We start from the raw sequence: 45,338 nt of genomic DNA, 5'->3' as shown, positions 1-45,338 counted from the left end.
ATCGGGTCAACACACACGAGAGCGGAACGGGAAGCGGAATAGGCTTCCCGTTCACAGCGTCCTCGCTGTGTGTGCCACCCGCACCGCGTGGATGCTGGTGGGCTTTTTCAAAGGAACCTCATCCTCCGGCTGCTGCCGGTGGACGGGGTATCAACATATCTGGCGTTGACTTTTGGCACGCTGTTGAGTTCTCAAGGAACGGACGCTTCCTTTGTGCCTGTTTCACCAGGCTCTCCGGGCGCTTCCCTTCGGTGTACCACCACTCTATCAGGCCGTTTCGGGCTTTCGAACCACCGGGCTTTCCGCAGACATGCAGAAACGCGGCCGAAAATCTCGATCAGTTCTGAAGGAGTGCCACCCGCCGTCCGCACTCCGCGATGTGCTCGCGTTCTTTTGGACCGGGGCAGGTGTCAGACAGTACAGGCCCCCGTCGGGCGGGGCAAATCGATTCCCCGGCGCCGGTGCTCCGGGGGCGGTGTTGCGCGTGCGGAACCCTCACTTCTTATGACTTACGCTCTGATCGGTGCGCCGTCCAGGACAGGTAGTGACGGCGGCCTGATAGATCTCCACCCCTGGGAGGACTCCCATGACCACCGTGACGTCCCCGCTCGCTGGACGCGCCATCGGACTCGCGGCCGTGCCCGACCCGGTGTTCTCCGGCGCGATGGTGGGTCCCGGTACCGCCATCGACCCCGTGCGTGAGCCGTCCGAGGCCGTTTCGCCCGTTGACGGTGTCGTTGTCTCGCTGCACCCGCACGCGTTCGTCGTCGTCGACAGCGAGGGCCACGGCGTGCTGACGCACCTCGGTATCGACACCGTGCAGCTGAACGGCGAGGGCTTCGAGCTGCTCGTCAACAAGGGCGACACCGTCACCCGCGGCCAGGCCGTCGTGCGCTGGAACCCGGCCGCCGTCGAAGAGGCCGGCAAGTCGCCGGTCTGCCCCGTCGTCGCGCTGGAGGCGACCGCCGACTCCCTCGGCGACGTCGTCGAGGCCGGCGAGGTCAAGGCCGGCGAGCAGCTCTTCAGCTGGCAGTAGCCCGCCGCCGTTCCGACGGCACGTACGACAACCACCGCGGCGGCAGCGACCGCCGCACCAACCGGAGACGGGTGAGATGGAGACAACGCTGCGAGGCGTCGGCGTGAGCCACGGTGTGGCGATCGGCGAGGTGCGGCACATGGGCACGGCGGTTCTGGAACCGCCGGCCAAGCAGATTCCGGCCGAGGACGCGGAGCGCGAACAGGGGCGTGCCCGCAAGGCCGTGGAAGCTGTGGCCGCCGACCTGATCGCGCGGGGCAACCTGGCGGGCGGCGAGGCGCAGGCCGTGCTGGAGGCCCAGGCCATGATGGCCCAGGACCCCGAGCTGATGGCCGACGTCGAACGGCGCGTCGCCGTGGGCAGCACCGCCGAGCGCGGTGTGTACGACGCGTTCGCCGCCTACCGGGCGCTGCTCGCGGGGGCCGGCGAGTACCTGGCCGGGCGGGTCGCGGACCTCGACGACGTGCGGAACCGTATCGTCGCGCGGCTGCTGGGCGTGCCGATGCCGGGTGTGCCGGACAGCGACGAGCCGTACGTACTGATCGCGCGGGACCTGGCGCCGGCCGACACGGCGCTGCTGGACCCGACGCTGGTGCTCGGCTTCGTGACCGAGGAGGGCGGGCCGACCAGCCACAGCGCGATTCTCGCGCGGGCGCTGGGCGTACCGGCCGTGGTCGCGCTGCCGGGCGCGGGCGAGCTGGTCGAGGGCACCGTCGTCGCCGTCGACGGCAGCACCGGCGAGATCTTCGTGAACCCGAGCGCCGGGAAGCGCGCGGAACTGGAGCAGGCCGCCGCGGCCCGCAAGGCCGCGCTGTCGGCTTCGACCGGCCCGGGTGCCACCTCGGACGGGCACAAGGTGCCGCTGCTGGCGAACGTCGGCGGTCCCTCGGACGTGCCGGCGGCCGTGGAGGCGGGCGCCGAGGGCGTCGGCCTGTTCCGTACCGAGTTCCTCTTCCTGGACGACAGCAAGAAGGCGCCGTCGCAGGAGAAGCAGGCCGAGGCGTACCGCAAGGTGCTGGAGGCCTTCCCCGAGGGCCGGGTCGTCGTGCGGGTGCTGGACGCGGGCGCGGACAAGCCGCTGGACTTCCTGACGCCGGGCGACGAGCCGAACCCGGCGCTGGGCGTGCGGGGTCTGCGGACGCTGCTGGACCACCCCGAGGTGCTCCGTACGCAGCTGGCCGCGCTGGCCCAGGCCGTCGAGGGGCTGCCGGTCTACCTTGAGGTCATGGCGCCGATGGTGGCCGACCGCACCGACGCCAAGGCGTTCGCGGACGCGTGCCGCGAGGCGGGGCTGCAGGCCAAGTTCGGCGCGATGGTGGAGATCCCGTCCGCGGCGCTGCGGGCCCGGTCGATCCTGCAGGAGGTCGAGTTCCTCTCGCTGGGCACCAACGACCTGGCGCAGTACACCTTCGCCGCCGACCGTCAGGTCGGTGCCGTGTCGCGACTGCAGGACCCGTGGCAGCCGGCGCTGCTCGACCTGGTGGCGCTGTCGGCCGAGTCGGCGAAGGCCGAGGGCAAGAGCTGTGGTGTCTGTGGTGAGGCGGCCTCCGATCCACTGCTGGCCTGTGTGCTGACGGGTCTGGGCGTGACGAGCCTGTCCATGGGCGCGGCGTCGATTCCGTATGTGCGCGCGACGCTGGCGAAGCACACGCTGGCCCAGTGTGAGCGTGCCGCTGCCGCGGCGCGGGCCGCTGACACCGCCGAGGACGCGCGCGCCGCCGCGCAGGCGGTGCTCTCCGGGGAGTGATCCCCGGCGGGGTCCGACCGGGAGTGCCCGGTCGGACCCCGCCGATGTGCTGCGCGCGATGCGCGCTGCGCAGAAGAACGCTGGTACGGACGGCCGTCCCGCCTTTGTGGCGGGGCGGCCGTCCGGCTTTCCAGCCCGCCGGCGTTCCAGTCGGCCGTGCTCTCCCCGGACCGAGCCGATCGTTGTTCCGGTCTCCCCCGGCCGCCGACCCCGAGCCTCCCCCTCTCCCCCGTCGTGTGTGCTGCCGTGTCGTGTCAGTGGTGGGTGTGGTCGTGGCCGTCCGTCGGTGGCGGGTCCGGGAGGGCCAGGCCCGGGTGGTGGTCGACGCCGGGCTCGGGCGGGACGGGTTCGCCCGTCTCGGCGTCGGTGCAGTAGGCCGTGAACACTTCCGCGGCGCTGAGCGGGTGCAGCCAGGCGTCGCGCAGGATCCAGCCGCGGACCGTGTCGCGCCCGGCGGTCTCCGCCGTCCGCGTCACGATGCCGCCGGGGCTGCGCAGGGCGATGCCCGCCGCGAGGACCGTGCAGAAGACGAGGGTGTCGGCCTCGGACAGTTCCAGCCGCCCGGCGGCGCGGGAGTCGGCGTGCAGCACCGCGAGGAGCGGGGCGCCGCTCGCGGGGACGCTGCACACCAGGTGGTGCATGCCGTCGCCGAGGATGTCCAGCAGGCTGGTGACCGCCCGGGAGGCGCGGGCGAAGGCGGCCCGTGCGAGGTCCTCGCCGCAGACCGCGCAGGCACCGGTGCGGGCGAGGAGCGCCGTGGCGCGGTCCCAGGTCGTCTGGCGTTCTGCCTCGTCGATGAGTGCGGGCAGCAGCCGGGCCAGTGATTCGCCGCCGTACGGCAGGGTGGCGCCGGTGCAGGCCAGCTCGGCCGTGTAGCGGGAGCGGCTGTCGGGGCGGTCGGGGTCCAGGTCGGTGTCCGTGCAGTACGTCTCGTACGCGACGGGGTCGAAGAGGGCGACGGTGGTGTGGATGCCCTGGGCGGTCAGTGAGCGCAGCAGGCTCTCCATCTGCTGGAGGTAGGCGGTGTGGTCGTCGAACGGGAAGGTGCGGTAGCGGCGCATGGCCGCGAAGTCCTGAGCGTCCGCCAGAACGGCGGCGGTGCTCGGGATTTCGCGGCGCAGCATGCGGCGTGCGGCGGCGGGGCCGCCCGGTTCGGTGTGCGCGGTGCGTCGGGACGGTGGTGTCATGACTCCCCCTCGGTCGGTGCGTGCCGCTCGCTCCACGAGCTGCACTTGTGACTGAGAGTAATCGGTGGGTCTGACAATGGGGTCCGACTAGGGGTCAACGGCCGTCCGTGGCGGTTCGTACCGCTACCGCGCGCGTTCGGCCGCGGCGCGCTCGGCGGCGATCCGCTCGTAGAACCGCAGGAGTTCGAGGTTGTCGACGGAGCCCGGGTTGACGGCCTGCTCCAGCGGGGTGCCCTGGAGGAGCCGCTTGACCGGGACCTCGATCCGCTTGCCGGTCAGGGTGTGCGGTACGCCGGGCGCCTCGATGATCTCGTCGGGGACGTGGCGCGGGGAGCACTGGGCGCGGATGGTGCGCTTGATGCGGTCGCGCAGGGCGTCGTCGAGTGCGGCGCCGGGCGCGAGGTGGACGAAGAGCGGCATCCAGTAGCCGCCGTCGGGCAGTTCGAGGCCGATGACCAGGGATTCGCGGATCTCGGGGAGGCGTTCGACGGCCTCGTAGATGTCGGCGGAGCCCATCCGTACGCCCTGGCGGTTGAGGGTGGAGTCGGAGCGTCCGTGGATGACGACGGTGCCGCGGGAGGTGCGGGTGATCCAGTCGCCGTGTCGCCAGACGCCGGGGTAGGTGTCGAAGTAGCTGTCGTGGTAGCGGCGGCCGTCGGGGTCGTTCCAGAAGCGGACGGGCATGGACGGCATGGGGTTGGTGACGACGAGTTCGCCGACCTCGTCGGTCAGCGGTTTGCCGTGCGTGTCCCAGGCCTGGAGGTCGGTGCCGAGGCAGGGGGCCTGGAGTTCGCCGATGTGGACGGGCAGGGTCGGCGCGGCGCCGGCGAAGCAGCTGCAGACGTCCGTGCCGCCGCTGACGGAGGCGATCCACAGGTCGGCGGCGACCTCGTCGTGCAGCCAGCGGAAGCCGTCGGGCGGCAGCGGGGAGCCGGTGGTGGCGACGCACTTGACGGTGCCGAGGTCGAAGTCGCGGCCGGGCTGGACCCCGGCCTTGCGGCAGGCCATCACGTACGCGGCGGAGGTGCCGAAGAGGGTGGTGCCGGTGCGTTCGGCGATCCGCCACTGGGCGGCGGTGTCGGGGTGGCCGGGGCTGCCGTCGTAGAGCACGATCGTGGAGCCCGCGAGGAGGCCGGCGACGAGGAAGTTCCACATCATCCAGCCGGTGGAGGTGTACCAGAAGAAGCGGTCGTCGGGGCCGAGGTCGCAGTGCAGGCCGGTCTGCTTGAGGTGTTCGAGGAGGATGCCGCCCTGGGACTGGACGATGGCCTTGGGCAGGCCGGTCGTGCCGGAGGAGTACAGGACCCACAGGGGGTGGTCGAAGGGGACCTGTTCGAAGACCGGTTCGGTGGCGGCGGAGGTCAGGTCCGACCATTCCAGGGCGCCTTCGGGGGCCGGGGTGCCCAGGAGGGGGATGTGGACGACGGCGCGGAGGGTGGGCAGTTCGCGGCGGAGTTCGGCGACGGTGTCGCGGCGCTCGTGTTCCTTGCCGCCGTAGCGGTATCCGTCGACCGTGAACAGGACGACCGGTTCGACCTGCTGGAAGCGGTCCAGGACGCTGCGGGCGCCGAAGTCGGGGGCGCAGGAGGTCCAGACGGCGCCGACGGCGGCGGTGGCCAGGAGGGCGACGACGGCCTGGGGGACGTTGGGGACGTAGCCGCTGACCCGGTCGCCGGGGCGGACTCCGAGGCGGCGCAGTTCGGCGGCCAGGGAGCCGACCTGGGCGCGCAGCTCGGTCCAGGTGACGGGGGTGGGGTCGTGGGTCTCGTCCACGTACAGCAGGGCGGGTGCGTCGGCGCGGGCCGGGTCCTCGGCGGCGCGCAGCGCGTGTTCGGCGTAGTTGAGGGTGGCGCCGGGGAACCAGCGGGCGCCGGGCATCGCGGGGTCGGCGAGGACGGTCTCGTACGGCGTGCTGAAGCGGACATCGAACCAGGCGGCGACGGCCTGCCAGAAGCGGGACAGGTCGGTCACGGACCAGCGGTGCAGCGCGGCGTAGTCCGCGACCGGGTCGCCGTCGGCGCGCGCGGGGGCGCCGTGGTGGGTGACCGCCCAGTCGTGGAACCGGGTGAGCTGGGTGCCGGCGATGCGGTCCGGGCCGGGCTGCCACAGGGGTTCCGGCTGCGGGACGGACTGCGGTGCGGTGGTCATGATCGGCTCCCGGCTGTACGCGGCGTTGCGTGGACGCGGTGTGGGCGTGCGGTACGCGGTGCGCGTGGTCCCCGTACGGCCCGGAGGATCGCCCCGGCGCAGCGCGGGGGCGCGTGCGTGTGACACGGCTGGGCAGGACGATGCCACGTGATCGACTTGTGCGCCAGGGTCGGCCTCATATTCGGGCCGCAGGCGGGTACCGGGGGCGGCCGCGTATCCGTGCGCGGGCACGGGCCGGGGCGGCTGTGGACACATGCCGGGCACGGGTTCCGGCGTGGCCCGGTGGCCGGAAGTGCCGGCGCGGCCGCCACCGGTGTGCCGCGTGTGTGGTCCTGGTTCTTCCCAGGTGAACGGGAGCTGAACGGTGCCTTCACCACGGGCCGTCGATGGCAGGCTGAGCAGCATGGACGGGCGTGATCAAGAGCGGTCGGCGCGATGGCCGCGGTGGGACGGGACGGCCACCGCGGTCCGGGCCGTCAGGGCACTGGGATCGGTACGGGGGCTGCGGACGTGGCGGTCGGCGTGGCGGCGGCGCCGCGTGGATGCGCGGGGGCTGCCGCGGCGCGGCCTGGAGCGGGCGCGGGTGCCGGGGACGGCGGTGCGCGCGGAGCCGCAGCCGGGCGGCGGGATGGTGTTCTTCGCGCGTTCGTCGCTGCGGGTGCGGGTGGCGTCGGGCGGTGCGGTGTTCTGCGGCTGGGACGGCGCCGCGCCGGAGCCGTCGTACGCGCTGGCCGGCGCGTGCCCGGAGCCGGACGGGCGTGCGGTGCTGGAGCCCGACACGGAGGGCGGCTGGCGGGTGGTGTCGGAGCGGGTGATGGTGACGGTGTCGCGGCACGGTGCGGTGGAGGTGCGGACTCCGGGGGGTGTGGTGCTGCGGCGGGAGCTGCCGCCGCGGTGGTGGGACCGGGCCCCCGGTGCCGAGGACGGCGCGACTGTGGACGGGGGCGGCGCGCCCGGAGACGGGGAGGGTGCGCCGGAAGACCGGGGTGGCGCGGCCGGTGAGCGGTCCGGGGACTCGCGGTGGGTGCAGCGTTCCGAGGTGGCCGCGGATGCCCGCTTCTTCGGGCTGGGCGGCCGGTCGGCGGGGCCGCGGCTGCGCGGGGGCACGTACCGGATGTGGAACACCGACCCGGGCGGCGCGTTCGTGCCGGGCGATGATCCGCTGTCGGTGACGATGCCGGTGCAGTTCGTGGTGGCGGACGCCGGTACGCACCTGGTCTTCCACGACAACTCCTGGGACGGCACGGTGACGCTGCGCGAAGGGGCGGAGGGCGCGGGTTCCGGGCACGACCGGCCGGGCTGCTCCGAACTGCGGATGGACGGCGGCCCTTTGCGGTACTGGGTCCTGGTCGGTACGCCCGCCCGCGTCCTGCTCGGCTGGACGGCGCTGACCGGGGCCCCGGCGCTGCCGCCCCGGTGGGCGCTGGGTCCGCAGCACGCCCGGTGGGGTTTCGGCAGCCAGGCGGAGGTGCGGCGGGTCGTGTCCGGCTACCGGGAGCGCGGGCTGCCGCTGTCCGCCGTACACCTGGACATCGACCATTACGACGGGCACCGGGTGTTCACCGTCGACCGTACGGCCTTCCCCGACCTGCCCGGTCTCGCGCGCGAGTTGCGGGAGGAAGGGGTGCGGCTGGTGTCGATCGTCGATCCGGGGGTGAAGGCCGAGCCGGGTAACCCGGTGTACGAGGGCGGGGCCGCGGCGGACGCGTACATACGGGACGCGCGGGGCCGGGAGGTGCGCGGGGTGGTGTGGCCGGGCGAGGCGGTGTTCCCGGACTTCACGGACGCGCGGGTGCGCAAGTGGTGGGGCGGTCTGTACGCGGAGCGGCTGGCGCAAGGTTTCTCCGGGGTGTGGCACGACATGAACGAGCCGGTGTCGTTCGCCGCGTTCGGCGATCCGTCGCTGCCGCGTTCGGCGCGGCACGCGCTGGAGGGCCGGGGCGGCGACCACCGGGAGGCGCACAACGTGTACGGGCTGGAGATGGCGCGCGCCGGGTACGACGGGCTGCTGGAACTGCGCCCCGAGGAGCGGCCGTTCCTGTTCTCCCGCTCGGGGTGGGCGGGGATGCAACGGTACGGCGGCACCTGGTCGGGGGACGTGGCAACCGGGTGGCCGGGGCTGCGGGCCTCGCTGTCGCTGGTGCTGGGCATGGGGCTGTGCGGGGTGCCGTACAGCGGTCCGGATGTCGGCGGGTTCTCCGGGGTGCCGTCGCCGGAGCTGTATCTGCGGTGGTTCCAGACGGCCGCGTATCTGCCGCTGTTCCGTACGCATTCGGCGAAGTACGCGGGGCGGCGGGAGCCGTGGGAGTACGGGCCCGAGGTGCTGGAGCACGCGCGGGCGGCGTTGCTGGAGCGGGCGCGGCTGCTGCCGTACTTCGTGACGCTCGCGCAGCTGGCGCGGCTCTCGGGGGCGCCGTACGTGCGCCCGGTCTGGTGGGACACGCCCCGGGACCGGAAGCTGCGGGACTGCGAGGACGCCTTCCTCCTCGGGGACGCGCTGCTGGTGGCGCCTGTGCTGGGGCCCGGGGTGACGCGGCGGGTGGTACGGCTGCCGCGCGGGCGCTGGTACGACACGGTGACCGGGCGGGCGTACGACGGGCCGGGGCAGGTGCTGGTGGACGCCCCGCTGTCGCGGATTCCGGTGCTGGCGCGGGCCGGTGCGGTGCTGCCGGTGGCAGGCGCGGACGGTACGACGGAGCTGGAGGTGTGGGCCCCGAAGGACGGCCGCGGCGGTGGCGGTCTGGTCGTACCGGATGCCGGTGACGGCTGGCAGCGGCCGGCGGTCGAGCGCTTCGAGACGCGGTTGGAGGACGGGCGGGTGGTCGTCGAGCGCCAAGGGGGCGGCGAGGTCGGGTACCGGGTGCGGGTGCGCGGGCTGCCGGGCGGCGACGTGTAGGCGGATGGCACCGGATTGCGTAGATTGGCCCGTTCGTGCAGCGGCCGTGGGATACGGCGCGCAGAGAGGACGGACGCAATGGCTGACGGTGACGGTGCGGGGATCTGGGCGATCGCGGATCTGGTGACGCCGATGGCGGTCCGGGTCGTGGCGACTCTGCGGGTGGCCGACCACCTCGCGGACGGCGTGCGGACCGCACGGGAGCTGGCCGCGGTCACGGGCGCCGACGCCGGTGTACTGGAACGGGTCCTGCGGCATCTGGTGACGGTCGAGGTGTTCAGCCGAGACGAGGAGGGCCGCTACGGACTGCTGCCGCGCGGCGAGGAACTGCGCGACAGCCATCCGTCCGGCGCGCGGCGGATGCTGGACGTGGAGAGCGCCATCGGCCGGGCCGACCTGGCATTCGTGGCGCTCCCCCATTCCGTACGGACAGGAGAGGCGGCGTTCCCACGGCAGTTCGGGCGTTCCTTCTGGGAGGACCTGGCGACGGCCCCGGAGCGGACCGCCGGATACGACGCGCAGATGGGCGCCGACGTCGCGCGGTGGGCCGAAGCCCTCGTACCCGCCTTCGACTGGGGCTCACTGGGGCGGATCGTGGACGTCGGCGGGGGCAGCGGCACATTCCTCGCGGCGCTGCTCACCGCGCATCCCGGGCTGCGGGGCACCGTGTTCGACCAGCCGGAGACCGTACGGGCGGCACGCGCCATGCTCGCGGCGGCCGGGCTGGCCGACCGGGCGGACGCGGTGGCGGGCGACTTCTTCGAAGCGCTGCCCGCCGGGGCGGACGGCTACGTACTCTGCGCGATCCTGCACGACTGGGACGACGACGCGGCGAAGGCGATCCTGCGCCGGTGTGCCGAGGCGGCAGGCACCCGGGGCCGGGTGCTGGTCATCGAGCGGGTCGGCACGGACGGTGAGTCGGTGCACACAGGCATGGACCTGCGGATGCTGGTGTATTTCGGGGCGCGCGAGCGTGGCGTGGCGGAACTGACGGCGCTGGCCGACGGGGCCGGGCTGCGGGTGGCGGGGGTGCACCGGGCAGGGGATCTGGCGGTGGTGGAGATGGTGGCTGCCCAAGAGTGAATGCGCGCGGCCGGCAACCCGGTTCGTTCGGATCGCCGTCCGTCCGGGCCACCGTTCGTTCGGGACACCGCCCGTTCGGGAGACCGTTCGTCCGGGACACCGTCCGATACCGGGTGGCGGAATACCGGGTCGCCCTTCTATTCCTGTTCTATTGCCGCCCATTTTTCCGGTGCGCTACTTTTGCCGGATATTCCTTCCGTAAAAAAGCGGATGAGGGGCGAAATGAGCGATCCGGCGACGCGATGGGTGTTGGCTTTCGACGCCTCGTGCGAGCAGTGCAGAAAAGTCTCCGCAGCGGTCGAGCACGCTTGCGGGGGAAAAGTCGAACTGTTGTCGCTCACGCATCAGGACGTACAGCGGTGGCGAGCGGAAAGCCTCGGCGATCAGGCACCCTGGGCGCCGACACTCCTGCGCGTGGCGCCGGACCGGGTACGAGCCTGGGCCGGACCGGGAATGGCGGTGGCCCTCGTCCGGAGGCTCGGGCCGCGGGCGACGGTCCGTACGATCGGCGCCCTCAACGACCTGCGGCGGCCGCCCCGAACGGAAGGCGGGCCGGGGCGCAAGCAGTTCCTCCGGCTCGCCGGAGGTGCCGCAGTCACCGCCGGCCTGCTCTTCGGGGCGGGCAGAACGGCGGCGAACGCCGCCACCGTCGCCGGGCGCGACGAGGCCGAGCTGTGGGTCGAGGCCCACCGCGACAGCCTCCCGCAGGACTACGACGCGGTGATCGCCCACCCTCTGCACCACCGCCAGGCCATCTGGGGCGCCCTGCCTCCGTCGGCGCGCAGCCGGCTCTGGGTGGAGCAGCTCACCCGTTACCGCCGGGCTCATCCCAGCCTCTCCCCGGAGCAGAGCGGCGTGCTCGAAGAAGTGCGCCACGTCGCCGCGCAGGAATCCAGCTTCGCTTTCGACCGGGTCGGCGATCCGGGGCCGGGCGAGCGGGCCCTCCGTGAGGCCGCCGCACGGCATTTCGGGCACGAGGCAGCGAATCTGCTGTTCGCGACACTCGGCCCCGCCGAGCCTTCCGCCCGGCGCGGCGCGGCGCGAAGGCACTGAACTGCAATTGCAGCGTCGAATCCAACTACTGCTCCAGCAGCGCCTGCCATGACAACCAGTGCATGAAAGGCCGCTGCAGCTGCCGCGTCTACCAGCGGTCCTGCGGCTATCTCTGGCGCTATCCCTGCGACGGCTTCTGCGCCTGCAGCTCCTGCTGAGCCCTCATTCCGGTGTGCGGCGCCGGTGCTCTTACGCGCGACGCGGCTGCGGTGATAGACGAGTGCCATGCCGAGACTCGCTGCCGCACTGCGCGGCCTCGCCGTGGCCGCCACCGCCCTCGCCCTGACCACTGCCGCCACACCGCCTGGAGGGGCCGCCGAGCCGCGGCCTTCCGGCGGCACCACTGCTGCGACGAGTACGACCTCGACGGCGCCCAGGGAATTCGTCGCGTTGCGCGACCTCGACCCGACGATCCGCCAGGAGATGCGGTACTTCACGCCGCACAACTTCATGGGCGTACCGGTCACCGGCTACCGGCAGCCCCTGTGCATCCTGACCCGGGACGCGGCGCGGGCGCTGCACCGGGCCCAGCTCTCCTTCCTGCGGCGCGGCTACACGCTCAAGGTGTACGACTGTTACCGCCCGCAGCGCGCCGTCAACCACTTCGTGGACTGGGCGAAGGACCTGGGCGACCAGCGGATGAAGGGCGAGTTCTACCCCCGGATCGACAAGTCGACTCTCTTCCGTGACGGTTACATCGCCGAGAAGTCGGGGCACAGCCGGGGCAGCACCGTCGACCTGACGCTCGTACGGCTCCCCGGCCTGCCCACCCGGCCGTACATCCCCGGGGAGCCGCTGACGAAGTGCTACGCACCGAAGGCGGACCGCTTCCCCGACAACTCGCTCGACATGGGAACCGGATTCGACTGTTTCGACACCCTGGCGCACACCCTCGACCCACGGGTGCAGGGACAGCAGCGGGCGAACCGGCTGCTGCTGAAGCAGGGGCTGGAGCGTGCCGGGTTCCGCAACTACGACAAGGAGTGGTGGCACTACACCTTCACGCCGGAGACGTTCCCCGACACGTACTTCGACTTCCCGGTTTCGCGGCGGTCACTGAGCAGCAGCCACTGAGCAGCAGATCACCAGCCGCCGGTCAGCCGGAGCGGCTGACCGGAGACGGCGTGCCCGGTATTGATCCACTCGTAGAGGTCGCCGGACGTGTCGTCCCTGGCGACGAGGTCGGCGATACCGTCGCCGGTGAAGTCGCCGGCGGTGGTCTCCGTGTGGCTCCAGCCGTTCAGCAGGACCTCGGGCGGGCCGAAGAGACCCTTTCCGTTTCCAGGCCAGAGGCACAGTTCGTGCGCAGCGTTCCTCGCCACGAGGTCCGCCTTTCCGTCGCCCGTGAAATCGCCGGCCGCTGTCTGTGTGACGTTCCAGTCGTGGGCGACCGTCGCCCGTGCCGCGAACGTGCCGTCTCCTCGGCCGGGCCACAGGATGAGGTCCCCGTCGGCACTACGGGCGACGAGGTCCACGATGCCGTCGCCGGTGAAATCGGCCGCGGCGGTCTGGGAGAAGTGCGGAGCGGGATGGGTCGGCGGTGCGGCGAGGACGGCGTTGGCGAGGACGTGGTTGCCGTTGTCGTTGAGGTGCAGCCGGTCGTCACCGCGGTCGTAGTACCCGGGAAAGAGCCGGGTGCCGTCCCGCGTGTCCCGCGCCACCCGGTCGAAGTCGACGTAGGCGTCCAGGTCCCGGCTGGTCCGGATATAGCGGTTGACCTCTTGCCGGGTCTGCTCCTTGGCAAGGGTGTACGCGGGGTATCCCGCGAAGGGCGGGATGGTGGCTGCGGTGAACGTGAGGCCGGCGGTGTGGGCGCGGCCGGCGAGGTGCCGGATCGCGTCGATGAGGGAGGCGCTGCCGGCGCCGTCCAGCGCGATGTCGTTGATGCCCTCGTAGAGGATGACGGAGCGGGCACCGGGCTGTTCGAGGACGTCACGGGTGAAGCGGTTCAGGGCGCTCGGACCGTAGGCGGCGCGGGTCCCGGTCGAGTCGGTGAGCAGCCGGTTGCCCGATATCCCGGCGTTGACGACACCCGTGCGCCGTCCCGACGCCTGCAGGGCGCGGCCGTAGTGGTCGGGCCAGCGGCGGTTGGTGTCCGGAGTGGTGTGCCCACCGTCGGTCTGTGAGTCGCCGAGGGCGATGACGGTACCGTCGCCGCCGGCCACCGCGACGTCCACCCCGTTGAGGTAGGCCCAGTGCGCGAAGCGGGCCGGGAAGCGGCTGCCCGCGGTCTCCCCCGCCCGGTCGGCGCCGTCGCCCGGCGCCGAGGCGTAGGAGGTGGTCAGCGTGTAGTCGTGGTACGGCGCTTCGGCCACGGTCTCGGGCAGGTAGACGCTGACCAGCAGGTTCTCGTCAGCTTTGACGGGGAAGGCCGCCTGGTCGCTGCGTACCGTCTCCCCCGGCTTGATGACGGTGCTCCGGCTGCCGCCGAACGTCAGAGTGACCGGCGTGCCGGTGGCACCGGCTCCCGTGGACCGACGGGCGATGGTGGCGTGTCCGATGAGCACGGATGCTTTGGCGAAGGTGTTGGCGAGCTGGATGCGAGCGGTGTCGCCACCGGTGCTGGTGTGCACGACCATGCGCAGCGTCTGACGGCCGGTCACCCCGGACTTGGCCGCGGGGGCCGCCGTGCCCAGCGCGGTCCCCCACGTTCTGGTCCAGCCCGCGTCCGCTCCGGCGCCCTGTCCGGCCCGGGACGCGTCGTGTGACGCCCCCAGGTCCCGGCCGTCGGCGGGCCGTGCCCACGTGACGTGGCTCAGCGCGGCGACCGTCGCGCAGGAGGTGAGCGCCACCGTGGCCGTCCGCGTGATTCCGCGGAACAGCCGCGCCGTCCTCGTCATGGGGCTTGTTCCCAACCGTCGTGTCGTGTGAGGGGTGAGACGGCCGGGTGGAGTGCCGGTCGGCACTCCACCCGGCCGCCGCTGATCAATAACTGCCGGTGACCGGGACGCGGGCGGCGAATTTACCGTTGCCGTGGCCGGCCCAGCGCAGAACGGTGCCGGTGTCGTCGTCACGGGCGATCAGGTCAATCTTCCCGTTGCCGGTGAAGTCACCCGCAACGGTCTGGGTGTACTTCCAGCCGCCCGTCAACGGGACCCGCGTGCCGAAGGTGCCGCCCTTTCGGCCGGGAAACAGCCAGAGGTCCTTGTCGCCGTCACAGGCGACGAGGTCCGCGATGCCGTCGCCGTTGAAATCGCCCGCGGTGGTCTGGGTGTAGAACCAGCCCTTGGTGACCGGCACCGGCCCCGCGAACTTGCCGTTCCCGCGGCCCGCCCAAAGCGTCAGGTCCTTTCCGACCTTGCCTATGAGGTCCGCCTTCCCGTCACCCGTGAAGTCGCCGGCCACCACCTCAGTGGCGAACCAGTCACCGGTGACATCCACCGGACGCTCGAACGAGCCTCCCTCGGTGCCGACCCACATGCGGAGGAACGTCCCCTTCGGCCCGTCCGGCCCGTCCTCCTTGCGCTCCTGCCGGGCGACGAGGTCGGTGATGCCGTCACCGGTGAAGTCGGCCGCGGCGGTCTGGGTGAAGTTCCAGCCACCCGTCAGCTTCTTCGGCAGGTCGAATGCGCCGCCCTTGCGGCTCTTCCACACCGACAGGTTCCGCGCGGCGTCCACGGTGAACAGGTCGGCGGTACCGTTCCCATCGTTATCGCCGGCCACCAGTTCCTGGCGGGGCAGGTCCGCGACCGCCGCTACCCAGTCCGCGAGACCGTCGACGCGGGCGTCGACGGCGTTCCGGCGGGTTTCCTCGGAGCCGAAGCAACCGCCCTGCCACGACTTGCTGTTGACAGCAACCAATTCGGCGGTGCCGCCGTTCACCCGGAGGGCCGGTCCGCCGGTGTCGCCCTTGCAGACGGCGGCATCCGCGCCCGAACCGGTGATACCGATCGAGGCCGTGGCGACGCTGTCCACCGTGAAGGGGGCGGCGTGCAGGCGGTCGGGGACCCACTCGGTCCGGGTGCGTCCGTATCCGGCGACCGTCAGCGTCTCGCCCTGCACGGGGCCGGACGTGGCGACGCGCACCGGGGTGACGCCGCCGACGGGCTTGTCGAGCTTGGCCATCACCAGGTCGCGGCCCGGGTACGGCACCAGGTCGATGACCTTCGCCACGCTGCCGCCCGTACCGGACAGGTCGGTGCGGCCGACGGTGGCCGTGGTGGGCCACTTCGGCGCGCCCGCGGTGACGCTGGGGTCGGCCGCGGGATTTTCCGCGAAGCAACTGGCGGCGCTGACCAGCCACTGCTCATCCACGAGCGCGGCGGAACAGCTGCGCTTGCCGTCGCCGATGTCCAGCTTGGCGGCGAACGCGTACGCCCCGTCCAAGGCGGGGTCACCCGCGACGGCGTGGGCCGGCAGGGCGGCGGCCAGGGTGACGGTCGCGGCGGCGATGGCGATCATCCCGGTCGACCGAGGTATGCGGGGGCGTCCGCTGGTCACGGTATCGCTCTCCTGTTTCTCACGGGCGGGCCAGAGAACGGAGGTTCCCTGGAGCTTCGGCTGCCGGGCCCGGACCGACGCCGCATCGCCGGGCGTACCGGAGCGCATGCGGTGCCGTTCGGCTGCTCTGCGCACGTCCGGTGATCCTCAGCCGGAGGACTGTAGCAACGGAAGTGGCACAGGTCGGCCGGTAAGTGCTTGGAGATTCCGGTAAGAGGAAGATGGGGACATGCGGTGATCAGTAGGCATGAAGCCCAGTATTCCCATGTCAATGCGTGCTGATGAGCGAGCAACCGGAACCGAAGGTGAGCCGGCGTCGCGGTCCGGGCGTGGGCGGTCTCACCGATCACCCGAGAGATATTGGCAAGTCGGCCGGCGGGCATCGGGCCGGGGCGCGGAACCACCCCCGTGGATCCCGCGCCCCGGCCCTGCCTTGGTGGACGCCGTGCGGCCGTATCCGGTTCAGCCGGTTTCGCGGGGAACGGCGTGATCCTTTGTGATCGGCGGGAGCTGTCCCGCTGTGCGGGGTTCCGTCGGGTGCCGGCCGCGTGCCAGACTCCTGACGGGTCGTCAGGTGAGGGGTTGTGCTCGTCCGTTGCCGGTTCCTGGAGGGGTCGTGGCGCGTGTGCGTAAGCCGGTGGTGCCGGGGTGGTTCACCGATACGGACGCCGGTGCGGGGTTTCGGCTGCTGGGGACCCGGTGCGGTGCCTGCGGAGCGGTCTTCTTTCCGCGTGAGGACTTCTTCTGCCGCGATCCCGGTTGTGACGGCACCGAGCTGGCCGAGCTGCCGCTGTCGCGGCGCGGCACGGTGTGGTCGTACACGGACGGGCGCTACCGGCCGCCACCGCCCTACTTCTCGGACCCCGACGTTCCCTGGCAGCCGCGCACCCTGATCGCGGTGGAGCTGGCGGCGGAGCGGATGGTGGTGCTGGGGCAGGCCGCGCCGGGGGTGACCGTTGCCGATCTGCGGGTCGGTATGGGTGTGGAGTTGGTGCCCGGGGTGTTGGGTGAGGGGGAGGACACGGGGGCTGGGTGGACGACGTGGTGGTGGCGGCCTGTGGAGGCGGAAGGGACGGGGGACGGTCGTGACCGGTGATGTCGCCGTGCTCGGGGTGGGGATGCACGCCTGGGGGAAGTGGGGGCGGGGCTTCGTTCGGTACGGGACGGTGGCGGCGCGGGCGGCGTTGGCCGATGCGGGGCTGGAATGGGGTGATGTGCAGTCGGTGGTCGGTGCGGACACCGTGCGTGGGGGCTATCCGGGGTATGTGGCGGGCGCGACGTTCGCTCGGGCGCTGGGCTGGCAGGGTGCGCGGGTGACCAGTGTCTACGCGGCCTGTGCCTCCGGAGCGCAGGCCATCGCCACCGCGCGGGCGCAGATTCTCGCGGATCTGGCGGATGTGGTGCTGGTGGTGGGTGCGGACGCGGCGCCGAAAGGGTTTTTCGCCCCGGCGGGCGGCGATCGTCCAGACGATCCGGACTGGCTGCGCTTCCGGCTGCTGGGTGCCACCAACCCCACCTATTTCGGGCTGTACGCGCGGCGCCGGATGGCGCTGTACGGGGATACCGTCGACGACTTCGCGCAGGTCAAGGTGAAGAACGCGTCGGCGGGCGCGCTCAATCCGTACGCGCGGTACCGCGAACCGGTGACGGCGGCGGAGGTCGCCGCGTCGCCCGTGGTCGCCGATCCGCTGCGGCTGCTGGACATCTGCGCCACGTCGGACGGCGCGGCGGCGCTGGTCCTGTGCGGGCTGGAGTACGCGCGACGGCGGGGCGTACCGGATCCGGTCCGTATCCGTGCGGTTTCCACGGGGACGCCTCGGTATCCCCGTAGGGAACTGGACCTGCCGGACATCGCGACCGATTCGGCGGCAGGCGTGCCGGAACCGTCGGCCGCACCGGCCGCCTTCCGGCCTTCCCTGGCCACGGCCGCCTACGAAGAGGCCGGGATCGGGCCGGACGATCTGTCGCTGGCGGAGGTGTACGACCTGTCCACCGCGCTGGAACTCCAGTGGTACGAGGATCTCGGGCTGTGTGCCGAGGGCGGGGGCGCGAAGCTGCTGCGTGACGGGGCGACGGCGCTCGGCGGGCGGCTGCCGGTGAATCCGAGCGGTGGTCTGGCGTCGTTCGGGGAGGCGGTGCCCGCGCAGGCGATCGCGCAGGTCTGCGAGCTGACCTGGCAGTTGCGCGGGCGGGCCGGGGCGCGGCAGGTGCCGAACGCGCGGGCGGGGATCAGCGCGAATCAGGGGCTGTTCGGGCACGGTTCGGCGGTTGTCGCGGTGCGGTGAGGCGCCCCGGGGGGCACGGGGGACGCGCTGGGGAGGCGCTGATGAGGCACCTGGGAGGCGCGCGGAAGCTTCGGGGAGGCGTGGGCCCGTAGGCGCCCGGGGCGGCTGCACGGGTCCCCGAGGGCCGCGCGCACCCGTTCGAGTGCGCCGGAAGGGTGCGTGAACAGTGCGTGAATCACGCACCGTTCGTGTTCCGAGTGGGCATTCTGCTGCCGTGCCTGCCTGGACGGACCAGCTCCGATTCGCCTTCCAGCCCGTCGTGAACCTGGCGACCGGTTCGGTCGCCGCCCTGGAGATACTCGCCCGCCCGGAACGCGGCGACGTGCTGACGGCGGCGCGGCGCTCCGCCGACCTGGACGCCGAGCTGGCGGGGCTCGCCGTACGGTCGGCCGCGCGGCAGGAGACCCTGCTGCCGCTGCACCTCAACGTATTCGCGACGACCCTCGCCGAGCTGCCGTGTCTGACGGCGCTGCGCAAGGCCGTGCACGAGGTGGGCCGCCGGCCGTGGGAGATCACCGTCGATGTCGGCGGGCCGTTCACGCACGTGCCGCGGCGGGCGCTGCTGGAGGCGGTGGCGGGGCTGCGGCAGGACGGGTACCGGATCTGTGCGGACGGGGTCGGTGACGGGGACTTGCCGCTGCGGCTCCTCGGTGATCTCGCTCCCGACCTGGTGAAGCTGGACGCGTCGCTGTGCGCGGAGCTGGACGGCGACCGGGGCGGGCGGGCCGCCGTGGCCGCGATGCGGCAGCTGTGCGAGGTGCTGGGCAGCGTGCTGGCGGTGGAGGGGGTGGAGACGGAGCGGCAGTACGCTGCGGTGCGGGCGGCGGGCGCGCAGCTGGCGCAGGGGTTTCTGTTCGCGCCGCCCGCGCGGCGTCCGGCGGCCGATGTGTATCTGCCGGAGATGCGGGACGGGTACGGGCCGGTGGCGAGCGGTTACGCCGGTGGGGTCGCGTCCGGAGCGGGGCTGCCGCCGGCCGGGCCGCCCGTGACGCGGTTTCTGCAGCCGGCCGCGCTGTTGCCGATGTCCGCCTCGGCGGGTTCCGTGCGCAGCCATCTGACCGGGTTCCCTGGGGTCTCGGGCGTGCTGCTGGTGGATCCGGACGGCGTACCCGTACGGGCCATCGACCGGGACCGTTTCCTGCTGTCGTTGTCCGGCCGGTACGGGCACGCGCTGTACGCCGACCGCCCGGCGCTCCGGCTGGCCGACCGGCCGCTGACGGTGGGCGCCGACGCCACCGCCTGGGAGGTGCTGGACGTGGTCACCGGCGGCGACCGGGACCGGACCGGTGACGATGTGGCGGTGGTGGACGAGCAGGGCCGCTGTATGGGCGTGGTCCACCTGGCCGACATCCTGCGGGCGCTGGCGGAGAGCCGGGTGGAGGAGGCGGCGGGGCTCAATCCGCTGACCCGGCTGCCGGGTTCGGACGCGGTGAACGCGGAGGTGGACCGGCGGATCGCGGGTGGCCGGGCGTTCGCGTTGTGCTGGCTGGACGTGGACGGGTTCAAGCAGGTCAACGACGGGGCGGGGTTCGCGGCGGGGGACGCGCTGATCCGTGCCGTGGGGCAGGCGCTGGCCCGTACGGCGGCGGAGCTGCCCGCGGCGCGGGTGGGGCACATCGGCGGGGACGACTTCCTGGTGCTGGCCGCGCCGGAGGATCTGGAGCCGTTCGCAGCGGCCGTGCTGGACGCGCCGTGGTCGGCGGGCGGGCTGCCGGTGACGCTGTCGCTGGCGACGGTGGTGTGCGCGCCGGGCAGTGTGACCGGTCACGCGCAGGCCGCGGCGGCGCTGGCGCCGCTGAAGAAGGCGGCCAAGTCGCTGGCGGGTGCCAGCAGTTGGGTTCTGGGGGCGCCCGGCGCGCAGGGGCACGAGGTGCGCCGGGGGCGGCGGCGCGGGGACTGAGCGCCGTACCCTCCTGGCACCTTGACGCCCCGTCACCTGCGGTGAACACTTCCGGGTGTCCGTCGGCACCGCCACAGCCGGGCGACCCGGCCGCGTGGCAGCGGTACCCGCTGCCCGACTCCCCATGGGCGGTTCCGGCGCACCGGCACGCTCGACGCGGACGCCGCGCGGGGCGCGGCGCCGGGCGCCCGCCGCCCTCCCCGTGGCCCGGGGAAGTACGCACCCTGCACGGAGGACCGGGGCCACTCCCCCGGGCCAGGGACAAGGAGCCGCCATGTATTCCAACGGGGACATTTTCGTCGGTGAGGTCATCGGCACCGCCCTTCTGATCCTCTTCGGTGCCGGCGTGTGCGCCGCCGTCACCCTGCACCACTCCAAGGCGAAGGCAGCGGGCTGGGTCGCCATCGCGTTCGGCTGGGGTCTCGGTGTGCTCGCCGGGGCGTACACCGCGGCGCCGCTGTCCGGCGGGCATCTGAATCCGGCGGTGACGCTGGGGTCGGCGGTCGCGGGCGGTACGCCGTGGTCGAAGGTGCCGCTGTACTGCGCCGCCCAGATGATGGGGGCGGTGCTCGGCGCCGTACTGGCCTGGGCGCTGTACTACGCGCAGTTCGCGGCCAACAAGGAGGCGGACAAGGCACAGCCGACGCTGGGGATCTTCTCCACCGCCCCGGAGGTCCGCAATCCGGCCGCCAACCTCGTCACCGAGATCATCGCGACCGTGGGACTGGTGCTGCCGCTGCTGTTCTTCGGCAAGAACGAGGGCATCGGGATCGGGCAGGTGCCCGGTGCGGATGCCGGTGTCTACGGGTCCGGCATCAACGTCCTGCTCGTCGCCCTGCTGGTCGTCGGCATCGGCCTCTCCCTCGGCGGGCCCACCGGTTACGCCATCAACCCGGCCCGTGACCTGGGGCCGCGGATCGCCCACGCACTGCTTCCCATCCCCAACAAGGGCACCTCCGACTGGTCCTACGCCTGGATTCCGGTGGCCGGCCCGCTGATCGGCGCGGTGCTTTCCGGCCTGGTGTTCACCGCGGTCTTCTGACCGGCGGCGACCGTACGGCAGCCGGCCCGACCAGCAACGAGGAGTCAGGAGACGTCATGACGGACGGCACCACGGACAGGTATGTCGCCGCGATCGACCAGGGCACGACCTCCAGCCGCTGCATCATCTTCAACCAGGACGGCGCGACCGTCGCCGTGGACCAGCGCGAGCACCGGCAGATCTTCCCCAAGCCCGGCTGGGTGGAGCACGACGCCGAGGAGATCTGGGCGAAGGTGCAGGCGGTGGTGGCGGGCGCGCTCGCCAAGGCGGGGCTGCGCGCCGATCAGCTCGCCGCGCTGGGCATCACCAACCAGCGCGAGACGACGGTGCTGTGGGACCGCTCGACGGGCAAGCCGGTGCACAACGCGGTCGTGTGGCAGGACACTCGCACCGCGCAGCTCTGCCACGAGCTGGGCGGCGCGGACGGCCAGGACCGCTTCCGGGAGGCCACCGGGCTGCCGCTGGCCAGTTACTTCTCCGGGCCGAAGGTGGCCTGGCTGCTGGACAACGTGCCGGGGCTGCGGGCGCGGGCCGAGGCCGGGGAGATCGCTTTCGGGACGGTCGACTCGTGGCTGATCTGGAAGCTGACGGGCGGTACGGACGGCGGGGTGCACGTCACGGATGTCACCAATGCCGGGCGCACGATGCTGATGAATCTGCACACGCTCCAGTGGGACACCGCGATCCTGTCCGCGATGCGGGTGCCGGAGGCGGTGCTGCCGGAGATCCGGTCCTCGGCGGAGGTGTACGGGACGGCGGTGGGCCAGTTGCGCGGGGTGCCGGTGGCCGCGGCGCTGGGCGACCAGCAGGCGGCGGTGTTCGGGCAGACGTGTTACCGGGTCGGCGAGGCCAAGAACACGTACGGCACCGGCTCGTTCCTGCTGCTGAACACCGGGCAGCGGCCGGTGCCCTCCAAGAGCGGGCTGCTGACGACGCTGGGCTACCAGCTCGGGGGTGAGGCGCCGGTCTACTGTCTGGAGGGCTCGATCGCCATCACGGGCGCGCTGGTGCAGTGGTTCCGGGACCAGCTGGGCATCATCGACTCGGCCGACGAGATCGAGGATCTGGCGGCGCGGGTGCCGGACAACGGCGGCGCGTACATCGTCCCGGCGTTCTCCGGGCTGTTCGCGCCGTACTGGCGGTCGGACGCGCGCGGCGTGATCACGGGTCTGACGGGTTACGTCACCAAGGCGCACCTGGCGCGCGCGGTGCTGGAGGCGACCAGCTGGCAGACGCGCGAGGTGGTGGACGCCATGTACCAGGACTCCGGGGTGCAGATCACCGCGCTGAAGGTGGACGGCGGCATGACCGTCAACAATCTGCTGATGCAGCACCAGGCGGACGTGCTGGGGGTGCCGGTGATCCGGCCGGTGGTCGCGGAGACGACGTGCCTGGGCGCGGCGTACGCGGCCGGGCTGGCGACGGGGGTGTGGCAGGACCTGGACGAGCTGACGGCGCACTGGAAGCGGGACACCGAGTGGACGCCGCGGATGGACGGTCCGACGCGGGACCGCGAGTACGGCAACTGGCGCCGGGCGGTGGAGCGCAGCTTCGGGTGGCACGAGGCGGGTGACGGCGGCGGCGCGTAGGCCGTGTCTCGCGGATGAGCCCGTGGCAGGCGTACGGCCCGCACTCCGGACGGCGGGGTGCGGGCCGTGCTTCTCCACGTCTCAAGGGAGCGCGGGCTCGCGGCGCCGGGCGCCGACGTGCATCGCGTGTTCCACGACCGCGATCAGTACGTCCCTGGCGGAGTCCTTCTCGCGTGCGTCGCAGAGCATCACCGGTACCTCGGTGTCCAGGTCCAGCGCGTCGCGCACCGTTTCCGCGGGGTAGCGCTCGGCGCCGTCGAAGCAGTTGACGGCCACCATGAACGGGATGCCGCGGCGCTCGAAGTAGTCGATGGCGGCGAAGGAGTCCTCCAGGCGCCGGGTGTCGGCCAGGACGACCGAGCCGAGCGCGCCGCGGGCCAGCTCGTCCCACAGGAACCAGAAGCGGTCCTGTCCGGGGGTGCCGAAGAGGTAGAGCACCAGGTCCTCGCGGAGCGTGATGCGCCCGAAGTCCATGGCGACGGTGGTGGTCTTCTTGCCCTCGATCCCGGCGAGGTCGTCGACCGGCCGGCCCGCCTCGGTCAGCCGTTCCTCGGTGCGCAGCGGCTTGATCTCGCTGACCGCGCCCACCAGGGTCGTCTTGCCCACCCCGAAGCCGCCCGCCACCAGGATCTTGAGGGTGACGGGGTCGGGGGCGTCCTGCTTACGGCGTTTTTCAGAGCGCCCGAAGACCATGGCCGTCTTCTCCCGGTTCGCCGCTGGTGCTGGTCTCTCGCATTCCTCGGTCCTCGCTGTTCGTGGGGGGTGCGGCCCGGCGAAGGGCAGCGTGCCGGCAGGGCGTCACCGCCGTGCGGTGGTGCGCACGGGTGCGGTCACAGCGCCCGCAGCCCGTCGATCACCTCGCGGAGGATCTTCTCGTCGGGCAGCTCCGCCGGTGGCACGGGGCGGCTCACGTGGACCAGCTCCGCGTCCAGCAGGTCGCCGATGAGGACCCGTACGACGCCGAGCGGCAGGTCCAGTTCGGCGGCCAGTTCCGCGACGGACAGCGGTGCGTCGCGGCACAGGCCGACGATGTCCACGTGTTCCGGCGACAGGGTCTGGTCATCGAGCGGGTCGCCCTGCCGGTCCTCGGCGATCACCAGGGCGATCAGGTCGAGGTGCGGTTCGGCCTCGGTGCTGGTCCGGCCGCGGGTCATCGCGTAGGGGCGCACCACGAGGCCCGCCTCGTCGTCGTACCAACTGGCGTCCCCCTGCCCGGGCGTGGGCGGGCCGTCTGTGGTCATGGCGTCACCGTGCCGTCATCCTCCGCTCAGCCGCCGGCGGGCTGCCCGGCCCTGGGCGCGGTGCCCAGGTGGGCGCCCACCCGCTTGACGAGCAGGGTCATCTCGTACGCGACCAGTCCCACGTCGGAGTCCGCGTCGGCGAGGACGGCAAGGCAGCTGCCGTCGCCCGCGGCGCTGACGAAGAGAAACGCTTCCTCAAGCTCCACCAGGGTCTGCCGCACCCGGCCCGCCTCGAAGTGCCGGCCGACGCCCTTGGCCAGGCTGTGGAAGCCGGAGGCGACCGCCGCGAGGTGCTCGCTGTCCTCCCGGGTGAGGTCGGCGGACGCGCCGGTGGCCAGCCCGTCGCTGGAGAGGATGAGCGCCTTGCGGATGCTGCCCACCCGGTCCACGAGTTCGTCGAGGAGCCAGCTCAGCTCGCCCGACCCCTGCGGGCCCTTCGACTCGGCACTGGCCGCTGCTGCCTTCGGTGCGGTCATCGACCGTCCCCTCCCGATGTGGTTCCTGGTGCTGTGCTCGGTCTGCCGTCCCGCCCGTCGTCCTCGCCGTTGTCCCGGCGGCCGCGCTGCCAGCCGCGCTGGAGGGAGGCCATGCGGGCGCGGACCTCCTCGGCGTCGCGGTCGTCCGCGTGGCCGTCGGGCGAGCCGCCCGGCTCGTCCTGTGCGGCGGGCTCGGCCTTGAGCTGGGGCGCGAGGCTGGCCTGCCGTACGCGGCGGGGCAGTCCTCCTGCCGTCGTGGCGGGCCGGCCGGACGGGGCAGGGCCCGTATCCGTTGTCGTACCGGTGTCCATGTCCGCATCCGTGTCGCCGTCGGTTTCCGCGTCGGAGCGTACGTCGGCGCGGGCCGCTCCGTCGACCGGCCGGCCGTGGTCGGAGACCAGCACGGGCGGGCGGTGCCGGCGCGGCAGCGGCGCGGGGCCGTCACCGGCCGGTGCCTGGTCGCGGGTCTGCTGGTGCTGTTCGGGGGTGCCGGCGGGCGGTACGGGGGCGACGGGCGGGGTGCCGTCGCGGCGGGTGCGCGCGCGGTGCAGGGTGCCCGGCTCCCGGTCGGTGCCGCGTGCGGTGTCGCGCGGGCCACGGTGCGGGGCGCGGCCGCGGAAGAGGCTGTCCTCGTCGTCCGTTTCCGCGCGTCGGGCGAGTTCCGTCCGGGTCAGCGGGGGCTCCAGTTCGACCGGTCCGTCGATGACGTCCGGGGTGCGGTCGGCCGGTTCGGGCAGCGGCACGGGCACCTGGGCCAGCGCGGCCAGCTTGCCGCCGGGTGCTTCCAGTTCCCCGGTCCGGCTGCCGTCGATGCGCCGGCTGCCGGTGTCGTCGTCGCGGCCGGTGTCCTCGGTGAGGAGCGCGGCGGGCAGGAAGACGACGGCGGTGGTGCCGCCGTACGGGGAGGGCTGGAGCGAGACGCGGACGCCCTGGCGCTGGGCGAGGCGGCTGACCACGAACAGGCCGAGGCGGTCGGTGTCGGAGAGTTCGAACTCGGGGGTCTCGGCGAGCCGCAGGTTGGCGTCGAGGAGGAGGTCGGGGGCCATGCCCAGGCCCCGGTCGTGGATCTCCAGGGTGAAGCCGTTGGAGACCCGCTCGCCGACCACCTGGACCGCGGTGTGCGGGGGCGAGAAGACGGTGGCGTTCTCCAGGAGTTCGGCGATCAGGTGGGTGAGGTCGGAGACGGCGGGGCCCTGGACGGCCAGCCGCGGCAGCCGGCGCACCTCGATGCGCTCGTAGTCCTCGACCTCGGCGACCGCGGCGCGCACCACGTCCATCAGCTGGATGGGCTTGCGCCACTGCCGTGAGGGGGCCGCTCCGGAGAGGATGACCAGGCCCTCGGCGTGCCGGCGCATACGGGTGGTGAGGTGGTCCAGGCGGAAGAGGTCGGCGAGTTCGTCGGCGTTCTCGGTACGCCGTTCCATCGCGTCCAGGAGGGTCAGCTGGCGGTGCAGCAGGACCTGGCTGCGGCGGGCGAGGTTGACGAAGACCTCGGAGACGCCGCGGCGCATGTCGGCCTGTTTGACGGCGGCCTCGACGGCGGCCCGCTGGAGGGTGTTCAGCGCCTGCCCGACCTGCTCGGTCTCGCTCTGGCCGAACTCCAGGCGGGGCGCCTCGGTCTCCACGTCGACCTGCTCGCCCGCGGCCAGCCGCCGCATGACGCTGGGCAGCCGGACGCCGGAGACCTCGTGGGCGGCCTTGCGCAGCCGGGTCAAGTCCCTGACGTGCTTGCTGCCGATGCGGACGGAGACGATGACCGAGACCAGCAGGGCGACGAAGCCGAGGACGCCCGCGACGCCGGCCTTGATGAGGACGGCCACGGCGACCGGCTCGACGCGTTCCTTGTAGCGGTCGCCGGCCTCCCGGCCCATCCGCTGGAGGTCGCCGAGGACCTTGCCGGCGGCGGTGTTCCAGCGTTCGGCGTTGACGGCACGGGGCGCCGCGGCGGCGCCGCCGTCGATGATGCGGTCCTCGAAGGAGGCCAGCTCGCGGGCGGGGGCGGAGTCCCAGTAGTCGGTGAAGATGCTGCGGTCGTCGCCGGGCAGTACGGGCAGGCTGGTCGCGTACAGGACGCGGCGCTCGGCAACCCGGTCGGAGAAGTTGCGCAGGTCGTGCTTGGTCATGGTGCCGGAGACGATCGCGGCGGACATCAGCGCGTCCTCGCGGGAGACGGCCTCGCGGGCGCGGGTGACGTTGACCAGGGCGCGGCCCTGCTTGTCCATCTCGACGTTCTCCAGCGCGTGCAGCGCCGCGAGGAACTCGTAATTGGGGTCGACAAGGTCGTTGTACGACTCGAACGCCGCGTCGCGGGAGATGGTGTTGTCCTCGACCTGGGTGCGCAGCGAGGACAGCCGGTTGAGGCTCTTGACGATGTCGTCCATGCGCTCGCCGGCGACGCCGTTGAGGTCGTCGCGCACGGCGGGGTCGGCGGCGTTGTCCCGCAGCTTGTTGACGATCTTGTCGGTCTCGCGGGTGCGGTCGCGCAGTTCGGCCAGGGAGTCGGCGCCGCGCCGGTCGGCCAGGTAGAGCAGGCTCTGCCGCCGCTCCTGCTGGAGTGCCTGTACGGCGTCCTCGGCGGGGTAGCCGAGTTTGCCGACGACGCTGCCGACGTCCAGCAGCTGATTGGCCTCGCGTCCGGTGATGTACGTGGCGAACGCCCACATGGCCGTGAGGGACACCAGTGGCACCAGCAGCAGCGCTGCGATCTTCCGAGTGATCGTCTTCCCTCGAAAGCGCATGGCCTCCCCTACGTCAACCCCGGCGCACGGGGATGGTGTTCCGTCAACAAACGGCGCGAGCCTACTACTGACGAGGGACCTGACCGAAGTCCTGTCCGGCGGCCGGATCCGCAGGTCAGGGGCGGATCGTCCGCAGTTGTCGGCTGATTACCGGACAACCCTCCCACACATGTGGCCTCGAACACCTCCCCCGCTCCCGCTCATACGTCCCAGCGGTTGGCCGAAAATCACATCCGCCGGGAACCGGCCGGCGTTCCCGTTCGTGACCATGGTGGGCGGTGATGCGTCCCGGGGCGGACATGCAACGGGTGAAAGCCGGGCAGGCACCGGAGTACGGGGCAGGCGGGTTCGTGCGGGTACGGGGAGAGTGACGCCGAAGATGGTTCACGAAGACGGTGACGCTTACCTGGGCGGCGGCAGGCGCGCACTGTGGCAGGAGGAGCCGGCGGCCCGGCCCCGGATGGCCGACCCGGTGCGCACGGCGGCGGTGCGTGCCGTCATCATCGCGGCGCTGACTCTCATTCAGGCCATGGTGGCGTTCTTCTGCACGATGGCGGGCGCCTGGTTCGCCTTTCCGGCGGTGCTCAGTACGGTCGCGAGCACGGTGGTCGGGACCTGGGCGGTGCTGGACGTCTGGGTGACGCGCCAGGTGTGGGTGCAGCGCAACGGGGTCCGCTCGCAGCCGAGCAGTACGGCTAGGACGCTGCGCCGGGAGCGCCGGCAGGCACGGCGGGAGGCCCGCAAGGCACGGAGGCGGCCGCCACGAGTCGGCGGCGCAGCCGCATGAAGGGCCGGGGGCGGTTGACGGCGAGCGCTGCCGTGGTGTGCCCGTCGCGTTCGCAGACGGCCAGGAAGCTGCGGTCGCCGGGGGCGCCCTCGACGATGCGTACGGTGTCCAGCGGCCCGCGCCGGCCGGCCAGCTGGATGCGCGTCCCGTACTGGTCCGACCAGAAGTAGGGCACGGCGGTGTGCCGTGCGACGGTGGTCCCGGCGAGCAGGTTGCGCACGGCCGGGCCGGGCTGTTCGGTGGCGCTGGTCCAGTGTTCGCTGCGCACTTCCGCGCAGCGGGCCGCGTCGCCCACGGCGACGACCTGCGGTACGGACGTCACGCCGCCCGCGTCGCACACCACCCCGTCGTCCAGGCGCAGCCCGGAGCCGGCCAGCCAGCCGGTGGCGGGGCGCACCCCGATCCCGACGATCACCGCGTCGGCGTCCAGCAGCCGCCCGTCGGCGAGTTCGACGGCCCGTACCCGGCCCCTTCCGTCGTCACGCAGCCCTCTGACACCCGTACCGCACAGCAGCCGCACCCCGTGATCGGCGTGCAGTCCGGCGCAGATCCGTGCCAGGTCCGGGCCGAGCTGGGGCATCAGCGGCAGCGGCGCGGCTTCCACGATGGTCACCGGCAGTCCGAGGGCGGCACAGGACGAGGCCGCTTCGGCGCCGATGAAGCCGCCGCCGATGACGACCACGCGGGGCGTACCCTCGTGCAGGGCGGCGCGCAGTGCGCGGGCGTCGTCGTAGGTGCGCAGGACGTGTACTCCGGCGAGCGGCGGACCGGGCAGGGTCCGCGGGGTGGCTCCGGTGGCGATGACGACGCCGTCGGTGCGCAGGGTGCGCGCCGTGCGGCCGTCGTCGAGGGTCACCGTGCGTCCTACGGTGTCCAGTGCGGTGGCCCGGGTGCCGAGGTGCCACTCGGCGGCCAGTTCTTCCTCCTCTTCCCGGCCACACAACTGGAGCTGGCCCAACTCCAGCGCATTGGGCGGACGTTGGGTAAGAAAGGCCTTGGACAGCGGCGGCCGGTCGTACGGGCGGTGGCGCTCGGCGCCGACGATCACCAGCCGCCCGTCGAACCCTTCGGCGCGCAGCGCCCGTGCCGCGTACAGCCCGGCCAGCGAGGCGCCGACGACGGTGACGGTCCTCATGCGTAGGCGTCTTCCCGTACGGCGCTCCCCCGCGCGGCGGGCCGGACATGGATCATGCCGCCCGCCTCGGTGACCTCGTGGGTGCGGACGGGACGGCGGGCCGGCAGACAGCTGGGCATGCCGGTGCGCAGGTCGAACAGCGCGGCGTGCAGCGGGCATTCGACCTGGCAGCCCTCCACCCAGCCCTCCGAGAGCGAGGCGTCCTGGTGGCTGCACGTGTCGTCGAGGGCATAGAGCGCGCCGTCGCTGCGGAAGACGGCGATGGCGGGTGTGGTGGCGTCGAGCTCGATCCGTACGGCCCCGCCTTCGGGCAGGTCCTCGGTGCGGCAGACGGGAATCATCTGGCCCCCTCAGCGCTGATCGGTATCATGGCGTTCTGAATAACGCATCGCATAGCGCATTGCGCAACAGAATCCAGTCCGGGACGTGTGCCGTCAAGAGGCCGCCTGCGCTTCTTGGCCGTACCCCTTCAAGGTGCCCCGCCGGGGCCAGCGGGTGGTGACGCTAGAACTCATGGCGAAGACGACCGAGGCAGCCGACGACCGGTCCGAGGACAAGCGGGGCACGGCCGGATCCGTCCAGTCCGTGGACCGCGCGGTGAGCGTGCTGGAGATCCTGGCCCGAATCGGCGAGGCCGGGGTCACCGAGATCGCCGAGGAGCTGGGGGTGCACAAGTCCACCGCCTTCCGCATCCTGGGGGTCTTGGAGCGCCGCGGGCTCGTGGAGCAGGAGTACGAGCGCGGCAAGTACCACCTGGGGGCTGGGGTGTTGCGGCTGGCCGGCGCCGCCGCCATCCGCCTGGACATCTCGCAGGAGGGCCAGCCGGTGTGCCGGGCACTCGCCGACGAGACCGGGGAGACCGCCAACATCGCCGTCCTGGACGGGGACGCGGCGGTCAACATCATGCAGGCGCGCGGCGCCGCGGCGGTCACCGCGTACAACTGGCTGGGCCGGCGCACGCCCCTGCACGCCACCGCGAGCGGCAAGGTGCTGCTCGCGCACCTGCCCAGGGAGCGCCGCGAGCGCCTGGTGGAACGCAAGCCCGCCCGCTTCACCGCCAACACCCTCACCACGCCCGGCGAACTGCGCCGCCAGCTGACCGCCGCGGCCGACGAGGGGTACGCGTGCTCCTGCGAGGAGCTGGAGATCGGGCTGAACGCGGTGGCGGCGCCGGTACGGGCCCACGACGGGGCCGTGATCGGCGCGATCGGCGTCTCGGGGCCGGCGTACCGGATGGCGGAGGGGCTGCTCGGGGAGCTGGCCGGGCAGGCGGTGAAGGCGGCCGCCGACCTGTCCCGCCGGATGGGTTTCGCGGGCTGACGGGCGGCCACCCGGCCACCCCTTGACGGATCGCTCACAGGCTTCCAGCATGTCTCTCATGACGCAACATTGCGCGTCATGGGCAACACAAGGGATTCCACCGGGCGTTCGTTTGTCTGCACGGTCTCCTGCGCCTCCTCCGGTTCCCTCCGAGCCCCGTGCGGTCCCCGGGTCCCGTGGTCCCCGCGCGCCTCCGCAATCCCCCATAACGGCATCCGTGCCAGCTCCACACACCCGCCCCTGCCCCGCAGGCGCTGTTTAGGAGTGAGTCATGCCGCACGAAGCCCGCGCCGTCGTCGCCGCCAAGAAGGGCGCCCCCGTCGAGGTGCTGCCGGTCCTCGTCCCCGATCCCGGGCCGGGCGAAGTCCTCGTCACCGTGCAGGCGTGCGGGGTGTGCCACACCGACCTGCACTACCGCGAGGGCGCCGTCGGCGACGACTTCCCGTATCTGCTCGGCCATGAGGCCGCCGGTGTCGTCGAGGTCACCGGCCCCGGCGTCACCGGGCTCGCGCCGGGCGACTATGTGGTGCTCGCCTGGCGCGCGCCCTGCGGCCGGTGCCGCTCCTGCCGTCGCGGCCGCCCCTGGTACTGCTTCGACTCCCGTAACGCCGCCCAGCCGATGACCCTGCTCGACGGCACCCCGCTCACCCCGGCCCTGGGCATCGGCGCCTTCGCCGAGAAGACGCTGGTCGCCGCCGGGCAGGCGGTGCGCGCCGACCCGGCGGCCCGCCCCGAGGCCGCGGGGCTGATCGGCTGCGGGGTGATGGCCGGGTACGGGGCCGCGGTGCACACCGGGGGCGTGGGCAGCGGGGACACGGTGGCGGTGATCGGCTGCGGCGGTGTCGGCAACGCGGCCATCGCCGGGGCCTCCCGGGCCGGGGCGCGCCGGGTCATCGCGGTGGACATCGACGACGGCAAGCTGGACGCCGCCGAGCGGTTCGGCGCCACCGACACCGTCAACTCCCGTGGCACCGACCCCGTCGAGGCGGTGCGGGCGCTGACCGGCGGGCACGGCGCCGATGTCGTGATCGACGCGGTGGGCCGTCCGGAGACGTTCCGGCAGGGCTTCTACATGCGGGATCTGGCGGGCACGCTGGTGCAGGTCGGTGTCCCGGAGCCGGACATGCTGATCGAGCTGCCGCTGCTCGACGTGTTCGCGCGCGGCGGGGCCCTGAAGTCCTCCTGGTACGGCGACTGCCTGCCCAGCCGGGACTTCCCGGTCCTGATCGACCTGCATCTGAGCGGCAAGCTGAACCTGGACGCGTTCGTCTCGGAGACGGTCGGCCTGGCGGACGTGGAGGCGGCGTTCGCGCGGATGCGGCGCGGTGAGGTGCTGCGTTCGGTGGTGGTCCTGTGAACGCCCGGGCCGGTACGGGCGGTGCGGTGCCGCCCCGCATCGTGATCATCGGCGCGGGCATCGTCGGCTGCTCGCTCGCCGACGAGCTGACCGCACGCGGCGTGCACGACGTCACCGTGCTGGAGCAGGGCCCGCTGCACGCCCCGGGCGGCTCCACCTCGCACGCGCCCGGACTCGTCTTCCGTACCAATCTCTCCAAGACGCTGAGCGACTTCGCCATGTACACGGTCGAGAAGTTCTCCGCCCTCACCGAGAACGGACAGCCGTGCTTCGACACCGTCGGCGGACTGGAGATCGCCGCCACCGAGGAGCAGTGGGCCGAACTGCACCGCAAGGCCGGGCTCGCCGCCTCCTGGGGCATCGAGGGTGAGCTGGTCGACGCCCGGCGGTGCGCCGGACTGTGGCCGATGCTGGACGCGGCGAAGGTGCTGGGCGGCTTCCACACACCCGGTGACGGACTGGCCAGGGCGCTGCCCGCCGCCCGCGCGCAGACCGTACGCGCCCGGGCCCGCGGCGCCCGCTTCCTGGACCGGCACACCGTCACGGGCATCGAGCGGGAAGCGGGCCGGGTCACCGCCGTCGTCACCGACCGGGGCACTTTCCCCGCGGATGTGGTGGTCTCGGCGGCGGGCTTCTGGGGCCCGGTGACCGGGGCCATGGCGGGCGTGTCCGTACCGCTGCTGCCGCTGGCGCACCAGTACGTGAAGACGTCCGCGTTCGCCGGTCCGGACGGCCGGCGGCCGATCCTGCGCTTCCAGGAACGCGACCTGTACTTCCGCGAGCATGGAGAAGACAGTGCCGACGGTACGGGCCGGATCGGCATCGGCTCGTACGCGCACCGCCCGATGCCCGTCGACCCGTCCGCCGTGCCCGCCTTCGACGACGCGCCCGTGATGCCCTCCTCGCTCCCCTTCACCGCCGAGGACTTCGCCCCGAGCTGGGACGACAGCCGCTGGCTGCTGCCCGCCCTGGACGGAACGCGGGTCGAGGAGGGCTTCAACGGGGTCTTCTCCTTCACCCCCGACGGGATGCCGCTGCTCGGCGAGGCGCCCGGACTGCGCGGTTTCTGGCTGGCCGAGGCGGTGTGGGTGACCCACGCGGCGGGCGTCGCCAAGGCGGTCGCCGAATGGCTCACCGAGGGGCGCCCCGCCACCGACGTGCACGAGTGCGAGATCTCCCGCTTCGAGGAGGCCCAGCTCTCCCCCGCCTACGTGGCCGAGCGCGGGCAGCAGCAGTTCGCCGAGGTGTACGACGTCATCCACCCGCTCCAGCCGCTGCGCCGCCCCCGCCCGCTGCGCGTCAGCCCCTTCCACGAGCGGCAGCGGGACCTCGGCGCGTACTTCCTCGAAGGCACCGGCTGGGAGCGCCCGCACTGGTACGAGGCCAACGCCCCGCTGGCGGACGGCATCGCACTGCCGGAGCGGGACGCCTGGTCCGCCCGCCACTGGTCGCCGGTCGCCGCGGCCGAGGCGCGCGCCACCCGGGAACGGGTCGCGCTGTACGACATGACACCGCTGAAGCGGCTGGAGGTCAGCGGCCCGGGCGCGCTGGACTTCCTCCAGTACCTGACCACCAACCAGCTCGCGAAGAAGCCCGGCTCGGTCACGTACACGCTGCTGCTGGACGACGCGGGCGGCATCCGCAGCGACCTGACCGTGGCCCGCCTGGCGGCCGACCGCTTCCAGGTCGGCGTCAACAGCGGCATGGACCTCGACCACCTGACCCGGCACGCCCCCGCCGGCGTGCAGGTCCGCGACATCACCCCCGGCACCTGCTGCATCGGCGTCTGGGGCCCGCGCGCCCGGGACCTCGTACAGCCGCTGACCCGCACCGACTTCGGGCACCGCGCGTTCGGCTACTTCAAGGCGAAGCAGGCGTACCTCGGCGAGGTGCCGGTGACCGCGATGCGGCTGTCGTACGTCGGCGAGCTGGGCTGGGAGCTGTACACCAGCGCCGACCTGGGCCTGCGCCTGTGGGACACGCTCTGGGCGGCCGGGCAGCCGTACGGCGTGGTCGCTGCCGGGCGCAGCGCCTTCACCAGCCTCCGCCTGGAGAAGGGCTACCGCGCCTGGGGGCAGGACATGACCACCGAGCACGACCCGTACGAGGCGGGTCTGGGCTGGGCCGTCCGCATGGACAAGGGCGACTTCGTGGGGCGTGCGGCCCTGGAGAGGCGGTCGGCCGGCACCGTGCGGCGCAGGCTGACGTGCCTGACGCTCGACGACCCGGCAGCGGTCGTCCTGGGCAAGGAACCGGTGTACGTGGACGGCGCCCCCGCGGGCTATGTGACCAGTGCGGCGTACGGCTACTCCGTCGGGCGGACGGTCGCGTACGCGTGGCTTCCGGCGCGTGCCGCGGTGCCCGGGACGGCCGTGCACATCGAGTACTTCGGGGAGAAGGCCGCCGCGACCGTCGCCGCCGAGCCGCTGTTCGACCCCGCGATGGAACGTATCCGCAGCTAGGGCGCTGCTGCCCGCACCAGTCGGGTGTCCCCGCCGACCCGGGAGGTCCACTTGTCCCCCACCCATGACGTGATCGTGCTCGGCCTCGGCGGCATGGGCAGCGCCGCGGCCCACCAGCTGGCCGCGCGCGGCGCCCGCGTGCTGGGGCTGGAACGATTCGGCCCGGTGCACGCCCGCGGCTCCAGTCACGGCGGTTCGCGCATCACCCGCCAGTCGTACTTCGAGGACCCGGCGTACGTACCACTGCTGCTGCGCGCCTACGAGCTGTACGAGGAACTGGAACGTGCCACCGGGCGGCGCATCGCCACGCTGTGCGGCGGGGTGATGCTCGGCCGGCCGGAGAGCCGTACCGTCGCCGGATCGCTGCGCTCGGCCCGTACCTGGGACCTGCCCCACGAGATGCTGGACGCGCGGGAGGTCCGGCACCGCTTCCCGACACTCACCCCGGCCGACGGCGAGATCGCCCTGTACGAGGCCCGCGCCGGGTTCCTGCGCCCCGAGAACACCGTCGCCGCGCAGCTCCAGCTCGCCACTCGGCACGGTGCGGAACTCCGCTTCCAGGAGCCGGTCACCCGGTGGGAGGCGCTGCCCGGCGGGCGCGGTGTGCGGGTCCACACACCGGAGGACGTGTACACGGCAGGGCAGTTGGTGATCTGTCCCGGGGCCTGGGCGTCGGACCTGCTGGCCGATCTCGGGGTGGCGTTCAGCGTCGAGCGGCAGATCATGCACTGGTTCGAGCCCACCGGCGGCACCGGCCCGTACGTACCGGAGCGGCACCCCATCTACATCTGGGAGGACACCGGCGGCGTACAGATCTACGGCTTTCCCGCCATCGACGGCCCGGGGCGCGGCGCGAAGGTGGCGTTCTTCCGGCGGGGTGCCGTCTGCACGCCGGAGACCATCGACCGGACCGTGCACGAGGACGAGATACGGGCGATGGCCGGGCAGACGGCCCGGTTGCTGCCGTCGCTGCCCGGCCGCCACCTGAAGTCCGTCGCTTGTATGTACACCAACACCCCCGACGAGCACTTCGTCATCGCGCGGCACCCGGCGCACCGTGATGCCGTAACCGTGGCCTGCGGATTTTCCGGCCATGGCTTCAAGTTCGTACCGGTCGTGGGCGAGATCCTCGCCGACCTGGCGCTGACCGGGCGGACCGCGCACCCCGTCGGCCTGTTCGCAGCCGGGCGCCCGACCGCGGCCGCCCCGGCCGTCCCGTACGCCTCAGGAGGTGTCCGATGACCCTCGCTCCCGAGACCGCCGGAAGCACCACGGGCACCAGCCTCACCAGCACCCTCCCCGGCTCCTCCTACACCGACCCCGCCGTCTTCCGCCAGGAACAGCAGCACGTCTTCGAGTCGCTGTGGTGCTGCGCGGTGCGCGCCGCCGACCTGCCACGGCCCGGCGCGTTCCGTACGGTGCAGGTCGGCCGGGAGAGCGTACTGATCGTCCGCAACCGGCGCGGCGGCTTCGGCGCCTACCTCAACGTGTGCCGCCACCGGGGCGCCCGGCTGTGCACCGAGGAGTCCGGCGAGGTGCGGCGCAACCTCCAGTGCCCGTACCACGCCTGGACGTACGACCTGGACGGGCGGCTGGTGGCCGCGCCCAACCTCCAGCGGATGCCGGACGTGGACCGCTCCGAGCGCGGGCTGCTGCCGGTCCGGCTGCGCGAGTGGCTGGGCTATGTGTGGGTGTGCCTGGCCGACGAGCCGCCGTCGTTCGAGGAGACGGTGACCGGCGCGGTCAGCGAACGGCTGGGCGGCGCGGAGGCGATCGAGCGGTACGGGATGGACCGGCTGGACCTCGGGCGGCGTATCACCTACGACGTGCGCGCCAACTGGAAGCTGATCGTCGAGAACTTCATGGAGTGCTACCACTGCGCCACCATCCACCCCGAACTCACCGACGTACTCCCGGAGTTCGCGGACGGCTTCGCCGCGCAGTACTTCGTGGGGCACGGCGCGGCGTTCGCGGACGAAGCCGAGGGGTTCACGGTCGACGGCAGCGGCGGCTTCGCCCGGATCGCGGGCATCGAGGAGAGCCAGGACCGCCGCTACTATGCCATCACCGTCCGCCCGCAGGTCTTCCTCAACCTCGTGCCCGACCATGTCATCGTGCACCGGATGTTCCCGCTGGCCGCGGACCGCACGATCGTGGAATGCGACTGGCTGTACGCCCCCGAGGTCGTCGCCTCGGGGGCCGACCTGACCCGGTCGGTGGAGCTCTTCCACCGGGTCAACGCGCAGGATTTCGCGGCCTGCGAGCGGACCCAGCCCGCGATGGACTCGCGGGCCTACCGGGCCGGCGGGGTGCTCGTCCCCAGCGAGCACCACATCGGCGACTTCCACCGGTGGGTCACTCGGCTGCTGCCTGGGGCTCCGGGTGCTCCTGCGGCTCCTGAGACTCCGGCTGGTACCGCGTCTCCTGCCGGACCTGCGGCCGCTCGTCCTCCGGACGCCGGTACATCCGCGTCGCCGTGATCTTCCCGTGCACCGGCTCGGACTCGGGGTCCTGCTGCGGCAGGCCGGGCCGCAGATGCTCCTCGACGCTGATGTACTTCAGCCCGGCCCGCAGGTCCGCGTCATTGCGCAGGCGGATGACCAGCGGGAACTCGGCGAGCGCGGTGGTGTCGAAGAGGCCGGTGGTGTAGAGGAGCTGAACGCCCAGCGCGTCGGCGACGGCGCGCTGGAGCTCCAGCAGGTACGTCGCGTTGGCGCGGCCGATGGGGTTGTCCAGGAACAGCGTGCCGGCGTGCCGCTGCTTGTCGCGGCCGCGGTCGTTGCTGCGCAGCGCGGCCATCGTGCAGTACAGGGCGATGGCCGCGGTCAGCAGCTGGCCGCCGGAGAACACGTCGCCCATCTGCCCGACCGGGACGCGCTCGGCGCGCAGCACCGCGTCCGGCTTGAGGATCTCCACGGCCACGCCGCGCGGCTGGAGCGCCGCGCCGACGCCGCGCAGCAGCAGGGACATGCCGTCGCGCCGCAGGTCGCTGTTCTTCTTGACCGCGGAGCGCGTGGCCTCGTCGATCACCTCGCCCAGCCGCTCGGTGAGCGTGGCCTGGTCCGGGTCGTCGAAGCGGATGCGCAGGAATTCCTGCCCGGACCACTCCCCCAGGCCCTCGGGGAGCCGGGAAAGCCGCTGGGCGGAGCGCAGCGTCGTCAGGGACGAGTCGACCAGGCCGCGCAGCCGGTCCACAATGCTGTCGCGGTTGCGTTCGAGCTGGGCCAGTTCGTCGGTGAGCACCCGCAGCCGCGGCGCGAAGGCGTCGGCCCACTTGGCGGCGTGCTCGGGCAGCGCGGCGGCGGGCAGTTCGCGGATCTGCTGCCGCGCGGGTGTGCGGACCTGCTCGTACTTGGTGGAGTTGGCGTGCCGTACGAGCACGTCGCTGGCCTCGCGGACCGCGGAATCGGCCGCCGACAGGTCGCTCGCGCAGCCGCGCAGCGAGCGGCGGGACTCGGCGGCGGCCTGCCGGGCGTCCTCCAGGCGGCCCGCGTACGGTTCGGGGCGCTCGCCCTCGTCCTCCTGGGGGTCGCGCAGCAGGTCGCGCAGCATGGCGGCGGTCTCGTCGAAGCCGGCGGCGGCGTCCTCGGCGGCGCGGTGGGCGCGCAGCAGTTCGGTGTGGGTGGCGCGGGCCGTCTCCAGCGCGTCGTCGGCGGTGGTCAGTTCGGCGTTCGCGGTGCGCAGCAGTTCCTTGGCGCGGTCCGCGTCGGCGGGGACCATGTCCTCGGGCAGTTCGGTGTGTGCCTCGCCGTCGGCCGGGGCGAGCCGTTCGGCCTCGCCGCGCAGCCGGCCGAGCTGCTCGCTGGCGGCGGAGGCGCGGGCCTCCAGCCGGGCGACCAGGGCCTCGGCGCGGGCGGACGCGGCCTGCCGGGACGGGCCGTCGGCGGCGTCGGGGCTTTCCAGGAGCTGTTCGGCGCGGGTGCGGACCTTGTTGGTGAGGCGGTTCAGCTCGGCGAGCGCGGCGCTCTCGTCGCCTTCGGCGCGGGCCTGTTCGGCGCGCAGGTCGGCGCCGACGCCCACCTTTTCGTACAGCTGGGAGGCGGCGCGGTAGGCCTCACGGAGCGAAGGCAGCGAGCCCGCCGCGGGCTCGGTGCCGGCCTCGCCGATGTCGTCCGGCACACCGGCGATCTCGGCGCGTTCGGCGCGCAGCGCGTGGGCGGTGCGGCGGGCGTCGTCGGCGGCGCGCTGGGCGGTGCGGCGGTCCTCGTCCGCGGCCCGCGCCCGGTCTACGCACTCCTCGGCGCGGGCCTCCAACTCGGCAGATTCGTCGGCCAGTTCACGCAGCCTGACCTGCCAGGAGGCGCGTTCGCGCAACCGGTGGGCGAGCCCGGCGAGGGCGTCGGCGACCCGGCGGGCGCGCTGCGCGGCCTCCTGCCGCTGATCGCGCACCCGGGCAGTCTCGGCGGCCTCCTCGTCGGCCTCGGCGCGTACCGTGCGCACCTCGGCCAGTTCCCCGGCGGCGGTGTCGGCGGCCGTACGGGCTTCCTCGGCGGCGGTGGCCAGTTCGGCGAGGCGGCCGGGCGGGCAGCCGGTGCGCCAGGAGGAGAGGCGGGCGGCCAGCGCGCGGTCGCCCGCCAGGCGCGAGGCGAGGGTGCGGATCTCGTCGTCCCGCTCTATGGCGCGGGCCCGCAGCGCCTGGCGCTCCTCGTCGGCGGCGGACTCGTCGTGCATGGCCGGGTTCGGCGGGACGAGGAAGACGCCGCTGTCCTGGGCATCCGGCGCCGGGGTGGGCGCGAGGAGGGCGGCGGCGGTGCCGACGGCGACGGTGGAGCGCGGCAGCAGCGCGGCTTGCGCGAGCACGTCGCGGGCGCGGGCGTGGGTCTCCGGGTCGGTGATGATGACGCCGTCGACCAGCTCGGGGCGGGCGGCCAGTACGCGGGTGTGGTCGGCGGGGTCGACGGACTGGGCGAGGTAGCGCCAGCCGGGCAGCGCGGGCACGCCGTGCTCGCCCAGGTACTCGACGGCGGCGAGCACGTCGGGGCCGGGCGGCAGCAGGCCGCCGTCGCCCAGCGCGCCGAGGATACGGGCGTCGTCGGCGGCGGCGGTGCGCAGGTCGAAGAGCTGGCGCTCGGCGGAGGCGACACTCTCGTCGAGGAGTTCGCGCAGGTCGTCGGCGTTGCGGTCGAGTTCTTCGGCGGTCAGGGGGCCTTCGGAGGCGGGACGCGGGACGCGGCGGGGAGCGTCACCCTCGCCGGTTTCGTCCCCCGCGCGCTGCCCGGGCACGCCTGCCCTGGCCTGCGTCTGCGGCAGCCCGAGCAGGTCGGCGAGGCGCTGTTCGGCGCCGATCGATTCGGCGGCCTGCCGCTCGGCGTCGTACGCGCGCTCCGCGGCCTGGGCGGCGTCCTCGGCGCGGGCCGCGGCCAGTTCGGCGGCGGCGAGGCGGGTGGCGGCCTCCCGGGCCCGGTCGGCGGAGCGGGTGGCGGCCTCGCGGGCCGCTTCCCAGCCCTCGACCGTGGCCTTCTCCGCGTCCGAGGCGGCCAGCGCGGCGCGGGCCGGGTCGGCGTCCGGCGCCGAGTCGTCGAGCCAGCCGGCCCGTACGGCTTCGGAGGTCTCCTGCTCGACCTCGGCGAGGCGCTGCTTGAGGTGTTCGGCCTCGCTGCGGGCGCGCTGGGCGTGGGTGGCGGCGGCGGTGGCGTCGCGGTGCGCGGTGTCGCTGGTGTCCTGGAGGGCGGCGGAGCGCTCCTCCTGCTCGTTGGCGATGCCCTCGCTGATGCCGGCGGCGCCCTGGAGGGCGCGCACCAGCTCGGTGGCGGCCTTCGTCCGGGCGGCGAGCGCGGGCGCGGCGTCCCGCTCGGCCTCGCGGATCGCGGCGGCGACGCGGGTGGCCCGGTCGGCGGCGGTGCGGTGGCGCAGCACGGTCTCGGCGGCCTGCCAGGCGGAGTGCAGCGTACGGGCGTCGTTCAGCTCGCGGCGCTGGGCGGCGGCGCCCTTCTCGGCGGCGGCGAGGGCCAGCGAGGCGTGCCGGTAGGCGATCTCGGCGGAGATCAGCGCGCGGCGCTCGCGCACCCGCTCGGCGTCGGTGACCGCGTGCGCGGCGGTGGCGACCTGCTCGGCGAACTCGGCGGCGCGGCCGCGCTCCTCGGTGCCGCGGGCGTGCAGCCGCTGGGCGAGCGTGCGGGTGCGGCGTTCGGCGCCGGCGTGTACCTCACGGGCGGTTTCGCGCTGCTCGGCGGCGTCCGCGATACGGGACAGGAGGTCCAGCGAACCGGCGGTGAAGTCGCGCTCGGCGGTCAGTTCGGCGCGGCGTCCCAGCTTGTGCGCGAAGCCGTGCACCAGGTCGGCGAGGCCGTCGGTGTCGCGGGTGTCGGTGACCGCGCGCAGCAGCAGGTCGGTGAAGTCGGAGTCGTTCTTGACGGCGAAGAGGCCGGCGGCCTCGCCTTCGTCGGCGTTCATCTCCCGCTGGTAGCGGAACAGTTCGGGGTCCAGGCCCAGTTCGCCGAGGTGTTCGTTCCACCGCTCGTGGATCTCGACCCAGGAGACGTCCAGGTTGGGGTAGTTCTTGCCGGCCTCGACCAGGGCGTCGCGGAAGCCCTTCATCGTACGGCGGCGGCCCCGGGCCCCCGAGGCGCCCTCCGTCGGCTCGCCGCGCGGGCGGACGATGGTGGCCTCGGCGACCGGCAGCGAGTCCAGGCTCATCCCCGGGCCGGGGCGGAAGCTGTACCACGCCTCGGCGAACTTGCGCGGGTCGTTGGAGACCTGCCGGCCGCGCCACTCGCTGGCCTTGCCGACGACGATGGTCTCGCCGGTGAGGGTGTGCTGCCACTCCAGGGCGACGTGACCGCAGTCGTCGGCGAGCAGGAACTTGCGCAGCACGCCGGAGCTGGCGCCGCCCAGGGTGTTGCGGTGGCCGGGCAGCATCACCGAGAAGATGAGCTTGAGCAGGACGGACTTGCCGCCGCCGTTCTCCAGGAAGAGGACACCGGCGGGGGCGGGGCGGCGCGGCGGGCCGACCGGTTCGTCCTCGAAGAAGTCCGCCTGCGCCGGCGCCGGGTCGGGCACGGGCGCGCCGACTCCGCGCAGGTCCAGCACGGTGTCGGCGTAGCGCGCACCGGCGGGCCCGATGGAGTAGAGGCGGACCCGGGACAGCTCGTACATGGCGGCGGACTCTCGTTGTGTGGGCGGACGGTGGTCGGTGGACCGGCGGTCGGTGGGGGCGGGGCCGGTGGTGTGCGGCCCCGGGCGGTCAGGAGGAGTGGAAGGGCAGTCCCGCGTCGGAGACCAGGTCGAGGTCGTCGGTGTCCTCGGCGGGCAGCAGGCTGGCGCTGCCGTCGCCGACCGGGACGACGCCCAGCTCCAGCAGTTCGGCCATGGCGGCGCTGCCCGCCATGTCGCGCACCTGGAGCTGGTAGCGGGCGGTGGTGCGGTACGCGCCGCCGGCGTCGTCGCCGGTGCGCTGGAGGAAGCCGGAGTCGACGAGGAAGGCGACGGCCTTGGCGATGATGCCGGTGGTCGAACCGGCCAGCCGCCGCGCGTCCTTGGTGGCGCCGGTGGCGCTGCGCCGCGCGTAGGTCCGCCAGGCGGCTTCCAGGCCGGGGGCGCCGGTGGCCGGGTCGGTGTTCTCGCCCTGCTCTTCGGCGCGCTCCTCCAGGCGGCGGCACGCCTGCCGGACGAAGGCGTCCACGCCGTTGACGGTGATCCGGCCGATGTAGCCGTCGTCGGCGAGGTCCTCGGGGCGCGGGAAGGACATCGCGGCGACGGCGAGGTGGGCCAGGCCGTGCAGGAAGCGGTCGGCGGAGTCGGCGGAGGCGCGGCGGGCGTAGTCGCCCATCCGTACGGCGAAGACGGAGTCCTCGTCGGCGGTGACGGCCATCCCGGCGCGCGGGGACACCTCCAGGACGACCAGGCCGAGGCCGGTGGCGACGGCGTCGGCGAGGCGCGCGAAGGCGGGCTCGTCGCGGTAGCGGCGGAGCAGTTCGCCGTACTCGGCGTCCCGGGCGGGCAGCAGCTTGGGCTGGAGCCCGAAGGAGACCAGCCGCGCGGCGTCCGCGGCGTCGGCGGGCGTGACGGGGGCGGGGCCCGCCGGGGCGGGCGCGGTCCAGGCCGGCTGCTCCGCCGCGGCGGTCAGGTCTGCCTGCGCCGGGTCTTCGACGCCGCCCTCGGCGCCGGTTCCGTACTCACTCACGCCCGTACCTCCATGCGAACTTCCTTGTGCCGCTCTGCTGACGGCGTCCTGCGCGCGCTCTGTCCGGCCGCCGGCATCACGCCACCTCCGAGCGGTCGGCCGCCATGCCCGCCGCGTCCAGCAGGGCCTTGCCGACGATGAGGTCGGCGCCGCCGAACTCCTCGTCCTCCAGCACGGTGCCGTCGTCGACGGCGAAGAGCAGGTGCTGTTCGCCCTGGCGGTAGGCGGTGCCGACCGGCGGGCTGGCCGCGTGCACCGCCAGCAGGGCGACCAGGTACGGCAGGTCCGGGTCGCTGCGGCGTGCTTCGGCGAGCAGTCCGGACAGCCGGCGGGGCGCGTCGGCGGGCAGGTCGAGCAGGGTCTGCGCGGCTTCCAGCTGCTCCTCGGAGAAGCGGCTGTCGTCCGGGGTGGCGATCAGGTCCGGCTCGGGCATCTCGGCGCCCAGGTGCTCACGTTCGACGGGCGGCTGGAAGAGCAGGCCGACGAGGTCGCCGAGCCGTACGGAGGTGCCCGTACGGAAGCCCGTGCCGCGCGCGAAGAAGGCGTCGGTGACCCGGGTGGCCTGTTCCACGGGCAGCGGCAGGACCGGGGCGACGAGCTGGCCGTACAGGTCGAGGCCGGAGCGTCCGGCGGGCGGCGCGAACGCCTGGCGGTCCTGCTCGGCGCGGAAGAGCGGGCCCGCCTCCAGCAGCCGGGACTGCAGCTGGGTGTGCCGGCGGATGCAGTCCCTGACGATGTCGACCAGCTCGGCGGCGCGCCGCTTGTTCTCCTGGTCCTCGGTCTCGTCGCGGGCCTTGCGGATGTTGGTGAGGATGGCGTTCTCGTGGCGGTAGCGGTCGGCGACATGGTCGAGGGCTTCGGCGATCATGTCGGGGACGGCGCGCAGCCAGTCCACCGCGCGGACGTTGCGGCGGGTGGCGTCCAGGGTGCGGCGCAGCGTCTCGGCGTACTGCACGGTGCGGTAGCGGGCCTGCTCGGCGGCGAGCTGGGCGTCCGCCAGCCGGCCGCGGCTGATGAGCACCTCCAGCTTGACCTCGGCGGCGATCTGGGCGCTCGTCACGTCCGTGTCGAGGGCGCCGACCAGGACGTTGACGGCTTCGTCGGTCGTCCGGAGGTAGACCCCGCCGCCGGGCCCGGGGACCTCCTCGATGAGCTTGAAGTCGTAGTCACGGCGGACGTACTCGCCCTCGGGGCCGAACGTGCCGTACACGGCGCGGAAGCCGCGGTCGACGCTGCCGACGTTGATCAGGTTCTCCAGCACCCAGCGGGCGACGCGCTCGTGCTCGGCCGCGGGGCGGCGCGGGGTCTGCGCGGCGATGCGCGGGAGCAGCCTGGCCACTATCTGCTCGTGGTCGGCGCCGGTGTCGAAGTCCATGTGCAGCGTGACCAGGTCGATGGCGGCGAGCGCCACCTCCGCCATCGCATACACCCCGTACTCACCGGCGAGGTTGGCCTTGCGCGCGTCCAGGTCGTGCAGCGGCGCGGTGCACGCGAGGGCGCGCAGCCGGCGGGCCAGGCCCTCGTCGGCGGCCGGGCCCGGCGCGGGCCGGGAGGGGCCTTCGGGCCGGGCCACGCCGTTGAGCTGGGACGCAGCGGTCCCCGGGGCAGGAAAAGTCACGTCGCACAGCGTAGGCGCTCGCACTGACAACGGACGAAACGGCACGGGCCCCGAGGTCAGTGTGTGGCGCCTCCGACGGCCTTGATGTCCGTATTTGTACGTACGGCGGTGGCAGCGATCACACACAGTCCCTCGGCGACGGCGCTCACCGCGAGTGAGGGCAGCGACCGGCCGGCGACCTGATGCGGAGCGTACGGCACGTGGACGAAGCCGCCGCGCAGCGCGGGCCGCTCGGTGGCGACCAGGTGCATCAGGTCGTAGAAGACGTGGTTGCAGACGAAGGTGCCGGCGGTGTTGGAGACGGAGGCGGGCACCCCCGCCTCGCGTACGGCGGCCACGCACGCCTTGACGGGCAGCGCGGCGAAGTACGCGGCCGGGCCGCCGGGCACGATCGTCTCGTCGATGGGCTGGGCGCCCGAGACGTCGGGGATCCGGGCGTCGTCGATGTTGACGGCGATCCGTTCCACGGTCAGGTCGGGGCGGCCGCCCGCCTGCCCGACGCACAGCACGAGGTCGGGGTCGTGGGCGGCGACGGCCTCGCGCAGCGCGGTGCGCGAGCGCCCGTAGACGCAGGGCAGTTCGACGGCGGTGATCTCCAGGCCGGCAGGCGGCGCCGCGGCGGCCTGCCGCACCGCCTCCCAGGAGGGGTTGGAGCTCTCGCCGTCGAAGGGCTCGAATCCGGTGAGCAGGATGCGTGACGTCCGCGTCATGGCGTTCCCTGTGGTTCGTGAGCCGCGCGGTACCCCCCGGTCCGGGTGCGGTTCGTGTCGTGCGGTGGCGGGTGGGGCGGTGGGTGCGGTCAGAAGGCGAACAGGGCCATGACCACGATGTTGCAGCCGAGCAGCACGCCGGCCGTGGGCAGTTGGGCCTTGATCGGGCCGTACTGGTCCTTCAGTTCCAGCAGCGCGGCCGGGACGATGTTGAAGTTGGCCGCCATCGGGGTCACGAGTGTTCCGCAGAACCCGGCGAGCATGCCGATGGCCAGGACGGCGGGCGCGTCACCGTGGAAGTGCTCGATGAGCACCGGCCAGCCGACGGCCGCGGTCATCACGGGGAAGGCGGCGAAGGCGTTGCCCATGACCACGGTGAACAGGGCCATGCCTATGCAGTAGACGATCACCGCGACGTACAGGGAGTCCTCGGGCAGGACGGCGGTGGCCACCTTGCCGACCTGGGTGCCGACGCCGGAGAGCTGGAAGATGGTGCCGAGGGTGGCGAGCAGCTGCGGCAGCAGCATCGCCCAGCCCATCGCCTCCAGCATGGAGCGGCCGGCCTGTACGGGGACCGCTATCCGCTTCTCGCGCAGCATGATCATGCCGACCACGAGGGCGACGACGGCGCCGATGCCGAGCCCCAGGATGGTCTCGCTGCCCTCCTGGAGGATCGGTTCACCGCCGATCGAGAGCTTCTTGACGCCGACGGCGCACACCAGGGCGACGACCGGGATGGCCAGCGCCGGCACGAACAGCTTGTTGCCCAGCTTCAGGGCGCTCGCCGCACGCTGTTCGGGCGTGGTGGTGCGCGGCGTACCGCGCCCGGTGAACCCGAAGCCGGCCAGCACGATCATGATCAGGACGGCCGCGCCCAGCGGTTCGGCGGGGGCCTTCTTCTCGACCACCCAGCTGCTGTAGATGAAGCCGACGCCGAGCAGGCCCCAGAAGGCGGTGGTGCCCAGA

Annotated in this window: 31 protein-coding genes and 2 pseudogenes (1 of these 33 cut by a window edge); 17 read left to right on the top strand and 16 right to left on the bottom strand. The window is 73.0% G+C overall.

The annotated features are described in order from the left end of the window. Positions 1-586: 586 nt before the first annotated feature. Both ACZ53K_RS11115 and ptsP read left to right on the top strand, forming a co-directional pair. Positions 587-1,036, top strand: coding sequence for a PTS sugar transporter subunit IIA (locus ACZ53K_RS11115; protein ID WP_468833983.1), 450 nt, complete (start codon positions 587-589; stop codon positions 1,034-1,036). Positions 1,037-1,112: 76 nt separating this feature from the next. Next, positions 1,113-2,783: a phosphoenolpyruvate--protein phosphotransferase gene (ptsP, locus tag ACZ53K_RS11110; RefSeq protein ID WP_468833981.1), complete on the top strand. Its 1,671-nt coding sequence runs from the start codon at positions 1,113-1,115 to the stop codon at positions 2,781-2,783. Positions 2,784-3,037: 254 nt separating this feature from the next. Here the strand turns inward: ptsP and ACZ53K_RS11105 are convergent, their stop codons facing one another. Both ACZ53K_RS11105 and ACZ53K_RS11100 read right to left on the bottom strand, forming a co-directional pair. Then, on the bottom strand, positions 3,038-3,970 hold the full coding sequence (locus ACZ53K_RS11105) for a hypothetical protein (RefSeq protein ID WP_468833979.1): 933 nt from the start codon (positions 3,968-3,970) through the stop codon (positions 3,038-3,040). A gap of 123 nt (positions 3,971-4,093) precedes the next feature. Then, complete coding sequence (locus ACZ53K_RS11100) at positions 4,094-6,118, bottom strand: acetoacetate--CoA ligase (protein ID WP_468833977.1); 2,025 nt, start codon at positions 6,116-6,118, stop codon at positions 4,094-4,096. A 403-nt stretch (positions 6,119-6,521) separates the two neighbouring features. Here ACZ53K_RS11100 and ACZ53K_RS11095 point away from each other — a divergent pair, with 403 nt between their 5' ends. After that, positions 6,522-9,014 (top strand): glycoside hydrolase family 31 protein, encoded by a 2,493-nt coding sequence (locus ACZ53K_RS11095; RefSeq protein ID WP_468833974.1) that lies wholly within the window; start codon positions 6,522-6,524, stop codon positions 9,012-9,014. Positions 9,015-9,092: 78 nt separating this feature from the next. Continuing rightward, on the top strand, positions 9,093-10,097 hold the full coding sequence (locus ACZ53K_RS11090; RefSeq protein WP_468833972.1) for a methyltransferase: 1,005 nt from the start codon (positions 9,093-9,095) through the stop codon (positions 10,095-10,097). Positions 10,098-10,234: 137 nt separating this feature from the next. Here the strand turns inward: ACZ53K_RS11090 and ACZ53K_RS11085 are convergent, their stop codons facing one another. Continuing rightward, positions 10,235-10,438, bottom strand: a complete 204-nt coding sequence (locus ACZ53K_RS11085; RefSeq protein WP_468833970.1) for a hypothetical protein — start codon at positions 10,436-10,438, stop codon at positions 10,235-10,237. A gap of 112 nt (positions 10,439-10,550) precedes the next feature. On the opposite strand from ACZ53K_RS11085, the pseudogene ACZ53K_RS11080 reads away from it, so the two are divergent. Both ACZ53K_RS11080 and ACZ53K_RS11075 read left to right on the top strand, forming a co-directional pair. After that, positions 10,551-11,308, top strand: a pseudogene (locus tag ACZ53K_RS11080) (bacteriocin fulvocin C-related protein). Positions 11,309-11,375: 67 nt separating this feature from the next. Beyond that, entirely contained in the window at positions 11,376-12,224 is an 849-nt protein-coding gene (locus ACZ53K_RS11075) for a M15 family metallopeptidase (RefSeq protein WP_468833967.1), read from the top strand. 8 nt (positions 12,225-12,232) lie between these two features. Here ACZ53K_RS11075 and ACZ53K_RS11070 read toward each other — a convergent pair whose 3' ends face one another. Next, positions 12,233-13,990, bottom strand: a complete 1,758-nt coding sequence (locus ACZ53K_RS11070) for a GDSL-type esterase/lipase family protein (protein WP_468833965.1) — start codon at positions 13,988-13,990, stop codon at positions 12,233-12,235. A gap of 85 nt (positions 13,991-14,075) precedes the next feature. After that, the gene (locus tag ACZ53K_RS11065; protein ID WP_468833963.1) at positions 14,076-15,590 is read right to left on the bottom strand and encodes an FG-GAP-like repeat-containing protein; all 1,515 of its coding nucleotides are present in this window, start codon (positions 15,588-15,590) and stop codon (positions 14,076-14,078) included. 616 nt (positions 15,591-16,206) lie between these two features. On the opposite strand from ACZ53K_RS11065, the gene ACZ53K_RS11060 reads away from it, so the two are divergent. The 5 genes from ACZ53K_RS11060 (at position 16,207) to glpK (ending at position 22,406) form a co-directional block, all read left to right on the top strand. Next, positions 16,207-16,686, top strand: coding sequence for a Zn-ribbon domain-containing OB-fold protein (locus ACZ53K_RS11060; RefSeq protein WP_468833960.1), 480 nt, complete (start codon positions 16,207-16,209; stop codon positions 16,684-16,686). After that, positions 16,676-17,875, top strand: a complete 1,200-nt coding sequence (locus tag ACZ53K_RS11055) for a lipid-transfer protein (protein ID WP_468833958.1) — start codon at positions 16,676-16,678, stop codon at positions 17,873-17,875. Before ACZ53K_RS11060 ends, ACZ53K_RS11055 begins: the two co-directional genes overlap by 11 nt. A gap of 214 nt (positions 17,876-18,089) precedes the next feature. Then, positions 18,090-19,775 (top strand): EAL domain-containing protein, encoded by a 1,686-nt coding sequence (locus ACZ53K_RS11050; protein ID WP_468833956.1) that lies wholly within the window; start codon positions 18,090-18,092, stop codon positions 19,773-19,775. A gap of 274 nt (positions 19,776-20,049) precedes the next feature. Further along, complete coding sequence (locus ACZ53K_RS11045; protein WP_468833953.1) at positions 20,050-20,817, top strand: MIP/aquaporin family protein; 768 nt, start codon at positions 20,050-20,052, stop codon at positions 20,815-20,817. 56 nt (positions 20,818-20,873) lie between these two features. Beyond that, entirely contained in the window at positions 20,874-22,406 is a 1,533-nt protein-coding gene (glpK, locus tag ACZ53K_RS11040) for a glycerol kinase GlpK (RefSeq protein WP_468833951.1), read from the top strand. 81 nt (positions 22,407-22,487) lie between these two features. On the opposite strand, the gene ACZ53K_RS11035 is transcribed toward glpK, so the two are convergent. The 4 genes from ACZ53K_RS11035 to ACZ53K_RS11020 all read right to left on the bottom strand — a co-directional run bounded on the left by ACZ53K_RS11035 (position 22,488) and on the right by ACZ53K_RS11020 (position 26,861). Continuing rightward, entirely contained in the window at positions 22,488-23,099 is a 612-nt protein-coding gene (locus ACZ53K_RS11035; protein ID WP_468833948.1) for a GTP-binding protein, read from the bottom strand. Positions 23,100-23,236: 137 nt separating this feature from the next. Then, complete coding sequence (locus tag ACZ53K_RS11030) at positions 23,237-23,647, bottom strand: DUF742 domain-containing protein (protein WP_468833947.1); 411 nt, start codon at positions 23,645-23,647, stop codon at positions 23,237-23,239. A 26-nt stretch (positions 23,648-23,673) separates the two neighbouring features. After that, positions 23,674-24,123, bottom strand: coding sequence for a roadblock/LC7 domain-containing protein (locus ACZ53K_RS11025; protein ID WP_365847488.1), 450 nt, complete (start codon positions 24,121-24,123; stop codon positions 23,674-23,676). Beyond that, entirely contained in the window at positions 24,120-26,861 is a 2,742-nt protein-coding gene (locus ACZ53K_RS11020) for a sensor histidine kinase (RefSeq protein WP_468833945.1), read from the bottom strand. Before ACZ53K_RS11020 ends, ACZ53K_RS11025 begins: the two co-directional genes overlap by 4 nt. A gap of 268 nt (positions 26,862-27,129) precedes the next feature. Between ACZ53K_RS11020 and ACZ53K_RS11015 the strand changes: the two genes are divergently transcribed. Then, a complete protein-coding gene (locus tag ACZ53K_RS11015; RefSeq protein ID WP_468833944.1) occupies positions 27,130-27,648 on the top strand; it encodes a hypothetical protein in 519 nt (172 codons plus the stop codon). Here the strand turns inward: ACZ53K_RS11015 and ACZ53K_RS11010 are convergent. Both ACZ53K_RS11010 and ACZ53K_RS11005 read right to left on the bottom strand, forming a co-directional pair. Then, a complete protein-coding gene (locus ACZ53K_RS11010; protein ID WP_468833941.1) occupies positions 27,557-28,783 on the bottom strand; it encodes an NAD(P)/FAD-dependent oxidoreductase in 1,227 nt (408 codons plus the stop codon). The genes ACZ53K_RS11015 and ACZ53K_RS11010 overlap by 92 nt on opposite strands. Further along, a complete protein-coding gene (locus ACZ53K_RS11005; protein ID WP_468833939.1) occupies positions 28,780-29,124 on the bottom strand; it encodes a bifunctional 3-phenylpropionate/cinnamic acid dioxygenase ferredoxin subunit in 345 nt (114 codons plus the stop codon). Before ACZ53K_RS11005 ends, ACZ53K_RS11010 begins: the two co-directional genes overlap by 4 nt. Before the next feature lie 172 nt (positions 29,125-29,296). Here ACZ53K_RS11005 and ACZ53K_RS11000 point away from each other — a divergent pair, with 172 nt between their 5' ends. The 5 genes and pseudogenes from ACZ53K_RS11000 to ACZ53K_RS10980 form a co-directional block, all read left to right on the top strand. Further along, a complete protein-coding gene (locus ACZ53K_RS11000; protein WP_468833937.1) occupies positions 29,297-30,103 on the top strand; it encodes an IclR family transcriptional regulator in 807 nt (268 codons plus the stop codon). 271 nt (positions 30,104-30,374) lie between these two features. Continuing rightward, positions 30,375-31,460: an S-(hydroxymethyl)mycothiol dehydrogenase gene (locus ACZ53K_RS10995; protein WP_468833934.1), complete on the top strand. Its 1,086-nt coding sequence runs from the start codon at positions 30,375-30,377 to the stop codon at positions 31,458-31,460. Next, positions 31,457-33,922 carry a GcvT family protein gene (locus tag ACZ53K_RS10990; protein ID WP_468833932.1) on the top strand — a complete coding sequence of 822 codons (2,466 nt, stop codon included), beginning with the start codon at positions 31,457-31,459 and terminating at the stop codon, positions 33,920-33,922. Before ACZ53K_RS10995 ends, ACZ53K_RS10990 begins: the two co-directional genes overlap by 4 nt. 51 nt (positions 33,923-33,973) lie before the next feature. Continuing rightward, complete coding sequence (solA, locus tag ACZ53K_RS10985; RefSeq protein ID WP_468833929.1) at positions 33,974-35,164, top strand: N-methyl-L-tryptophan oxidase; 1,191 nt, start codon at positions 33,974-33,976, stop codon at positions 35,162-35,164. Then, positions 35,161-36,294, top strand: a pseudogene (locus ACZ53K_RS10980) (aromatic ring-hydroxylating oxygenase subunit alpha); the annotation flags it as partial. The gene solA and the pseudogene ACZ53K_RS10980, both read left to right, overlap by 4 nt. Here ACZ53K_RS10980 and ACZ53K_RS10975 read toward each other — a convergent pair. From ACZ53K_RS10975 to ACZ53K_RS10955, 5 genes are all read right to left on the bottom strand, one after another. Beyond that, positions 36,278-41,017, bottom strand: a complete 4,740-nt coding sequence (locus ACZ53K_RS10975) for a coiled-coil domain-containing protein (RefSeq protein WP_468833927.1) — start codon at positions 41,015-41,017, stop codon at positions 36,278-36,280. The pseudogene ACZ53K_RS10980 and the gene ACZ53K_RS10975 sit on opposite strands and share 17 nt — an antisense overlap. 88 nt (positions 41,018-41,105) lie before the next feature. Then, entirely contained in the window at positions 41,106-41,987 is an 882-nt protein-coding gene (locus tag ACZ53K_RS10970; RefSeq protein ID WP_468834028.1) for a hypothetical protein, read from the bottom strand. Positions 41,988-42,120: 133 nt separating this feature from the next. After that, positions 42,121-43,662: a hypothetical protein gene (locus ACZ53K_RS10965; protein WP_468833926.1), complete on the bottom strand. Its 1,542-nt coding sequence runs from the start codon at positions 43,660-43,662 to the stop codon at positions 42,121-42,123. Positions 43,663-43,718: 56 nt separating this feature from the next. Continuing rightward, positions 43,719-44,372, bottom strand: coding sequence for a pyroglutamyl-peptidase I (gene pcp / locus ACZ53K_RS10960; RefSeq protein ID WP_468833923.1), 654 nt, complete (start codon positions 44,370-44,372; stop codon positions 43,719-43,721). Between the two features lie 89 nt (positions 44,373-44,461). Further along, on the bottom strand, positions 44,462-45,338 hold the 3' portion of the coding sequence (locus tag ACZ53K_RS10955) for a DUF979 domain-containing protein (protein WP_468833922.1). It continues 92 nt past the right edge of the window; only the last 877 of its 969 coding nucleotides appear in the window; its start codon lies beyond the right edge, outside the window; its stop codon occupies positions 44,462-44,464.

Source organism: Streptomyces sp. NPDC033221 (genome assembly GCF_055577005.1).
Note: the sequence above shows the minus strand (reverse complement) of the source record. Positions and strands in the feature narration are given on the sequence as shown.

What these genes read in the sequence shown, in the direction of transcription:
- ACZ53K_RS11035 (WP_468833948.1), bottom strand. Translation starts at nt 23,099, where the DNA reads ATGGTCTTCGGGCGCTCTGAAAAACGCCGTAAGCAGGACGCCCCCGAC.
- ACZ53K_RS11115 (WP_468833983.1), top strand. Translation starts at nt 587, where the DNA reads ATGACCACCGTGACGTCCCCGCTCGCTGGACGCGCCATCGGACTCGCG.
- glpK (WP_468833951.1), top strand. Translation starts at nt 20,874, where the DNA reads ATGACGGACGGCACCACGGACAGGTATGTCGCCGCGATCGACCAGGGC.
- ACZ53K_RS11000 (WP_468833937.1), top strand. Translation starts at nt 29,297, where the DNA reads ATGGCGAAGACGACCGAGGCAGCCGACGACCGGTCCGAGGACAAGCGG.
- ACZ53K_RS11090 (WP_468833972.1), top strand. Translation starts at nt 9,093, where the DNA reads ATGGCTGACGGTGACGGTGCGGGGATCTGGGCGATCGCGGATCTGGTG.
- ACZ53K_RS11075 (WP_468833967.1), top strand. Translation starts at nt 11,376, where the DNA reads ATGCCGAGACTCGCTGCCGCACTGCGCGGCCTCGCCGTGGCCGCCACC.
- ACZ53K_RS11005 (WP_468833939.1), bottom strand. Translation starts at nt 29,124, where the DNA reads ATGATTCCCGTCTGCCGCACCGAGGACCTGCCCGAAGGCGGGGCCGTA.
- pcp (WP_468833923.1), bottom strand. Translation starts at nt 44,372, where the DNA reads ATGACGCGGACGTCACGCATCCTGCTCACCGGATTCGAGCCCTTCGAC.
- ACZ53K_RS11030 (WP_468833947.1), bottom strand. Translation starts at nt 23,647, where the DNA reads ATGACCACAGACGGCCCGCCCACGCCCGGGCAGGGGGACGCCAGTTGG.
- ACZ53K_RS11020 (WP_468833945.1), bottom strand. Translation starts at nt 26,861, where the DNA reads ATGCGCTTTCGAGGGAAGACGATCACTCGGAAGATCGCAGCGCTGCTG.
- ACZ53K_RS11095 (WP_468833974.1), top strand. Translation starts at nt 6,522, where the DNA reads ATGGACGGGCGTGATCAAGAGCGGTCGGCGCGATGGCCGCGGTGGGAC.
- ACZ53K_RS11105 (WP_468833979.1), bottom strand. Translation starts at nt 3,970, where the DNA reads ATGACACCACCGTCCCGACGCACCGCGCACACCGAACCGGGCGGCCCC.
- ACZ53K_RS11070 (WP_468833965.1), bottom strand. Translation starts at nt 13,990, where the DNA reads ATGACGAGGACGGCGCGGCTGTTCCGCGGAATCACGCGGACGGCCACG.
- ACZ53K_RS11015 (WP_468833944.1), top strand. Translation starts at nt 27,130, where the DNA reads ATGGTGGGCGGTGATGCGTCCCGGGGCGGACATGCAACGGGTGAAAGC.
- ACZ53K_RS10975 (WP_468833927.1), bottom strand. Translation starts at nt 41,017, where the DNA reads ATGTACGAGCTGTCCCGGGTCCGCCTCTACTCCATCGGGCCCGCCGGT.
- ACZ53K_RS11025 (WP_365847488.1), bottom strand. Translation starts at nt 24,123, where the DNA reads ATGACCGCACCGAAGGCAGCAGCGGCCAGTGCCGAGTCGAAGGGCCCG.
- ACZ53K_RS11045 (WP_468833953.1), top strand. Translation starts at nt 20,050, where the DNA reads ATGTATTCCAACGGGGACATTTTCGTCGGTGAGGTCATCGGCACCGCC.
- ACZ53K_RS11100 (WP_468833977.1), bottom strand. Translation starts at nt 6,118, where the DNA reads ATGACCACCGCACCGCAGTCCGTCCCGCAGCCGGAACCCCTGTGGCAG.
- ACZ53K_RS10995 (WP_468833934.1), top strand. Translation starts at nt 30,375, where the DNA reads ATGCCGCACGAAGCCCGCGCCGTCGTCGCCGCCAAGAAGGGCGCCCCC.
- ACZ53K_RS11010 (WP_468833941.1), bottom strand. Translation starts at nt 28,783, where the DNA reads ATGAGGACCGTCACCGTCGTCGGCGCCTCGCTGGCCGGGCTGTACGCG.
- ptsP (WP_468833981.1), top strand. Translation starts at nt 1,113, where the DNA reads ATGGAGACAACGCTGCGAGGCGTCGGCGTGAGCCACGGTGTGGCGATC.